The sequence below is a fragment of the Kitasatospora sp. NPDC001527 genome (assembly GCF_040298605.1).
Classification (GTDB): Bacteria; Actinomycetota; Actinomycetes; order Streptomycetales; family Streptomycetaceae; genus Kitasatospora.
This window is the reverse complement of the sequence record NZ_JBEPAM010000006.1, coordinates 165,472-223,142: the sequence shown is the minus strand read 5'-3', so window position 1 is coordinate 223,142 and position 57,671 is coordinate 165,472. Positions and strand designations below refer to the sequence as shown.

Annotated in this window: 47 protein-coding genes and 1 riboswitch (2 of these 48 only partly in view); of the genes, 21 read left to right on the top strand and 26 right to left on the bottom strand. The window is 74.6% G+C overall.

Annotated features, from left to right (window positions below; all coding sequences use genetic code 11):
• On the bottom strand, window positions 1-1,080 hold the 5' portion of the coding sequence (locus ABT238_RS09000; protein WP_350563937.1) for a catalase. 381 nt of this gene lie to the left of the window's left edge; only the first 1,080 of its 1,461 coding nucleotides appear in the window; its start codon is at window positions 1,078-1,080; the stop codon falls past the left edge of the window.
• A 159-nt stretch (window positions 1,081-1,239) separates the two neighbouring features.
• Between ABT238_RS09000 and cbiE the strand changes: the two genes are divergently transcribed.
• From cbiE to ABT238_RS08975, 5 genes are read left to right on the top strand one after another with little or no spacing between them, the layout of a single operon-like run.
• Window positions 1,240-2,511 (top strand): precorrin-6y C5,15-methyltransferase (decarboxylating) subunit CbiE, encoded by a 1,272-nt coding sequence (gene cbiE / locus ABT238_RS08995; RefSeq protein ID WP_350756272.1) that lies wholly within the window; start codon window positions 1,240-1,242, stop codon window positions 2,509-2,511.
• Entirely contained in the window at window positions 2,508-3,269 is a 762-nt protein-coding gene (gene cobM / locus ABT238_RS08990) for a precorrin-4 C(11)-methyltransferase (RefSeq protein ID WP_350563939.1), read from the top strand. Before cbiE ends, cobM begins: the two co-directional genes overlap by 4 nt.
• Complete coding sequence (locus tag ABT238_RS08985; protein ID WP_350756328.1) at window positions 3,269-4,009, top strand: cobalt-precorrin-6A reductase; 741 nt, start codon at window positions 3,269-3,271, stop codon at window positions 4,007-4,009. The genes cobM and ABT238_RS08985 overlap by 1 nt, the downstream gene beginning before the upstream one ends.
• A gap of 40 nt (window positions 4,010-4,049) precedes the next feature.
• Window positions 4,050-4,583, top strand: a complete 534-nt coding sequence (locus tag ABT238_RS08980; RefSeq protein WP_350756270.1) for a DinB family protein — start codon at window positions 4,050-4,052, stop codon at window positions 4,581-4,583.
• 31 nt (window positions 4,584-4,614) lie between these two features.
• A complete protein-coding gene (locus ABT238_RS08975) occupies window positions 4,615-5,133 on the top strand; it encodes a protein-tyrosine phosphatase family protein (protein WP_350756268.1) in 519 nt (172 codons plus the stop codon).
• Between the two features lie 68 nt (window positions 5,134-5,201).
• On the opposite strand, the gene ABT238_RS08970 is transcribed toward ABT238_RS08975, so the two are convergent.
• Together ABT238_RS08970 and ABT238_RS08965 are read right to left on the bottom strand one after the other, a co-directional pair.
• Window positions 5,202-6,731, bottom strand: coding sequence for a UDP-N-acetylglucosamine 1-carboxyvinyltransferase (locus ABT238_RS08970; RefSeq protein ID WP_350756266.1), 1,530 nt, complete (start codon window positions 6,729-6,731; stop codon window positions 5,202-5,204).
• Between the two features lie 149 nt (window positions 6,732-6,880).
• Window positions 6,881-8,011, bottom strand: a complete 1,131-nt coding sequence (locus ABT238_RS08965) for a cobalt-precorrin-5B (C(1))-methyltransferase (protein WP_350563945.1) — start codon at window positions 8,009-8,011, stop codon at window positions 6,881-6,883.
• Between the two features lie 262 nt (window positions 8,012-8,273).
• Here ABT238_RS08965 and ABT238_RS08960 point away from each other — a divergent pair, with 262 nt between their 5' ends.
• A complete protein-coding gene (locus tag ABT238_RS08960) occupies window positions 8,274-10,823 on the top strand; it encodes a GmrSD restriction endonuclease domain-containing protein (RefSeq protein ID WP_350563946.1) in 2,550 nt (849 codons plus the stop codon).
• Window positions 10,824-10,896: 73 nt separating this feature from the next.
• Here the strand turns inward: ABT238_RS08960 and ABT238_RS08955 are convergent, their stop codons facing one another.
• From ABT238_RS08955 to ABT238_RS08945, 3 genes are read right to left on the bottom strand one after another with little or no spacing between them, the layout of a single operon-like run.
• Complete coding sequence (locus tag ABT238_RS08955; protein ID WP_350563947.1) at window positions 10,897-12,411, bottom strand: precorrin-2 C(20)-methyltransferase; 1,515 nt, start codon at window positions 12,409-12,411, stop codon at window positions 10,897-10,899.
• Entirely contained in the window at window positions 12,408-13,034 is a 627-nt protein-coding gene (locus ABT238_RS08950) for a precorrin-8X methylmutase (RefSeq protein WP_350563949.1), read from the bottom strand. Before ABT238_RS08950 ends, ABT238_RS08955 begins: the two co-directional genes overlap by 4 nt.
• Complete coding sequence (locus ABT238_RS08945; RefSeq protein WP_350563950.1) at window positions 13,031-14,254, bottom strand: ferredoxin-like domain-containing protein; 1,224 nt, start codon at window positions 14,252-14,254, stop codon at window positions 13,031-13,033. The genes ABT238_RS08950 and ABT238_RS08945 overlap by 4 nt, the downstream gene beginning before the upstream one ends.
• A gap of 165 nt (window positions 14,255-14,419) precedes the next feature.
• Window positions 14,420-14,505: riboswitch (cobalamin riboswitch) on the top strand.
• A gap of 107 nt (window positions 14,506-14,612) precedes the next feature.
• On the opposite strand from ABT238_RS08945, the gene cobN reads away from it, so the two are divergent.
• Both cobN and lnt read left to right on the top strand, forming a co-directional pair.
• A complete protein-coding gene (gene cobN / locus ABT238_RS08940) occupies window positions 14,613-18,227 on the top strand; it encodes a cobaltochelatase subunit CobN (RefSeq protein WP_350563952.1) in 3,615 nt (1,204 codons plus the stop codon).
• Window positions 18,228-18,315: 88 nt separating this feature from the next.
• Window positions 18,316-19,914 carry an apolipoprotein N-acyltransferase gene (gene lnt / locus ABT238_RS08935; RefSeq protein ID WP_350756264.1) on the top strand — a complete coding sequence of 533 codons (1,599 nt, stop codon included), beginning with the start codon at window positions 18,316-18,318 and terminating at the stop codon, window positions 19,912-19,914.
• Here the strand turns inward: lnt and ABT238_RS08930 are convergent.
• The 5 genes from ABT238_RS08930 to gdhA all read right to left on the bottom strand — a co-directional run bounded on the left by ABT238_RS08930 (window position 19,890) and on the right by gdhA (window position 25,480).
• On the bottom strand, window positions 19,890-20,660 hold the full coding sequence (locus ABT238_RS08930; RefSeq protein WP_350563955.1) for a VOC family protein: 771 nt from the start codon (window positions 20,658-20,660) through the stop codon (window positions 19,890-19,892). The two genes, lnt and ABT238_RS08930, sit on opposite strands and share 25 nt — an antisense overlap.
• 15 nt (window positions 20,661-20,675) lie before the next feature.
• Window positions 20,676-21,584 carry an NADP-dependent oxidoreductase gene (locus ABT238_RS08925; RefSeq protein ID WP_350563956.1) on the bottom strand — a complete coding sequence of 303 codons (909 nt, stop codon included), beginning with the start codon at window positions 21,582-21,584 and terminating at the stop codon, window positions 20,676-20,678.
• 95 nt (window positions 21,585-21,679) lie between these two features.
• A complete protein-coding gene (locus tag ABT238_RS08920) occupies window positions 21,680-22,555 on the bottom strand; it encodes an AraC family transcriptional regulator (protein WP_350563958.1) in 876 nt (291 codons plus the stop codon).
• Between the two features lie 116 nt (window positions 22,556-22,671).
• Window positions 22,672-23,952, bottom strand: a complete 1,281-nt coding sequence (locus tag ABT238_RS08915; protein WP_350756262.1) for a hypothetical protein — start codon at window positions 23,950-23,952, stop codon at window positions 22,672-22,674.
• 148 nt (window positions 23,953-24,100) lie between these two features.
• Window positions 24,101-25,480: an NADP-specific glutamate dehydrogenase gene (gdhA, locus tag ABT238_RS08910; protein WP_350756260.1), complete on the bottom strand. Its 1,380-nt coding sequence runs from the start codon at window positions 25,478-25,480 to the stop codon at window positions 24,101-24,103.
• A gap of 328 nt (window positions 25,481-25,808) precedes the next feature.
• Here gdhA and ABT238_RS08905 point away from each other — a divergent pair, with 328 nt between their 5' ends.
• Complete coding sequence (locus ABT238_RS08905) at window positions 25,809-26,528, top strand: GTP cyclohydrolase II (protein ID WP_350756258.1); 720 nt, start codon at window positions 25,809-25,811, stop codon at window positions 26,526-26,528.
• A gap of 12 nt (window positions 26,529-26,540) precedes the next feature.
• Here ABT238_RS08905 and ABT238_RS08900 read toward each other — a convergent pair whose 3' ends face one another.
• Both ABT238_RS08900 and ABT238_RS08895 read right to left on the bottom strand, forming a co-directional pair.
• Complete coding sequence (locus ABT238_RS08900) at window positions 26,541-28,658, bottom strand: putative bifunctional diguanylate cyclase/phosphodiesterase (RefSeq protein WP_350756256.1); 2,118 nt, start codon at window positions 28,656-28,658, stop codon at window positions 26,541-26,543.
• Complete coding sequence (locus ABT238_RS08895; protein ID WP_350563966.1) at window positions 28,655-29,461, bottom strand: SAM-dependent methyltransferase; 807 nt, start codon at window positions 29,459-29,461, stop codon at window positions 28,655-28,657. The genes ABT238_RS08900 and ABT238_RS08895 overlap by 4 nt, the downstream gene beginning before the upstream one ends.
• Before the next feature lie 175 nt (window positions 29,462-29,636).
• Here ABT238_RS08895 and ABT238_RS08890 point away from each other — a divergent pair, with 175 nt between their 5' ends.
• From ABT238_RS08890 to ABT238_RS08860, 7 genes are all read left to right on the top strand, one after another.
• Entirely contained in the window at window positions 29,637-30,101 is a 465-nt protein-coding gene (locus tag ABT238_RS08890; protein ID WP_350756254.1) for an SRPBCC family protein, read from the top strand.
• 262 nt (window positions 30,102-30,363) lie between these two features.
• A complete protein-coding gene (gene egtA, locus ABT238_RS08885; RefSeq protein WP_502884223.1) occupies window positions 30,364-31,746 on the top strand; it encodes an ergothioneine biosynthesis glutamate--cysteine ligase EgtA in 1,383 nt (460 codons plus the stop codon).
• Window positions 31,743-33,161, top strand: a complete 1,419-nt coding sequence (egtB, locus tag ABT238_RS08880) for an ergothioneine biosynthesis protein EgtB (protein ID WP_350563969.1) — start codon at window positions 31,743-31,745, stop codon at window positions 33,159-33,161. The genes egtA and egtB overlap by 4 nt, the downstream gene beginning before the upstream one ends.
• On the top strand, window positions 33,161-33,898 hold the full coding sequence (gene egtC, locus ABT238_RS08875; RefSeq protein ID WP_350756252.1) for an ergothioneine biosynthesis protein EgtC: 738 nt from the start codon (window positions 33,161-33,163) through the stop codon (window positions 33,896-33,898). Before egtB ends, egtC begins: the two co-directional genes overlap by 1 nt.
• Before the next feature lie 129 nt (window positions 33,899-34,027).
• Window positions 34,028-35,023, top strand: a complete 996-nt coding sequence (egtD, locus tag ABT238_RS08870; RefSeq protein WP_350756250.1) for an L-histidine N(alpha)-methyltransferase — start codon at window positions 34,028-34,030, stop codon at window positions 35,021-35,023.
• Between the two features lie 118 nt (window positions 35,024-35,141).
• Window positions 35,142-36,578: a sugar porter family MFS transporter gene (locus tag ABT238_RS08865; RefSeq protein WP_350756248.1), complete on the top strand. Its 1,437-nt coding sequence runs from the start codon at window positions 35,142-35,144 to the stop codon at window positions 36,576-36,578.
• A 134-nt stretch (window positions 36,579-36,712) separates the two neighbouring features.
• Complete coding sequence (locus tag ABT238_RS08860; RefSeq protein ID WP_350756246.1) at window positions 36,713-37,957, top strand: nitric oxide synthase oxygenase; 1,245 nt, start codon at window positions 36,713-36,715, stop codon at window positions 37,955-37,957.
• On the opposite strand, the gene ABT238_RS08855 is transcribed toward ABT238_RS08860, so the two are convergent.
• Complete coding sequence (locus ABT238_RS08855) at window positions 37,900-38,595, bottom strand: TetR/AcrR family transcriptional regulator C-terminal domain-containing protein (RefSeq protein WP_350563978.1); 696 nt, start codon at window positions 38,593-38,595, stop codon at window positions 37,900-37,902. The genes ABT238_RS08860 and ABT238_RS08855 overlap by 58 nt on opposite strands.
• 139 nt (window positions 38,596-38,734) lie before the next feature.
• Here ABT238_RS08855 and ABT238_RS08850 point away from each other — a divergent pair, with 139 nt between their 5' ends.
• The 5 genes from ABT238_RS08850 to ABT238_RS08830 all read left to right on the top strand — a co-directional run bounded on the left by ABT238_RS08850 (window position 38,735) and on the right by ABT238_RS08830 (window position 44,374).
• A complete protein-coding gene (locus tag ABT238_RS08850; protein WP_350756244.1) occupies window positions 38,735-39,883 on the top strand; it encodes an acyl-CoA dehydrogenase family protein in 1,149 nt (382 codons plus the stop codon).
• Between the two features lie 69 nt (window positions 39,884-39,952).
• Entirely contained in the window at window positions 39,953-41,140 is a 1,188-nt protein-coding gene (locus tag ABT238_RS08845; protein ID WP_350756242.1) for a thiolase family protein, read from the top strand.
• 134 nt (window positions 41,141-41,274) lie between these two features.
• Window positions 41,275-42,033 carry a 3-oxoacyl-ACP reductase FabG gene (gene fabG, locus ABT238_RS08840; protein ID WP_350563982.1) on the top strand — a complete coding sequence of 253 codons (759 nt, stop codon included), beginning with the start codon at window positions 41,275-41,277 and terminating at the stop codon, window positions 42,031-42,033.
• Window positions 42,034-42,145: 112 nt separating this feature from the next.
• Window positions 42,146-43,528, top strand: coding sequence for a S53 family peptidase (locus tag ABT238_RS08835; protein WP_350756240.1), 1,383 nt, complete (start codon window positions 42,146-42,148; stop codon window positions 43,526-43,528).
• Between the two features lie 246 nt (window positions 43,529-43,774).
• A complete protein-coding gene (locus ABT238_RS08830; protein WP_350756238.1) occupies window positions 43,775-44,374 on the top strand; it encodes a hypothetical protein in 600 nt (199 codons plus the stop codon).
• Between the two features lie 74 nt (window positions 44,375-44,448).
• Here ABT238_RS08830 and ABT238_RS08825 read toward each other — a convergent pair whose 3' ends face one another.
• The 12 genes from ABT238_RS08825 to ABT238_RS08770 form a co-directional block, all read right to left on the bottom strand.
• Window positions 44,449-44,631 carry a DUF397 domain-containing protein gene (locus ABT238_RS08825; protein WP_350563988.1) on the bottom strand — a complete coding sequence of 61 codons (183 nt, stop codon included), beginning with the start codon at window positions 44,629-44,631 and terminating at the stop codon, window positions 44,449-44,451.
• Window positions 44,628-45,512 carry a helix-turn-helix domain-containing protein gene (locus tag ABT238_RS08820; protein ID WP_350756236.1) on the bottom strand — a complete coding sequence of 295 codons (885 nt, stop codon included), beginning with the start codon at window positions 45,510-45,512 and terminating at the stop codon, window positions 44,628-44,630. Before ABT238_RS08820 ends, ABT238_RS08825 begins: the two co-directional genes overlap by 4 nt.
• 409 nt (window positions 45,513-45,921) lie before the next feature.
• Window positions 45,922-47,079, bottom strand: a complete 1,158-nt coding sequence (locus ABT238_RS08815; protein ID WP_350756234.1) for a DUF6183 family protein — start codon at window positions 47,077-47,079, stop codon at window positions 45,922-45,924.
• A 53-nt stretch (window positions 47,080-47,132) separates the two neighbouring features.
• Window positions 47,133-47,627 carry a hypothetical protein gene (locus tag ABT238_RS08810; protein ID WP_350563992.1) on the bottom strand — a complete coding sequence of 165 codons (495 nt, stop codon included), beginning with the start codon at window positions 47,625-47,627 and terminating at the stop codon, window positions 47,133-47,135.
• Between the two features lie 6 nt (window positions 47,628-47,633).
• Entirely contained in the window at window positions 47,634-49,463 is a 1,830-nt protein-coding gene (locus ABT238_RS08805; RefSeq protein WP_350756232.1) for a hypothetical protein, read from the bottom strand.
• Window positions 49,464-50,057: 594 nt separating this feature from the next.
• On the bottom strand, window positions 50,058-54,029 hold the full coding sequence (locus ABT238_RS08800; RefSeq protein ID WP_350756230.1) for a BTAD domain-containing putative transcriptional regulator: 3,972 nt from the start codon (window positions 54,027-54,029) through the stop codon (window positions 50,058-50,060).
• A complete protein-coding gene (locus ABT238_RS08795) occupies window positions 54,029-54,505 on the bottom strand; it encodes a hypothetical protein (protein WP_350563997.1) in 477 nt (158 codons plus the stop codon). The genes ABT238_RS08800 and ABT238_RS08795 overlap by 1 nt, the downstream gene beginning before the upstream one ends.
• 158 nt (window positions 54,506-54,663) lie before the next feature.
• A complete protein-coding gene (locus tag ABT238_RS08790) occupies window positions 54,664-55,167 on the bottom strand; it encodes a TadE/TadG family type IV pilus assembly protein (RefSeq protein ID WP_350563998.1) in 504 nt (167 codons plus the stop codon).
• Window positions 55,164-55,541 carry a TadE/TadG family type IV pilus assembly protein gene (locus tag ABT238_RS08785; protein WP_350564000.1) on the bottom strand — a complete coding sequence of 126 codons (378 nt, stop codon included), beginning with the start codon at window positions 55,539-55,541 and terminating at the stop codon, window positions 55,164-55,166. The genes ABT238_RS08790 and ABT238_RS08785 overlap by 4 nt, the downstream gene beginning before the upstream one ends.
• Window positions 55,542-55,579: 38 nt before the next feature.
• A complete protein-coding gene (locus ABT238_RS08780) occupies window positions 55,580-55,858 on the bottom strand; it encodes a hypothetical protein (RefSeq protein WP_350564001.1) in 279 nt (92 codons plus the stop codon).
• Between the two features lie 60 nt (window positions 55,859-55,918).
• The gene (locus ABT238_RS08775) at window positions 55,919-56,797 is read right to left on the bottom strand and encodes a hypothetical protein (protein ID WP_350564003.1); all 879 of its coding nucleotides are present in this window, start codon (window positions 56,795-56,797) and stop codon (window positions 55,919-55,921) included.
• Window positions 56,794-57,671 carry the 3' portion of a type II secretion system F family protein gene (locus tag ABT238_RS08770; protein ID WP_350756228.1) on the bottom strand. It continues 151 nt past the right edge of the window, so only the last 878 of its 1,029 coding nucleotides appear in the window; the start codon falls outside the window, past its right edge; it ends in the stop codon at window positions 56,794-56,796. Before ABT238_RS08770 ends, ABT238_RS08775 begins: the two co-directional genes overlap by 4 nt.

Here is a 57,671-nt window from a genome sequence, read left to right as displayed (position 1 = left end):
GTGCGGCCGGTTCGGCGGCAGCTGGGCGTAGTTGGGCCCGATCCGGTACCGGTGGGTGTCCGGGTAGGAGAAGATCCGGCCGAGCAGCATCTTGTCCGGCGAGACGCTGATGCCCGGCACCAGGTTGGCCGGCTCGAAGGCCGCCTGCTCGATGTGGACGAAGTAGTCCTCCGGATTGCGGTTCAGCGTCATCGTCCCGACCCGGATCAGCGGGTAGTCGCCGTGCGGCCAGACCTTGGTCAGGTCGAAGGGGTTGAACCGGTAGCCGGGCGCGTCGTCGAACGGCATGACCTGCACGTGCAGCGTCCAGGACGGCGGGTTGCCGCCGTCGATGGCCTGCCAGAGGTCCTCGCGGTGCAGGTCCGGGTCCGAGCCGGCCAGCCGGTCGGCGTCCTCCTGGGTGAGGAAGTCGACGCCCTGGTCGGTCTTGAAGTGGTACTTCACCCAGAACCGCTCGCCGCTCGCGTTGATCCACAGATAGGTGTGCGAGCTGTACCCGTTCATGTGACGGTAGGACTTCGGGATGCCGCGGTCGCCCATCAGCCAGGTGACCTGGTGGGCGGACTCCGGGGAGAGCGTCCAGAAGTCCCACTGCATGTCGTGGTCGCGCAGACCGTTGTCGGGGCGGCGCTTCTGCGAGCGGATGAAGTCCTGGAACTTGATCGTGTCGCGGACGAAGAAGACCGGCGTGTTGTTGCCGACCAGGTCGTAGTTGCCGTCCTCGGTGTAGAACTTCAGCGCGAAGCCGCGCGGGTCGCGCCAGGTGTCCGGGCTGCCCTGCTCACCGGCCACGGTCGAGAAGCGGGCCAGCATCTCGGTGCGCTTGCCCGGCTGGAACAGGGTCGCCCTGGTATACCGGCTGACGTCCTCCGTCGTCTCGAAAACGCCGTACGCCCCGGCCCCCTTGGCGTGCACCACCCGCTCCGGCACCCGCTCCCGGTTGAACTGCGCCATCTTCTCGATCAGGTAGTGGTCGTGGAGCAGGATCGGGCCGTCCCTGCCCACCGTGAGCGAGTTGTCGTCGCTCGGCACCGGGATACCGGAGTTGTTGGTGGTGTACGGGACCGCTGACTCGGACATGCTGTCCTCCGTTGCGTGCTCAGGTCCCCCCGGAGGTGTCCCCCGCACGACGCTAACCCCGCGCGACCGGGCACGCACCCTGGCTGATCGCCGGGCGGATACCGCCAGGTAGGCTGCCCGGGCCCCCCGCGTCCACGACCTGCCCCGAGGAGCCCACCGGTGCCCCAGCAGCCACCGCCGATCACCGTCGTCGGGATCGGGGCCGACGGCTGGCCCGGCCTCGCGGGCACCGCCCGCGCCGCGCTGCGCGCCGCCGGAGCCGTCCTCGGCGGCCCCCGCCAGCTCGACCTGCTGCCCGCCGGCGAGGTCACCGCCGAACGGGTGCCCTGGCCCTCCCCGCTGCGCCCGGCCGTCGCCGGACTGCTCGACCGCTACGCCAGCCGCCCGCTCGCCGTGCTGGCCAGCGGCGACCCAATGTTCTACGGCATCGGCCGCACCCTCGCCGAGACCGCGGGCCCCGAACGGCTGCGCGTCCTGCCGCACCCCTCCTCCGTCGCGTACGCCTGCGCCCGGCTCGGCTGGCCGCTGGAGGCCACCGAGGTGGTCAGCCTGGTCGGCCGCCCGCTGGACACCCTGCGGCTCGCCCTCAACCCCGGGCGCCGGCTGCTCGTGCTCAGCGCCGGCGCCGCCACCCCCGCCACCGTCGCCGCGCTGCTCACCGCGGGCGGCCACGGCGCCGCCCGGCTGCGGGTCCTGGAGCAGCTCGGCGGCCCCGGCGAGCGGCAGCTGGACGGGCCCGCCGACGGCTGGCCGCACCCGCCCGGCGACCCGCTCAACGTCATCGCCGTCGAGCTGCCCGCCGACGGCCCGCGCACCCCGGTCGTCCCCGGCCTGCCCGACGGCGCCTACGAGAGCGACGGCCAGCTGACCAAGCGGCACGTGCGCGCCGCCACGCTGGCCACCCTGGCGCCGGTCCCCGGCGAACTGCTCTGGGACGTCGGCGGCGGCTCCGGCTCGATCGCGATCGAGTGGCTGCGCGCCCACCGCGACAACCGGGCCGTCACCGTCGAACGCGACCCGGTGCGCGCCGAACGGATCGCCCGCAACGCCGCCGCGCTCGGCGTGCCCCGGCTGCGGGTGGTCACCGGCGCCGCGCCGCAGTCCCTCGCCGGGCTGCCCGCGCCGGACGCGGTGTTCGTCGGCGGCGGGCTCACCGCGCCCGGCCTGCTGGACGCCTGCTGGGCCGCGCTGCCGGCCGGCGGCCGGCTGGTCGCCAACACGGTGACCCTGGAGTCGGAGGCGCTGCTCACCACGTGGTACCGGCGGCACGGCGGCGAGCTGCTGCGGCTCGCGGTGGCGCACGCCGTCCCGGTCGGCGGCTTCACCGGCTGGCGCCAGGCGATGCCGGTCACCCAGTGGTCCGCCGTCAAGCCCGCCGCCGGGCCCGCCGTCTCCCCCGCGCCCCTCACCCCTCAGGAGAACGCCTCGTGACCGTCCACTTCATCGGGGCCGGCCCCGGCGCCGCCGACCTCATCACCCTGCGCGGCCAGCGGATCCTCGCCCGCGCCGAGGTCTGCCTGTACGCCGGCAGCCTGGTGCCGCGCGAGCTGCTGGCCGAGTGCCCGCCCGGCGCCCGGCTGGTCGACACCGCCAACCTCACCCTCGACGAGATCACCGCCGAGCTGGTCCGCGCGCACGCCGCCGGGCAGGAGGTCGCCCGGCTGCACTCCGGAGACCCGTCCGTGTTCAGCGCCGTCGCCGAGCAGATGCGCCGGCTCGACGCGGCCGGGGTGCCGTACGAGGTGGTGCCCGGGGTGCCGGCCTTCGCCGCCGCGGCGGCCGCGCTCAAGCGCGAGCTGACCGTGCCGACCGTCGGCCAGACCGTCATCCTCACCCGGATCGCCAAGCGCGCCACCCCGATGCCGCCGGGCGAGGACCTCGCCACCCTCGGCCGCAGCGGCGCCCTGCTCGTCCTGCACCTGGCCGCCGGGTACGTGGACGACGTGGTCGAGCAGTTGCTGCCGCACTACGGGGCCGACTGCCCGGCGGCCGTGGTCGCGATGGCCAGCCGGCCGGACGAGCTGGTGCTGCGCGGCACCGTCGGGGACATCGCCGGTCAGCTGAAGGCGGCGGGCGTGGTCCGCACCGCGGTGATCATCGTCGGGCGGACGCTGGGCGCCGAGCAGTTCCGCGACAGCCACCTCTACTCCGCGGACCGCGAGCGCCCGCACGGGCCCTGCGGCGCGTGATGGCGCACGTCCTGCTGCTCGGCGGCACCACCGAGGCCCGCGCCCTCGCCGCAGCCCTGGCCGCCGACCGCCCCGCGCTGCGGGTCACCAGCTCGCTCGCCGGGCGGGTCGCCGAGCCCCGGCTGCCCGCCGGCGAGGTGCGGATCGGCGGCTTCGGCGGCCCCGGGGGCCTCGCCGCCTGGCTGCGCGCCGAACGGGTGGACGCGGTGGTGGACGCCACCCACCCGTTCGCCGCCGTGATGTCCCGCAACGCGGCCGAGGCCGCCGCGGCGACCGGCGTGCCGCTGCTCGCCCTGCGCCGCCCCGGCTGGGCGCCGGTGCCCGGCGACCGCTGGCACCGCGTGCCCTCCCTCGACTCGGCGGCGCGGCTGCTGCCGTCCCTCGGCCGGCGGGTGCTGCTCACCAGCGGCCGGCAGGGCATCGGCGCCTTCGCCCACCTGGACGGCCTGCACTTCGTCGCCCGCTCGGTCGACCCGCCGCAGCCGCCGCTGCCGGCCTCGCTCGACGTCCTGCTCGACCGCGGCCCGTTCACCCTGGACGGCGAGCGCGCGCTGCTGCGCGAGCACCGGATCGACGTCGTGGTCACCAAGGACAGCGGCGGCGCGGCCACCGCCCCCAAGCTCACCGCGGCGCGCGAACTCGGCCTGCCCGTGGTGGTCGTGGACCGCCCGCGGCCGTCGGCCGGAGTCCCCGTCGCGGAGAGCGTCGGGGCCGCCCTGGACTGGCTCGCCCCCTTCTAATTCCCGTGCCGGTGGGACCCGTTCCTGTCACCATGGCCGGATGACCGACGCCTACGACCTCGCCGATGCCGCCCGCACCGAGACCCCCCGCTTCGGCGACGAACGCGCCACCCTGACCGCCTTCCTGGACTTCCAGCGCGACACCTTCGCGATGAAGTGCGCCGGGCTGACCACCGACCAGCTCCGCGCCCGCCCCCTGCTCCCCTCCCCGCTCTCCCTGCTCGGCCTGACCCGGCACATCGCCGAGGTCGAGCGCGGCTGGTTCCGCAACGTCCTCAACAACGAGGCCCACCCCGGCTTCTGGAAGCACCCCGACGGCGGCTTCGCCGAGTTCGACGTCGACGACGCCGACCCGGACGAGGCCTTCACCGTCTGGCGCCGCGAGTGCGCCCACGCCCGGGAACTCGTCGCCGCCGCCCCGTCGTTGGACGTCCCCGGACACTACCGCGGCCCCGCCGGCGACCAGAGCTGGTCGCTGCGCTGGATCCTCACCCACATGATCGAGGAGTACGCCCGCCACAACGGCCACGCCGACCTCCTCCGCGAACACCTCGACGGCCGCACCGGCGAGTAGCCGCCGAGCCACGACGGAAGGCACCGAGACGATGAGAACCCGGCAGAAGGAACGCGGCACCCCCGGCCCGCAGGAGCCGTGGAACGAGATCGTGCCGGGCCTCTGGATGGGCGGGCACTACTTCACACCGCCCGGCGGCGACCTCGAACCCGCCGTCGTGGGAGGGGAGTTCGACCTGGTGGTGAGCCTGTTCACGCTGCCCGGCCACGGACCGGCGCCGGGTGTGGAGCACGTCGTCCGCGAGGTGCCCGACGACTACCTCGGCGCCGCCCAGCTGCGCGCCGTCCAGGAGGCGGCCACACTCACCGCGGCGGCCGTCCGGGGCGGCCGCCGCACGCTCGTCCGCTGCCACTCGGGATACAACCGCTCGGGCCTGGTGACCGCTCAGGCGCTCGTCGAGCTGGGCCACGGGGCCGACCGCGCCATCGAGCTGATCCGGGAGCGCCGCTCCCCCCGGGCGCTCAACAACCTGGCGTTCCTCGACTACCTGACCACCGGGCTGGAGACGGCGTACCTGCTGGCCGGGCTGGACGCCGGCACCGACGGCTGAGGCCGTGACCGCACGGGGGCGGCCACGGCCTCAGGCTCGGCTTCGGCCCCGGACGGCCGGATCCGGGCTCAGATGTCGCGGAAGGTCTCGATCTGGGCGCCGATGGAGTTGAGGCGCTCGGCGAGGTCCTCGTAGCCGCGGTTGATGACGTAGACGTTGCGCAGCACCGAGGTGCCCTTGGCGGCGAGCATCGCGAGGAGGATGACGACGGCGGGGCGCAGGGCGGGCGGGCAGACCATCTCGGCGGCGCGCCAGCGGGTGGGGCCCTGGACGAGGACGCGGTGCGGGTCGAGGAGCTTGATGTCCGCGCCGAGCCGGGTGAGTTCGGTGAGGTAGATGGCGCGGTTGTCGTAGACCCAGTCGTGGATCATCGTGGTGCCGTGGGCGGCCGCGGCGATGGCGGCGAAGAACGGCACGTTGTCGATGTTGATGCCGGGGAAGGGCATCGGGTGGATGGTGTCGATCGGCGCGCTGAGCTTGGAGGGGCGCACGGTGAGGTCGACCAGCCGGGTGCGGCCGTTGTGGGCGCGGTACTCGGGGGTGCGGTCGTAGTCGAGGCCCATGCCCTCCAGCACGGCGAGCTCGATCTCCAGGAACTCGATCGGCACCCGGCGCACGGTCAGCTCGGAGGAGGTGACGACGGCGGCGGCGAGCAGGCTCATCGCCTCGACCGGGTCCTCGGCCGGGGTGTAGTCGACGTCGCAGGTGATCTCGGGGACGCCGTGCACGGTGAGGGTGGTGGTGCCGATGCCCTCGATCCTGACGCCCAGCTTCTCCAGGAAGAAGCAGAGGTCCTGGACCATGTAGTTGGGCGAGGCGTTGCGGATGACGCTGACGCCGTCGTGGCGGGCGGCGGCGAGCAGGGCGTTCTCGGTGACGGTGTCCCCGCGCTCGGTCAGCACGATCGGGCGGTCCATCGGGACGCCGGGCTGGACGGAGGCGTGGTAGGCGCCGCCGGTGGTGGCGACCTCCAGGCCGAACCGGCGCAGCGCGGTGAGGTGCGGCTGGACGGTGCGGGTGCCGAGGTCGCAGCCGCCGGCGTAGGGGATGGCGAAGCTGTCGGCGCGGTGCATCAGCGGGCCGAGGAACATCAGGACGCTGCGGGTGCGGCGGGCGGCCTCGACGTCCATGCCGGCGAGGTCGAGCTCGGCGGGCGGGGTGAGTTCGAGGTCGCGGCCGTCGTTGGTCCAGCGGCTCTTGACGCCGATGCTGGTGAGCACTTCGAGGATGCGGTAGACCTCCTCGATGCGGGCGACGCTGCGCAGGGTGGTGCGGCCGGTGGTCAGCAGCGAGGCGCAGAGGATGGCGACGCACGCGTTCTTGCTGCTGCGGACGTCGATCGCGCCGGCGAGGGTGGTGCCACCGGCGACCCGAAGGTGCATCGGGCCGGCGTAGCCGAGGGAGACGATCTCGCTGTCGAGCGCTTCGCCGATGCGGGCGATCATCTCAAGGCTGACGTTCTGCTTGCCCTGTTCGATGCGGTTGACCGCGCTCTGGCTGGTGCCGAGGGCCTCGCCGAGCTGGGCCTGGGACCAGCCGCGGTGCTGACGCGCGGTACGGATGAGGGTGCCGATACGGGTGAGGTAGTCGCCTGTCACTCGCCAGACCATATCTCATGACTGAGATAGCGACAGAACCGACCCCCGGCGTGGCGTAACTTTTGTCCGTTTCTCACCCCGTATGAGCGTCAGATCTTCACATCATGGCGAAGGTCCTGGGACACGCCTGAGACGGAACGCGGCCCGTTTCAGGGCCCGAGCGGCTCCGCCCGGCCGACGATCGTCCCGGCCCGGTCGATGCAGATGACGTCCACCGCGACCGGCGAACCGACCAGCACCCCGAGCGCGGTGGCCCGCGCCGCCTCGGCCACCAGGTCGCCCAGCGGCACCCCGGCCGCCCGGCAGAGCTGGATCGCCTCCAGCGCGGTGTTGGCCGCCGCGACCGCCGCCGTCAGCTCCTCGTCCGCGCCGCCCTCGCGGGCGAGCCGGGCCAGGTAACCCTTGTCCACCTGGGAGCGCGCCGAGTGCAGGTCGAGGTGGCCGGCGGCGAGCTTGGAGAGCTTGGCGAAGCCGCCGGCGATGGTCAGACGCGGCACCGGGTGGCGCTTGAGGTACTTGAGCACCGCCCCCGCGAAGTCGCCCATGTCGAGCAGCGCGTCCTCGGGCAGGCCGTGCACGGCGACGGCCACCTTCTCCGAGGTCGAGCCGGTGCAGCCGGCCACATGGGTGCGGCCGGCGGCCCGCGCCACGTCCACCCCGCGCCGGATCGAGTCGATCCACGCGGAGCAGGAGTAGGGGACGACCACGCCGGTGGTGCCGAGGATGGAGAGCCCGCCGAGGATGCCGAGCCGGGGGTTCCAGGTCGAGCGGGCGATCTCCTCGCCGTGGTCGACGGAGATCTCCACCACCACGTCCCCGCTGCCGCCGCACTCGGCGGCCACCTCGGCGACCGCGTCCCGGATCAGCTGCCGGGGCACCGGGTTGACGGCCGGCTCGCCGACCGCCAGCGGCAGCCCGGCCTTGGTGACCGTGCCCACCCCGGGCCCGGCCCGGAACACCACGCCCGCGCCCGGCTCCCCCGCCCACACCGTGGAGCGCACCAGCGCGCCGTGCGTCACGTCGGGGTCGTCCCCGGCGTCCTTCACCACCCCGGCCATCGCCCGCGGCCCGCCGGGTCCCTCGCCGAACCCCTCCACCGCGAGCGCGAACGCCGGCCGCTGCCCCTTCGGCAGCACGATCTCCACCGGGTCCGGGAACTCCCCCGTCAGCAGCGCCCGGTACGCCGCCTTGGTCGCCGCCGTGGCGCACGCCCCGGTCGTCCAGCCGTGCCGCAGCCCACTGCTCCGCAGCTGCCCGGCCCGCCCACCGACCTCACCCATGCCGCACCATTCTCCCAGTCCCTACCACGTCGGATCTCTTCAGACCTCATGTTCGCCTGCGGGGCCGGGTCGCCACCACGCGGGTCGGCTCCAGAGCCCGGCGGCGCGCCCCGGCCGGTCCGGGGAGCGGCACGCCCCGGCAGCCCGCCGTCTCCCGCCGTCTCCCGCCGTCTGCTCGATTCACCCGTGTCGGGATGCGTCGATAACCTGTTGATCACCACAACGACACATCACGCGCCACCGCGACCGGGGAGAGACGCACGTGCACGCCCAGGAGATCACGTTCCTCAAGCTCGTCCAAGGGCAGATCCAGTTCCAGGTCCCGCTCTACCAGCGGACCTACAGCTGGACCCGCGCCGAGCTCCAACAGCTCTGGGACGACGTGGCGGATCTCGCGGAGCAGCAGCTCGCCGGTGTCACCCCGCCCTCCCACTTCCTCGGTTCGGTCGTTCTCGCGCCCAACGGCAACCAGGCCGGCGGACTCCAGCGGTGGCTGGTCGTCGACGGCCAGCAGCGGCTCACCACGATCATGCTGGCCCTGGCGGCGCTCCGTGACCACGTACGGCTGGAGGGCGGTGACGCGGCGGAGCGGACCGCCGACCGCATCCACCGGCAGTTCCTGGTGAACGAGTTCCACGACGGCGACGCCTACTACCGGCTCCTGCCCACGCAAGCCGACCGGGCGGCCTTCGTCGCCTGCCTGTCCGGAACCCCGCAGGCGGGCGGGGCCGACAACATCGGCTCCGCCTACCGCTTCTTCCTGGAGATGCTCGAAACCGGCCAGAAGCAGCACGGGGCGCCGTGGGCCGGGGTGGTGGAAACCGCGCTGCGCGATCTGCTGTCGATCGTCGAGATCGCCGCCGAACGGGGCGACAACGTCTACCGGATCTTCGAGTCCATCAACAACACCGGCGTCCGGCTCACCCAGAGCGACCTCCTGCGCAACTACGTGTTCATGCTGCTGCCGCACCGCGGGGAGCGCGTGTACGAGCAGCTCTGGCTGCCGATGCAACAGGCGCTCGGCCCGAAGAACCTCGAACTGCTCGTCTGGCTCGACCTCGTCCTGCGTGGCGACGACAAGGCCAAGCAGACCGAGATCTACCGCTCCCAGCAGCAGCGCCTGGACCTGCTCGCCGGCGACGAGGCGGCGGTCGAGGACGCCGTCGCCGAGCTGTCCCGCACGGCCGGACTGTTCGGCCGGATCCTCGACCCGGGGCTCGAACCCCATCCCGGTCTGCGGGAGCAGCTGCGCCGGCTCGGCAACTGGGGCGGACGCACCCACTATCCCGTGGCGCTGCACCTGTTGAAGCTGGTGAGCGCGGGCACCGCCACCGAGGACGAAGCGGCCGAGGCCTTGGGCTTCGTCGAGAGCTACATGGTGCGACGCCTGTTCTGCGAGTCCAGGAGCAACAACTACAACCGGGTCTTCAACTCGCTTCCTCGCGACATGGACCGGAGCCTCCCCGTCGCCCAGGCGGTGCGGTCCTACCTCTCCGGACGCCGCCGGGGCTGGCCCACGGATTCGGAGCTCACGGCCGCCATCCGCACCAAGCCGTTCTACTGGGCCGGCCAGTCCCACCAGCGCATGTTCGTCCTCAAGCGGCTGGAGGAGAGCTACCGGGCGGCCGAGCCGGTGGACTTCGACCGGTCCCGGCTGACCATCGAGCACATCCTCCCCCAGCGCCCGGCCGAATCCTGGTTCGACCTGTTGGCGGATGACGCCGAACACGACGAGACGCCCGAGGAACTCCACGAGATCCTGCTCCACACCCTCGGCAACCTCACGCTCTCGGCCGAGAACGGCCGGCTGTCGAACCACCCGTTCCAGCGCAAGCAGCAGATCCTGCAGGGCAGCGCCCTTCGCATGAACCAGGAGATCGCCGCGACCTCCCGCTGGGGGCGGCCCGAGATCCAGAACCGCGCCCATCGCCTGGCCGCCCGCGCGATCTCGCTGTGGCCGGGTCCGGAGAACTCCCGGTCCAGGGACGACGACGAGTGGCCGGGCTGGAGCGAACTGCGCTCCGCCCTGATCGCGATGCCGTCCGGCACCTGGACGACCTACGGGGATCTCGCCCAGCTGATCGGCGGCCACCCCAAGAACGTCGGGCAGTACCTGGGTGCCACCAGCGGCGTCAAGGGCGCCCACCGCGTGCTCACCGCCAACGGCCAGGTGTCACCGACGCTGCGCTGGCCGGCCGGCGGGCCCCGCGACAACCCGGTGGAGCTGCTGATGGCCGAGGGCGTCCCCTTCGACTCCGCCGGCCGCGCCAAGCGCTCGTTCCGGCTGACCGCCGAGGATCTCGCCACCCTGTTGAACAAGGCGCCCGAGACGGCCGACGCCGTCGCCCGGGACGCCGGCACGGACCGTTCCGCGCGCTTCGCCACCCAGCTCCGGACCAACCAGCCCGAGACGGCCGAGGAGGTCCTGAATCTGCTCCAGGCCTGGTCACAGCTGGGCCCGGACTGCCGCCTCGAATACGGGAAGGCCGTCGAGACCAGCTGCTTCCTGATGGTCGACAAGGGGGCGCAGAGCCGGCTCAACGGCATCTGGCCGTTCGCCCTCTACCCCGTCCTGGGCACGGTCGAGGTCGTCTTCCAGCATCTGCGACCGCGGCCTCCGTTCGACGACGTCGCACTGCGCCGGGAGTTCATGCTGCGGCTCAACAAGATCGACGGGATCGAACTGGCCGAGGCCAAGCTCGACCTCCGGCCGTCGTTCCCGCTGGAGGTCCTCGCCCTTCGCTCCGGCCCCGTCCTGGCCGCCCTGGAGTGGTTCGTCGACGTCGTGCGGCAGCATCTCGCCGAAGGATGACGGTCGCCGCGCGGGACCGCGCACCCGTGCCGCGGGCCCGGACTCCTGGGAGGCCGGGCCCGCGGCCCCGGCCTCAGGCCTCCGGGTAGCGGCGGGGGGTCCAGGTGACGTCCGGGTGCGGGGGGCGGGGGACGTGCCGGGTCTGGGAGGAGCCGATGAGGAGGATGGTGCGCATGTCGACCTCGGCCGGGTCGAGGTCGGCGAGGCGGACGGTGCGCACGCGCTCGGTGGGGCCGCCGACGTCGCGGGCCATCACCACCGGGGTCTCCGGGGCCCGGTACTCCAGGAGGAGGTCACGGGCGCGGCCGACCTGGGTGGTGCGGGACTGCGAGCCGGGGTTGTAGAGGGCGAGCACCAGGTCGGCCGCGGCCGCGGCGCGCAGCCGGGCGGCGACGACGTCCCAGGGCTTGAGGCGGTCGGAGAGCGAGACCACCGCGTAGTCGTGGCCGAGCGGGGCACCGGCCCGGGAGGCGGCCGCGTGGGCGGCGGTCATGCCGGGGACGATCCGCACCGGAACCTCCCGGTAGGCCTCCTCGCAGGCGACCTCCAGCACGGCGGTGGCCATCGCGAAGACGCCCGGATCGCCGGAGGAGACCACCACGACCCGGTGGCCGCGGCGGGCCAGGTCGAGGGCGAACTCGGCGCGCTCGGACTCCACCTTGTTGTCGGAGCCGTGCCGGGTCTGGCCGGGACGCACCGGCACCCGGTCCAGGTAGGTGGTGTAGCCGACCAGGTCGGTGGCGGCGGCCAGGGCGCCGCGCGCCTCCGGGGTCAGCCAGAGCGGGCCGGCCGGGCCGGTGCCGACGACGGTGACGCTGCCCGGGCCGCTCAGGTCGGGCGCCGGGGGCTCCAGCGGGGCGACCTTGCTGGGCAGCACGGCCACCGAGAAGTAGGGCACGTCCTCGGCGTCGACCGAGGCCAGCGGCGCCGTGCGCTCGCCCGCCATGAAGGCGCGCTCGACGTACTGGGCGTCGGCCAGCCGGCCGGCCCGCTCCAGGGCGCGGCGCACGGTCGGGAAGGTGCGGCCGAGCTTCATCACCACGGCGGAGTCGGCGGCGGCCAGCCGCGCGGTCAGCTCCTCCTCCGGCAGCGTGCCGGGGATGACGGTGAGCGTCTCCTCGGCCTCGGTGAGCGGCTGGCCGAGCCGGGCGGCGGCGGCGCTGACCGAGGTCACGCCGGGCACCACCTCGGTCGGGTAGCGGTGCGCCAGGCGCTTGTGCATGTGCTGGTAGGAGCCGTAGAAGAACGGGTCCCCCTCGGCGAGCACCACGACGTCGCGGCCGGCGTCCAGGTGGGCGGCCAGCCGGGCGGCGGCCTCCTCGTAGAAGTCGTCCAGCGCGCCCCGGTAGCCACCGGGGTGGTCGGTGGTCTCGACGGTGATCGGGTAGACGAGCTTCTCCTCGATCTGACCACCCGGCAGATAACGCTCGGCGATGGACCGCGCGATGGACCGGCCGTGCCGGGCGCTGTGGTACGCCACCACGTCGGCCTTGCCGATGAGTTCGGCGGCGCGTACGGTCACCAGCGAGGGGTCCCCGGGGCCGAGGCCGACCCCGTAGAGCCGGCCGGTCTTCTGCTGGTCCGTCACTCTTCCTCGCTCGCAATCGCGTTGATGGCCGCGGCGGCGATCGCGCTGCCGCCGCGCCGGCCCCGGACCACCAGGTGCTCCAGGCCGGCCGGGTGCGCGGCCAGCGCCTCCTTGGACTCGGCCGCGCCGATGAAGCCGACCGGCACGCCGATCACCGCGGCCGGGCGCGGGGCGCCGGCCTCGATCAGCTCCAGCAGCCGGAACAGCGAGGTCGGCGCGTTGCCGACGGCGACCACGGCGCCCTCCAGGCGGGGCAGCCACAGCTCCATCGCGGCGGCGCTGCGGGTGTTGCCCATCGCCCGGGCCAGCCCGGGCACGGCCGGGTCGGTGAGGGTGCAGATCACCTCGTTGTCGGCGGGCAGCCGCTTGCGGGTGACGCCGCTGGCGACCATGTTGACGTCGCACAGGATCGGCGCACCGGCGCGCAGGGCGGCGCGCGCCGAGGCGACCACGCCGGGCGAGTACACCAGGTCCTCGACCAGGTCGACCATGCCGCAGGCGTGGATCATCCGCACCGCGACCTGGGAGACGTCCGCGGGCAGCGCGGCGAGGTCGGCCTCGGCCCGGATGGTGGCAAAGGACTGGCGGTAGATGGACGCGCCGTCCTTCTCGTACTCGATCACGTGGTGGTCCTCCGGGCCGCGGCGACCGCCGCGGCCATCTCCTCGTTCGTCACTTCCACGGCGGTCTCCCGCCCCTGCGGCGCGCCTTCCACCGCCACCCGGTACCCCTGTCCGGTCGCCAGCACGTCCACCCGGCGTCCGGCGGGGTGGCCGCAGCGGCGCTCGCAGCCCGACCAGTGCACCGGGAGTCCGCCGGCGCCCTGCGGCGCGCCGTCCAGCGCCCGGGCGGCGTCGGCCCGGACGTCGGCCAGCGACTTCGCGCAGGCCGGCAGCCCGGTGCAGGCGCTCGCGCCGTCCCAGGCCGTCCCGGCCGCGGTCCGCAGCCCGGCCGCCGCGAGCGCGGCGAGCCGTTCGGCGGGCGCGCCGGGCAGCACCGCGCCGCGCCACGGGGTGAGCCGCAGCTCGCCCTCGGCGGCGTCCACCAGGGCCCGCCACTGCCCGGCGGTGGCCAGGCCGAACCGCAGGCCGACGTGCAGCCCGCCCCCGGGCAGGGCGCCCAGCGGCGGGCGGGTGCCGGGCAGTACGGGCATCGGCAGCGGACCGGGGTCCAGCAGGCCGGGCACCTCGCGCAGGTGCCAGGCCTTCACCCCGGCGGCGCGCTGGGCGTCCAGGAACTCGCGGGCGGCCTCCAGGGCCGCGCAGACGGCCCGGTCGGCGCGGACCGGGCGCACGGTGGCGGCCCGGCCCAGGCGCAGCAGGGCGGTGCCGTCCGGGCCTGCGATCAATGTCACATCGGCGTCCAGCGCGGCGACGTCGCCGCTGCCGTCGTCCAGGGCGAACAGGAACTTGCCGGACAGGCCGGTCGCCCAGGGGGCGGCGCACAGCGCGAGGTCGAGTCCGCGCGCCCAGGCGCGCACGTCGGCGAGGCCGCCGGCGGGGCCGGGCGAGGCGACGATGTTGCGCACCCGCTCATGGGTGTCGGAGGGCAGCAGGCCGGCGGCGCGCAGCCGCCCGCCGAGCTCGCCGCCGCAGTCCGAAGCGAGGCCCCGCAGCTGGACGTTGCCGCGCGAGGTGATCTCCAGCCGGCCGTCGCCGAGTTCCCGCGCCGCGTCGGCCAGCGCCAGCGCCTGACGAACCGTCAGGACTCCGCCGGGCAGCCGCACCCGGGCCAGGGCGCCGTCGTCGGCGGTGTGCAGACGAAGGGCCCCTGGGCAGGCGTCCGGACGCGCCCGGTCGGGTACGGCGGCGCCCGGCGCGGCGGCGTCGGGTTCGGGAGGCATGGCGGCGAGCATACAGATGATCCGATGGGTTGCCGCCGTACCGTCGCTCACACCCCCGGCCCGGCCCGGCGCCCCCGAACCTGCACTCCCCCGGGTCGGCCGTACCCCGTACGATGCTCGCGGACGGTCCCCGCGGACCGTCCGCACGCCAGCGACGGCGCAGGGGAGGAAACCGGTGCGAACCCGGTGCGGTCCCGCCACTGTGACCGCGGTTCACCGGACCTCCGGAGGACCGCGGGAGCCAGGAACTCCTGCCGTCCTCCACCGGCCCGGGGCGCGGACCCCGAGGAAGGCTTGAAGCCATGCGCCGCCGCATGCCTGTGCCCGCACCCGCCGACGAGGCCGGGAGGGCCTTCGCATGATCCTGCTGCTGTCGACGTCCGACACCGACCTGCTGAGCGCCCGTGCCTCCGAGGGGCCGGTCCGCTACCGGCTCGGCAACCCGGCCCGGCTGACGCCCGAGGACCTGCCCGCCCTGCTGGAGGGCACCGACCTGGTCGTGGTCCGCCTGCTCGGCGGTCGCCGCGCCTGGCAGGAGGGCCTGGACGCACTGCTCGCCGGCCCCCGCCCGGTGGTCGTGCTGACCGGCGAACAGGCCCCCGACGCCCAGCTGATGGAGCTGTCCACCGTCCCGGCCGGCATCGCCGCCGAGGCGCACGCCTACCTGGCCCACGGCGGCGCCGCCAACCTCGCCGAGCTCGGCTCGTTCCTCTCCGACACCGTGCTGCTCACCGGCCACGGCTTCGCCCCGCCCGCCTCCGCCCCGGCCTGGGGCCCGCTGGAGCGCGAGGCCCGGACGACCGGGGGCCCGACCGTCGCGGTGCTCTACTACCGCGCCCACCACATGAGCGGCAACACCGCCTTCGTGGAGACCCTCTGCCGGGCGATCGAGGACCAGGGCGCCCGGGCCCGCGCGTACTACTGCGCCTCGCTGCGCGGCGCCGAGGCGGAGCTGCTGGCCGCGCTCGGCGAGGCCGACGCCATCGTCACCACCGTGCTCGCCGCGGGCGGCACCCGCCCGGCCGACGCGCAGGCCGGCGGCGACGAGGAGGCCTGGGACGCGGGCGCGCTGGCCGCGCTGGACCGCCCGATCCTCCAGGCGCTCTGCCTGACCTGGTCGCGCGCCCAGTGGGAGGCCAGCGACGACGGCCTGTCCCCGCTGGACACCGCCACCCAGATCGCGGTGCCCGAGTTCGACGGCCGGCTGATCACCGTCCCGTTCTCCTTCAAGGAGCTGGACGAGGACGGCCTGACCGTCTACGCCGCCGACGAGGAGCGCGCCGCCCGGGTCGCCGGCGTGGCCGTCGCGCACGCCCGGCTGCGGCACGTCCCGGCCGCCGAGCGCCGGCTCGCGCTGGTGCTCTCCGCGTACCCGACCAAGCACGCCCGGGTCGGCAACGCCGTCGGCCTGGACACCCCCGCGAGCGCGGTGCGGCTGCTGACCGCGTTGCGCGAGGAGGGCATGGACCTCGGGCAGGACCTGCCGGGTCTGGACGGCGACGGCGGGCAGGAGCACGAGGGCGACGCGCTGATCCACGCGCTGATCGCCGCCGGCGGCTACGACCAGGACTGGCTCACCGAGGACCAGCTGGCCCGCAACCCCGTGCGCATCCCGGCCGCCGACTACCGCCGCTGGTACGCCACCCTCCCCGAGGGCCTGCGCGCCCGGGTCGAGGAGCACTGGGGCCCGGCCCCCGGCGAGCTGTACGTCGACCGCTCGCAGAACCCGGACGGCGACATCGTGCTCGCCGCGATCCGCTCCGGGAACCTCCTGGTGCTCATCCAGCCGCCGCGCGGCTTCGGCGAGAACCCGGTCGCGATCTACCACGACCCGGACCTCCCGCCGTCCCACCACTACCTGGCCGCCTACCGCTGGATCGCCGCCCCGCAGTCCGACGGCGGCTTCGGCGCGCACGCCGTGGTCCACCTCGGCAAGCACGGCAACCTGGAGTGGCTGCCCGGCAAGACCGCCGCGCTGTCCGCCGAGTGCGGCCCGGACGCCGTGCTCGGCGACCTGCCGCTGGTCTACCCCTTCCTGGTCAACGACCCGGGCGAGGGCACCCAGGCCAAGCGCCGCGCCCACGCCACCCTGGTCGACCACCTGGTGCCGCCGATGGCCCGCGCCGACTCCTACGGCGACATCGCCCGCCTGGAGCAGCTGCTCGACGAGCACTCCAACATCGCCGCGATGGACCCGGCCAAGCTGCCCGCGATCCGCGCCCAGATCTGGACGCTGATCCAGGCCGCCAGGCTCGACCACGACCTCGGCCTGGAGGAGCGCCCCGAGGACGACGGCTTCGACGACTTCCTGCTGCACGTCGACGGCTGGCTCTGCGAGGTCAAGGACGCCCAGATCCGCGACGGCCTGCACGTCCTGGGCCAGGCCCCGGCCGGCACCGACCGGGTCAACATCGTGCTCGCCATCCTGCGCGCCCGGCAGATCTGGGGCGGCGTCAGCGCGCTGCCCGGTCTGCGCGAGGCGCTCGGCCTGGACGAGGCCGCGCTCACCCTCGGCGCCACCGACGCGGCCGAGGCGAAGGCCCGCGAGCTGGTCGAGGCGATGGAGGCGGCCGACTGGGCGCCGGAGGCGGTCGAGAAGGTCGCCGCCGGGCTGCCGGAGGCGGTGCGCGAGGTGCTGGACTTCGCCGCCGTCCAGGTCGTGCCCCGGCTGGCCGCGACCACCGGCGAGCTGGACGCCGTGCTGCACGCGCTGCGCGGCGGCTTCGTCCCGGCCGGCCCGTCCGGCTCGCCGCTGCGCGGGCTGGTCAACGTGCTGCCGACCGGCCGCAACTTCTACTCCGTCGACCCCAAGGCGGTGCCCAGCAAGCTCGCCTGGGAGACCGGGCAGGCGCTCGCCGCCTCGCTGGTCGAGCGCTACCGGGCCGACAACGACGGCGCCTACCCGCCGTCGGTGGGCCTGTCGCTGTGGGGCACCAGCGCGATGCGCACCGCCGGCGACGACATCGCCGAGGCCTTCGCCCTGCTCGGCGTGCGCCCGGTGTGGGACGACGCCTCGCGCCGGGTCACCGGCCTGGAGGCCGTCCCCCTGGAGGAGCTGGGCCGCCCGCGCATCGACGTCACGCTGCGCATCTCCGGCTTCTTCCGGGACGCCTTCCCGCACGTGGTCGCCCTGCTGGACGACGCGGTGCGCCTGGCCGCCGCCCAGGAGGAGCCCGCGGCGGACAACCACGTGCGCGCCCACGTCCAGGCCGACCTCGCCGTGCACGGCGACGAGCGCAAGGCCACCGTGCGCGTCTTCGGCTCCCGCCCCGGCACCTACGGCGCCGGCCTGCTCCAGCTGATCGACAGCCGCGACTGGCGCACCGACGCCGACCTCGCCGAGGTGTACACGGTCTGGGGCGGCTACGCCTACGGACGCGGGCTGGACGGGCGCCCGGCCCGCGAGGAGATGGAGACCGCCTACAAGCGGATCACCGTCGCCGCGAAGAACACCGACACCCGCGAGCACGACATCGCCGACTCGGACGACTACTTCCAGTACCACGGCGGCATGGTGGCCACCGTACGGGCGCTCACCGGCAAGGCGCCGACCGCGTACATCGGCGACTCGACCCGCCCGGAGACGGTCCGCACCCGCACCCTGACCGAGGAGGCGGCCCGGGTCTTCCGCGCCCGGGTGGTCAACCCGCGCTGGATCGAGGCGATGCGCCGGCACGGCTACAAGGGCGCGTTCGAGATGGCCGCGACCGTCGACTACCTCTTCGGGTACGACGCCACCACCGGCGTGGTCGCCGACTGGATGTACGAGAAGCTCACCCAGGAGTACGTGCTGGACCCGGTCAACCGGGAGTTCCTGGCCGGCGCCAACCCGTGGGCGCTGCACGGGATCAGCGAGCGGCTGCTGGAGGCGGCGAGCCGGGGGCTGTGGGAGCAGCCGGACCCGGAGCTGATCGAGCAGCTGCGGGCGGCGTTCCTGGAGACCGAGGGCGACCTGGAGGGCGGCGAGGGCTGACCGGCCCTCCGCCCCGCGGTCGACCCGTACTCCATTCAGGTGATCAAGGGGCTGGTGACGGGGCGGCGCCGAGCGGACAATACGGGTCATGCCGCGCCCTTCCCTGCTCACCGGCCCCGCCGGCCCCGTCCCGTCGACGGACGCCGCCGCCCGCCCCGGCCGGGCCCTCGCCCGGTACCGGCCCCGGCTGGCGGCGCTCGCCGCCGGGGCCCTGCCGGTGCTCGCCTTCCCCGCCCCCGGGGTGGCGGCGCTCGCCTGGGTCGCGCTCGTCCCCGGCCTGCTGCTGATGCAGCGGGCCCCGGGGGCGCGCGAGGCCGCGGTGCGCGGCTGGTGGTTCGGCGCCGGGTTCATCCTGACCGGGATGTCCTGGCTGCTGTCCTCGGTCGGGCCGGCCCTGCCGCTGATCGCCGTGGTGTTCGGGTCGCTGCAGGCCGGGGTGGGCCTCGCGGTGTGGCGGCTGCTGCACCCGCCGCTGACCGTCCGCCGGGCGCTGCTGGCGCCGCCGGTGGTCGCGGCGGTCTGGCTGACCACCGAGTACGCGCGCTCCTGGCCCGCGCTGGGTGGGCCGTGGGCGCTGCTCGGCGCCACCCAGTGGCAGCACCCGGCCGTCCTGGCGCTGGCCTCGGCCGGCGGGATCTGGCTGGTCAGCGCCGCCGTGGTGGCGGTCAACACCGCCGTGCTGGTGGTGCTCACCGCCGTCGACCCGCGCCCGCGGGCGGCGGCGGCGCTGCTCGCGGCGGCGGCGCTGGCGGCCGGGCCGCTGCTGTTCGCGCTGCGGCCGGCGCCCCAGGCCGCCGCCGAGGGACCGGCCGGGCCCGCGGAACTGCGGCTCGCGCTGGTCCAGCCCGGGATCGTCGACGAGCCGCAGGCCCGGTTCGAGGCCAGTGCCCGCGCCACCGCCGCGCTGGTCGGGCAGCCCCCGGTGGACCTGGTGGTCTGGGGCGAGTCCAGCACCACGGCCGACCTCGACCGCGATCCGGCGGCGCTCGACCGGCTGCGCGCGCTGTCCGCCGCGACCGGGGCCGGCCTGCTGGCGGGCGAGGACGCGCGCAAGGCGGACGGGCGGATCTCCAAGGACGCGGTGCTGGTCTCCCCGGACGGCGTGGTCGACCGCTACCGGAAGATCCGCCTGGTGCCGTTCGGCGAGTACATCCCGCTGCGGCCGGTGCTCGGCTGGGTCGCCGGGGTCAGCCGGGCGGCGGGCGAGAACCGGGCACCCGGCAGCGGCCAGGAGCCGCTGCCGGTGGTGGACCGCTCGGGGCGGGCGCTGCCGGTCGGGGCGCTGATCTGCTTCGAGTCGGCCTTCCCGGACATGGCCCGCACGGCCGCCCGGGACGGCGCCCGGGTGCTGGTCTACCAGGCCTCGACCTCGACCTTCCAGCGCAGCTGGGCACCCGAGCAGCACGTCTCGCTGGCCGCGATCCGGGCCGCCGAGACCGGCCGGCCGGCCGTGCAGGCCTCGCTCACCGGGGTGTCGGCCGCCTTCGACGCCCAGGGGCGCGAGCTGGCCCGGCTGGGCACGGAGGACACCGGCGCGCTGGTGGTCCGGCTGCCGCTGACCGCGCCGGGCACCGCCACCTGGTACACCCGGGTGGGTGACGTGGTGCCGATGACGGCCGTGCTGGTGACGGCGGCCGCGGCGGCGCTCGCCGTCCGCCGGCGTCAGCCCCTGGTCTCCGAGCGGTAGTAGAGGCCGAACGCCGCGCCCACCGGATCGCGCAGCACCGCGATCCGCAGGCCGCCGCCCGGCAGGTCGACGGGTGCCATCAGCACGGTCGCGCCGAGGTTGCCCGCGCGGAACGCCGAGACGTCCACGTCGGCGACCGAGAAGTACGGCAGCCAGTGCGGCGGCACCTGCGGCGGGAAGTCCTCGCCCATGGTCAGCATGCCGCCGAAGTCCCCGTCGGCCAGGCCCCACTGGGTGTACCGCGGAGACGGGGAGACCTTCCAGCCGAACACCGCCGGGTAGAAGGCGCGGGCGCCGTCCGGGTCCCGGGTGAGCAGCTCCACCCAGCCGAGCGCGCCGGGCACGCCCCGCACCTCGGCGCCGCGCAGCCGGCCCGCCTGCCAGAGCCCGAACACCGCGCCGTCCGGGTCGGCCGCGATGGCGAACCGGCCGTAGTCCAGCGCGTCCGTCGGCTCCACGACCAGGCTCCCGCCCGCGGCGGCGACCGCGCGGGCGGCGGCGTCGGCCTCCTCGACCAGGAAGGAGACGCTCCAGGCGGTCGGCTGGCCCTCGCCGTAGAGCGGGGTCACCGACGCGGCCACCGCGCCGTCCAGCCGCATGAACGTGTAGCCGCCCGCCTCCGGGCGCTCGTCGGGCTCGGCCTGCCAGCCGAACAGCTCGCCGTAGAACCGCTGCGCGGCCGCCGGGTCGGCGCTGCCGTGCTCGACCCAGCACGGGCCGCCGGTGGTGACCGTCTGCTGCTTCATCGCGGGCCTCCTCCCTCAGCCGATGTCCAGGACGACCTTGCCGCGCGCGTGCCCCGACTCGACGAGGGCGATCGCCTCGGCGGCGCGGGACAGCGGGTAGCGGGCGGCGATGTGCGGGTCCAGCTCGCCGGAGGCGACCAGGTCGGCCAGCGCGGCGAGCGTCCCGGGGCTGGTGGAGCGGGTGATGTAGCGGCCGCCGAGTTCCTCGGCGGTGCCCGGGTCGGAGGTGGACACCAGCCGGGTGCGGTCGTCCAGGGTCACCGCGGCCGCCCGGGCGTCGTCCCCGCCGACCAGGTCGAGGATGCCGTCCACGCCGTCCGGCGCGGCCGCCCGGATCCGGTCGGCGACGCCGTCGCCGTAGCGGACCTGCACCGCGCCCAGGGACTCGACGTACCCGCGGTTGGCGTCGCCCGCCGTGCCGATGACGCGGATGCCGCGGCTGCGGGCGATCTGGGCGGCCGCGCTGCCGACGCCGCCGGCGACGCCGAGGATCAGCAGGGTCTGCCCGGCGCCCACGCCGACGTCGCGGACCGCGTCGTCGGCGGTCGCGGCCGCCACCGGCAGGGTGGCGGCCTGGTCGAAGCCGACCTTGGCCGGCTTCAGCGCGCTCGACGCGGCGGCCAGCAGCGTCTGCTCGGCGAACGCGCCGGCCGCCGCGATCCCGAACACCTCGTCGCCCGGGGTGAACCCGGTTACGCCGGGCCCGACCCGCTCGACCACGCCGGCCGCCTCGGAGCCCATCACGGCGGGCAGTTCGCGCACCTGGCCGATCCAGCCCCGGCGGACCTTCCAGTCGACCGGGTTCACCCCGGCCGCCCGGACGGTGACCGCGATCTGCCCCAGCCCCGGCTCCAGCACCGGCCGGTCCAGGAACTCCTGCTTCTCCGGTCCGCCGTAGTCGACGAACCCGAACGCCTTGGCCATCCCCGCTCCACTCTCCGCTCGACGGCCCCCGCCCCAGCATGCGGGCGGGGGCACGGGGCGGCGCGGTCGTGCTGGGCCGAACGGGCGGAGAGCGTTCAGCGCGTGGTGGCGCGACCGACCGGTATCCAGAGTTGCGCCTCGGCCTCCTCGCCGCCCGGCAGGACCTCGACCCGCAGGATCTCCGGGCCGGGCCGGAACTCGTACGGGTTGGACGGGAACCACTGGGTGAAGACGTCCCGCCACATCTCCTGCAGCGCCCGCGGGTACGCCCCGCGGTTGGCGAACACCGCCCAGGTCCCGGCCGGGACCTCGCGCACGTCCAGGTCCTCCGGCACCTCGGCGCCCGCCCCCATGACCACCGCGTGGTAGTAGTCCAGCGGGACGCCCTCCTCCCGGCTGTCCGAGAAGAACTCGGTGACGGCGACGATCCCGGCCGGCTCCTGCTCCGAGAGGGCCGCGATCCGGTCGATCGTCTCCCGGCCGAGGCCCCTGATGAACTCGGCCATCGCCGGGTTGACCCCCTCGTGGACCAGGGGGACCCGCGCCCGCCGGCCCACGACCCGGAACGCCTGCCTCTCGACGATGCGGTACTCCATGCTGCTGCTCCCTTCGACGACGAGCCGGAAGGACATCCGGGGCTGGGAGACCAGCACCGCGCCCGAGCGCCGGGCCTCGCCGGGGCCGACCCCGTGCATCGCCCGGAACGCCCGGGCGAAGGCCTCGCCCGAGCCGTAGCCGTGGCGGACCGCGACGTCGAGCAGCGTCCGCTCCCCGGCCAGCACCTCCGCCCCGGCGAGGGTGAGCCGGCGCCGGCGCAGGTACTCCGACAGCGGCATCCCGGCGAGCGCCGAGAACAGCCGCCGGAAGTGGTACTCCGAGGTGGTCGCGATCCGCGCCAGTTCGGCCGGGTCGACCGCTCCGTCGAGGTGCTCCTCGATGTACTCCATGGCCTGGTTCAGCCGGTCCAGCATCGCTTCCCGCCCCCGTCCTTCCTTCTGACGCTCCTCACCGTAGGCGGCGGCCACCCGCCCGGACCCGACATCCCGTGCCCGCTCCGGTCGGGTGGCCCGCGCGGCGTCCCCGCGGCTCAGGAGCCGTCGGCGCGCACCGCGTAGACGTACCGGCGGCCGGCGTACTCGCTGAGGTTCCAGATCACCGACTCGGTGAACCTCCAGTCGGTGGTCGCCGAGCCGTGGAAGCTGAGGTCCTCGCAGCCGACCGCCAGCCGGGCCACCGTGGACGGGGTGTCGGCGCCCGAGGCCACCGCGCGCAGCGAGCCGTTGCCGGAGCCGTTGCTGGTGGACAGGTAGTGCCGGGACTGCTGGGAGACCACGCCCTGGATCTTGCCCTGCTTGACGGTGACCGCCTCGGAGGCGGTGGCCGAGGCGAGCCTGCGGTCGGTGTAGTCGAGGTTCCAGCGGACCACCTTGGGCGTGGTGATCTTCGTGCCGTTGCCGTTCCAGCCGGTGCCGGAGTAGTCGACCACCGGGGCGGCGAGGTCCTCGGCGTACTCGCCGACGGTGAGGCTGTCGGGGGTGCTGGCGCGGTCCAGGGCGAGGCAGGAGTAGCGCAGCAGCGTCCCGGTGTTGTCGTACGCGGCGCTCTGCGGCAGCACGTAGCGGTAGTCGTAGGCGTAGTACCTGCCGTCGGAGGCGTCCAGCCCGCAGACGTCGGACTTGCCGGTGGCCACCTCGAAGACCGTGTTCAGGTCGAACACCCGCAGGCCCTTGGTGGTGTCCACCATGTAGAGCAGGTTGCCGTACCAGAGGATGCCGCCCGCGTGCCGCTGCACCGGGGCGTAGGAGGGCGCGCCGGTCGCCGCCTTCACCGGCTCGACGAGCAGCACGTGGCGGTACCTGGGCGCGAGGCGGTCGGTGTAGTCGACGAAGGAGACCCGCACGCCCTTGTTGACCTCGGCGTTCGGCGTGCCGGGGTCGTTGTCCGGGTCGGTGTCGAAGTACCACGAGACCAGCACCACCCGCTTGCCGCCCCAGACGCCCGAGCCGAGCGCGTCGGCGCTGGTGGTGACGCCCTGCGGGACCCATTCGGCGACCCCCTGGTCACCGGGGTTCCAGCCGAAGCCCTCCTGGAAGGCGCCGACCCCGCTCGGGGCCGCGGCCAGGTGCACGGCGTCCCGGTTGGCGCTGGCGAGCACGTCGGCGACGGTGGCCTTCGGCAGCAGGCCCGCCAGTCCGGCGGCCAGCGCCGCGTACGTGCCGTGGCTGTTGCCGAGGCGTTCGGCGAGGGTGAACTGGCCGGGCGACAGGGTCGCGGCCTCGGCCGCCGCCGGGGCGAGGGCGGCGCCGCCGAAGGCCACGAGCGGGCCGGCCGCCATTCCCTTGATGATCGTCCTGCGTGACATGGTCATGGCGTCAGAACGTAGGGCGATCACCGGGCCCCTGACAAGCTGCCACCTCCCCGACCGGCCCAAACGGCGCCGGCCGGGGAGATGTCGTGACGGCCCGGTGTCGGTTCAGACCCGGATCGATTCACACCCGGATCGGGTCAGGCCCGGATCAGATCAGGCCCTGCGCCAGCATCGCGTCCGCCACCAGCTCGAAGCCGGCGATGTTGGCGCCCAGCACGTAGTCCCCGGGGCGGCCGTACTTCTCCGCCGTGGTGTGGCAGGCGGTGTGGATGTTCCGCATGATCTCCGCCAGCCGCTCCTCGGTCCGCTCGAAGGACCAGGCGTCGCGCGAGGCGTTCTGCTGCATCTCCAGCGCGCTGGTGGCGACGCCGCCCGCGTTGGCCGCCTTGCCCGGGCCGAAGGCCACCCCGGCCTCCAGGAAGACCCGGACCGCCTCCGGCGTGGTCGGCATGTTGGCGCCCTCGGCGACGGCGCGCACGCCGCCGCGGACCAGCGTCAGCGCGTCCGCCTCGTCCAGCTCGTTCTGGGTGGCGCAGGGCAGCGCCACGTCGACCGGCACGCTCCAGACGCCGGTGCCCTCCTGGTAGCGGACGTGGGCGCCGCGCAGCTCGGCGTACTCGGAGAGCCGGCCGCGCCGGACCTCCTTGACCTCCTTCAGCAGGTCGAGGTCGATGCCCTTCTCGTCCACCACGAAGCCGGTGGAGTCGGAGGCCGTCACCACGGTCGCGCCGAGCTGCTGGGCCTTCTCGATCGCGTACACCGCGACGTTGCCGGAGCCGGAGACGGAGACCCGCAGGCCGTCCAGCTCCTCGCCGCGGGCGCGCAGCATCTCCTGGGTGAACAGCACACAGCCGTAGCCGGTGGCCTCGGTGCGGGCCTGCGAGCCGCCCCAGCCGATGCCCTTGCCGGTCAGTACGCCGGACTCGTAGCGGTTGGTGATCCGCTTGTACTGGCCGAACAGGTAGCCGATCTCCCGGCCGCCGACGCCGATGTCACCGGCGGGGACGTCGGTGTGCTCGCCGAGGTGGCGGTGCAGCTCGGTCATGAAGGACTGGCAGAAGCGCATGATCTCGGCGTCCGAGCGGCCCTTGGGGTCGAAGTCGGAGCCGCCCTTGCCGCCGCCGATGGCGAGGCCGGTCAGCGCGTTCTTGAAGATCTGCTCGAAGCCCAGGAACTTCACGATCCCGAGGTTCACCGAGGGGTGGAAGCGCAGGCCGCCCTTGTAGGGGCCGAGCGCGCTGTTGAACTCCACCCGGAAGCCGCGGTTGACGTGGATCCGGCCCCGGTCGTCGGTCCACGGCACCCGGAAGATCACCTGCCGCTCGGGCTCCACGACGCGCTCGACGATCCGCGCGTCGATCAGCTCGGGGCGCCGCTCCAGCACCGGGCCGAGGGTCTCCACGACCTCGTGCACGGCCTGGTGGAACTCGGGCTCGCCGGGGTTGCGGCGCAGCACCTCGGCATACAGCGACTCAATGGCGGGGTTTCCGGCGTCGTGGGACGCAGCGGACACGGGGGTAGCCGACATCTTCTGAGGACCTTCCATGGTCTGAAGCGACAGACAGGGCGCCTCCCCCGTCGTCCTGGGGGGAGAACACCGGCGGTCCCCTCGCCATTGAGGGCGTCACGGCGCAATGAACACCAGCGCGGCAACTCCTGGACCGCTCGCGCGGGCACAGTCTCTCACTGCCACCCCCCGTTTGTCCGCCCCTGGTCCACCGGCCTCCGTCCGGCAACCCGTTCGTGAGCTGCACCGACCCTTCGTCCGCCCCCCGCCCGATGTTGTTCAAATTGGAACTACCTAGTACCGTCGACAGCCGAGTACCACCCGAACCGCCCGTCACGAAAGGCCCGCCATGCCCCAGGTGCAGCCGCCGCAGCAGCAGAACCACTCCCCGCAGGCCGGGGCCGCCCGGGTGCGGGCGCGGGTGCGGATTCCGCTGGTGTTCCCGGACGGCTACCGGGCGGAGGCGGAGGTGTTCACCTTCCACGGGCTGGCCGACGGGGCGGAGCACCTGGCGCTGGCGCTCGGCACGGTGCCCGAGAACGCGACGCCGCTGGTGCGGCTGCACTCGGAGTGCCTGACCGGGGACGTCTTCGGCTCCGCCCGGTGCGACTGCGGGCCGCAGCTGCGCGAGGCCGTCGAGCGGATCGCGACCTCCGGCGGCTACCTGCTCTACCTGCGCCAGGAGGGCCGCGGCATCGGCCTGTACAACAAGCTGGACGCCTACGCCCTGCAGGACTCCGGGCTCGACACCTACGACGCCAACACCGCGCTCGGGCTGCCCGAGGACGGGCGCGACTACACCGCCGCCGCGCAGATGCTCGGCGCGCTCGGTGTGCTCGACGCGCTCGGCACCGAGGGGACCGAGGGGGTCGAGGGGACCGAGGGGATCAGGGGGATCGACCTGCTGAGCAACAACCCCGACAAGGCCGCCCAGCTGGCCGCCCTCGGCGTCCCGGTGCGCCGGCGGGTGCCCACCGGCGTGCACGTGTCGGAGAGCAACGTCCACTACCTGCGGGCCAAGGCGGAGCGCACCGGGCACTCGATCGAGCTGTCCCGGCTGGTGGGCTGAGCGGACGGGCGCTCAGTCGGCGACCGGGCGGCCGCGCGGCTCCTCGGCGATCCGGCGGGCGATCTCGGACGGGCGAACCGGGCGGCCGAAGTGCCAGCCCTGCGCCCAGTCGCAGCCGATGACGCGCAGCCGCTCGGCGTCCCGGCCGGTCTCCACGCCCTCGGCGGTGACGGTCAGCCCGAGGGCGTGCGCCATCGAGACCAGTCCGCTGACGATCCGCCAGCCGGTCTCCTCGTCCTTGGCCGGGTCGTGCAGGTCGCCGACGAAGGAGCCGGCGATCTTCAGACCGGAGACCGGCAGGTCGCGCAGGTAGGCGAGGTTGGACCAGCCGGTGCCGAAGTCGTCCACGGCGAGCGAGACACCGAGGCCGACCAGGCCGTGCAGGGTGCGCAGCGCCTCGTCCTCCGGACCGACCACGGTCGACTCGGTGATCTCCAGCTGGAGCCGGGCCGGGTCGAGGCCGGTGGTGTCGAGGATCCGGCCGAGGTCGCCGACCAGGGCGGCGCTGCGGGCCTGGCGCACCGCCAGGTTGACGTTGAGCTGGGGCGCGGCGTCGCCGAAGCGCTTGATCCAGTCGGCGGCCTGGCCGCAGGCCTGCTCCAGCACCCAGCGGCCGAGCGGCATGATCAGCCCGGTCTCCTCGGCGGTGGTGACGAACTCGTCCGGGCCGAGCACGCCCATCTGCGGGTGGCGCCAGCGCACCAGCGCCTCGACGGCGGCCAGCCGGCCGTCGGCGAGCGCGTAGAGCGGCTGGTAGTCGATGAAGAACTCGCCCCGGTCGAGGGCGGCGGGCATCCGCACCGAGACGGCGTAGCGGGAGACGGCGCGGGCGTTCTCCTTGGGGTCGAAGAGAATCCAGCGGCCCCGGCCGGCCTCCTTGGCGCGGTAGAGCGTGAGGTCGGCGGCGCGCACGGCGGCGCCGGGGGTGGTGGTGGAGACCCGGCGCTCCAGGACGCCGACGCTGGCTCCGACGGCCAGCTTGTGGTCGCCGATCAGCACCGGCCCGGCGAGTGCCTTGAGCACGGTCTTGGCGGCGGCGACCGCCTCCTGCTCACCGCGGCTCTTCTCCAGCAGGACGACGAACTCGTCCCCGCCGAGCCGGGCCACCAGGTGCCCGAGCGGGGTGAGCGCGGCCTTCAGCCGGGCGGCGACGGCGCACAGCAGCTCGTCGCCGGTGTCGTGGCCGAGGCTGTCGTTGACCACCTTGAAGCCGTCGAGGTCGACGTAGCACAGACCGAACCGGGCGCCCGGGTCCGGGTCCTCGAAGAGCTTCTCCAGCCGTTCGAAGAACGCGGCCCGGTTGGGCAGCCCGGTCAGCGGGTCGTGGGTGGCCTGGTGGCGCAGCCGCTCCTGGAGCCGGTAGCGGTCGGTGACGTCCTCCAGCATGGCGACCTGGTACTGCGGGAGGCCGTCGTCGTCGCGGATCAGCGAGACCGTCAGGTGGGTCCAGACGATCTCGCCGTCCTGGCGGTAGTAGGGCTTGTCGAACTGGAAGTAGTCGCGCTTGCCGCTGATCAGGTCCTCGTAGGCCTCCCAGACGCCGTCGGCGTCCTCGGGGTGGACGAGGTCGCCGACCCGGCGGCCGATCATGTCGTCGGGGCCGGCGCCGAAGAGTTCCTGGAGGGCCTTGTTGACGGCCAGGATGTTGCCGTTGGTGTCGCCGATGCCGATGCCGATCGCGGCGCTCTCGAACAGGGCGCGGAACCGGGCCTCGGAGGCGCGCAGCGCCCGCTCGGCCTCCTTGCGGGCGACGTCGGCGGCGGTGCGGATGGCCTCCTGCTCGCGCAGGGTGCGCTCGCGCAGCGCGGCCGCCCAGCCGGCCGCGAAGGCGCCGCTCACGGCGGGGCCGCGGCCGTCGGCGGCGCGCTGGCGCTGGAGGAGTTCGACGGCCCGGGCCAGCACCACCGGGTCGGTGAAGTGGGCGTCGACCAGCTCGGCCCCGGCCTCGGCCGCCAGCTGCGGTTCGAACGGGTGGTCCAGCTGGGCGCGGTGGAGCAGCCCGGCGGTCCGGGAGACCAGCCGGCCGAGCAGGCCGGGGTGGACGGCCGTGCCGTGGTCACCGGAGAGCAGCCGCGCCCAGTCCTCGTGGAACCGCTCGGCGCCGCTGCTCGGTTCCGGTGCCTCCGTCACGGACGGAGCCCCACGCCCGCCACCCCGGTCATCCGCTCGGGGTGCTCGCCGACCGTCTCCGGCTGGTCCGGGCGCCACTGCGGCAGGTAGACGACGCCGGGCTCGACCAGCTCGAAGCCCTCGAACATCGCGGTGATCTGCTCGTGGGTGCGCATGGTCAGCGGGGTGGGCGTCATCCGGTACAGCCGCTGGTGGTCCTCGGCCTGGTCGGGGCGGCCCTCCAGGGAGGCGTGCGAGAGGACGAGGGCGCTGCCCGGCGGGAGGGCGTCGCGGATCACCGCGATCAGCTTCCACGGGTCCTCGGCGTCCTGGACGAAGTGCATGACGGCGACCAGCAGGACGGCCACCGGCTCGCCGGCGGCGAGCAGCTCGGTCACCTCGGGGCGGGACATGAGGTCCTCGACGTCCCGCACGTCGGCCTGGACGACGGAGCTGCCCGGGTCCTCCTCCAGCAGCAGGCGGCTGTGCGCGACGGCGACCGGGTCGCGGTCCACGTAGACGACCCGCGCCTCGGGGCGGATGGCGCGGGCGATCTCGTGGACGGCGCCGAAGGTGGGGATGCCGGAGCCGATGTCGAGGAAGCGGCCGATGCCGCGCTCGGCGGCGAACTGGACGGCGCGGCGCAGGAAGGCCCGGTTGGAGCGCATGATCTGGGGCAGCTCCGGCCACAGGGCGATGGCCTTGCGGGCCATCTCCCGGTCGACCTCGAAGTTGTGCGAGCCCCCGAGGTAATAGTCGTAGACCCGCGCGGCGTTCGGTTTGTCCAGGTCCGTGCCCTCCGGTACCCAGTTCGGTCGCCGCATCCTCGGGACTCCTTCGTTCCGGTTCCGGTGTACCAGCCGCCGAATGTGGCTGCTGTGACTGATGAGACTACAAGCACAAAAGATCCTCCTCTGCACGTCGGACGGGTGCAAGCGGAGTCCGGGCCTCCTTCCGGCGCCGCCCCGGCCGCCCGCACCCGGCCGCTACAGTGCCCCCGTGGATCCCAACCACTACCGGTTCCACGGGGTGTGGCGGCTGCCCGCCCCGCCTGCGGCCGTGTACCGGGCGCTCGCCGACGTCGCCGGGTACCCGCGCTGGTGGCCGGAGATCCGCGACGTCCGGAAGACCGGGCCGGACCGCGGCGAGGTGCTGGTCCGCGCGCTGCTCCCCTACCGGCTGGTCATCGGGCTCACCGCCGTCCGGCAGGACCCGGCCGCCGGAGTGCTGGAGGCGGCGATGCACGGGGACCTCACCGGCTGGTCGCGCTGGACGGTCACCGGGGACGGCGCGGGCGGCGCCCTGGCCCTGTTCGAGGAGGACACCCGCCCGGCCAAGCCACTGCTGCGCCGCCTCGCGCTGCCCGCCCGGCCGCTGTTCCGGGCCAACCACGCGGTGATGATGCGGCGCGGCCGGCGCGGCCTCGCGGCGCACCTGTCCGGGCGCCCGGACGGGGGCGCCTGACCCCACCGGACTCCCGGCCGGCCCCGAACGGCACACCCCGTCCACCCGGACGGGTACGCAAGGTCCGCCCCGTCGCGGCGGCCGGATCCATGCGCCCGGCGGCCGGATCCATGCGCCCCGGAGCCCGCTTCACCCGTCCGCACCGCCGCCGGCCTGCGGCGACCGGCCTTGACCCGATGTTTGCGCGGCGCCTTCGCATGGTCCGGGGCAGACTGGGCAGGGTAGTCCGGGCCGCACCCGTGTCCCGAGGATGGTGAGTCCGGTGATACCCCTTCGACCGCCCAACCAGACCGACCGGCGGAGCACCGCGCCGCGCACCGACGCCGCGACCCCGCGCACCGACGCGGTGACCCCGCTCACCGAGTCGGCCGCCCGCAGCCACGTGGCGGGCGTCTGCTTCAAGATCGGGCCGCCCCGGCTGGTGGGCGTCGAGGTCGAGTGGTTCGTCCACGACGACCGATGTCCCGACCGGCCGGTCCCCCCTGAACGGCTGCACGCCGCACTGGACGCACTGCCACTCGGCGGACCCGACGGGACCTCGCTCCCGTCCGGCTCCCGCCTCACTCTCGAACCCGGCGGTCAGGTCGAGCTCAGCTCCCCGCCCGCCGACAGCCTCACCGGATGCGTCGCCGACACCAGGCGCGACCTCGGAGCCCTGCGGGCCGCCTTCGCCGCCCAGGGCCTGCGGCTCACCGGCACCGGCACCGACCCGCTGGGCCGCCCCCGCACGATGGTGCTGGACCATCCGCGCTACCTCGCGATGCAGCGCCACTTCGACGCCGCGGGCCCCTGGGGCCGGATCATGATGACCGGCACCGCCTCGCTCCAGGTCTGCCTGGACGCCGGGGCGGAGGACGGCCCGCACGCCCTGGAGCGCCGCTGGCTGCTCGCCCACCGGCTCGGCCCGGTGCTGGTCGCCGCCTTCGCCAACTCCCCGCTGCTGGACGGCCGCCCCACCGGGCACCGCTCCACCCGGCAGACCGTCTGGTCCCGGATGGACCCCACCCGCACCCTCGCCCCCGCGCCCGGGGACGGCGACCCGCGCGAGTCCTGGGCCGGGTACGTCCTGGACGCCGAGGTGCTCTGCGTGCGCCGCCACGACGGCCTGCCGTGGACCGCCCCGGCCGGGCTGACCTTCCGCGACTGGCTGCGCGGCGCCGGCGAGCGCCCGCCCACCCTGGCCGACCTCGACTACCACCGCACCACGCTCTTCCCGCCGGTGCGCCCGCGCGGCCACCTGGAACTGCGGATGATCGACGCCCAGCCGGGCGACGGCTGGATCGTGCCGACAGCCCTGGTCACCGCGCTGCTGGACGACCCCCTCGCCGCGGACGCCGCGCTCGCCGCCCTGGAACCGCTGCAGCCGCCCCCGGGCGAGGACGGCCCGCCCGCGCCGCGCAGCGACGTCTGGCGCCGGGCCGCCGCCCTGGCCACCGCCGACCCCGAGCTGCGCCACGCCTCGCTCGCCTGCTTCGCCGCCGCGGACGCCGCGCTGGGCCGGATGCCCGGCGCCGAGCGGCTGCGCGCCACCCTCGCCGCCTACGCCGAGCGCTACCCCGCGCGCGGCCGCTGCCCGGCCGACGACCAGCTGGACGCCCTGCGCACCGGCACCCGACGCACTCCCCCGGAGGAGGCCGCACCATGATCGACGACGCCCGCGAGGCCGGGACCACTCCCCCGTCGGAGACCCTGGCGCCGGAGGCTCCCGCCCCGGACGCGATCGCCCCGGAGGCGCTGCGCGAGACGATCGCCGCCGAGCTGCTGGCCGCCCGCGCCCGCACCGCCGCGCTCACCGACTGCGTCGAGGACCACGACCTCACCGCCCAGCACTCCCCGCTGATGTCCCCGCTGGTCTGGGACCTCGCGCACATCGGCAACCAGGAGGAGCTCTGGCTGCTGCGCAACGTCGGCGGCCGGGACCCGATGCACCCCGAGATCGACCCGCTCTACGACGCCTTCGAGCACCCGCGCGCCGAGCGCCCGAGCCTGCCGCTGCTGCCGCCCGCCGAGGCCCGGGCGTACGCGGGCGAGGTCCGCGGCCGGGTGCTCGACCTGCTCGCCGCCAGCCCCCTGGAGGGCGCGCCGCTGCTGGCCGCCGGGTTCGCCTTCGGCATGATCGCCCAGCACGAGCAGCAGCACGACGAGACCATGCTGATCACCCACCAGCTCCGCACGGGCGAGCCCGCGCTGGCCGCTCCCCCGCCGCCGCCCGCCCCGGCGGACGCCGCCGCGCTGCCCGCCGAGGTGCTGATCCCGGCCGGCCCGTTCACCATGGGCACCGACACCGAGCCGTGGGCGCTGGACAACGAGCGCCCCGCCCACCGCGTCGACCTGCCCGCCTACCGGCTGGACACCACACCGGTCACCAACGCCGCCTACCTGCGCTTCATCGAGGACGGCGGCTACGACGAGCCGCACTGGTGGACGCCCGAGGGCTGGGCGCACCGGCGCAGCGCCGGCCTGAGCGCACCGCTGTTCTGGCGCCGCGAGGACGGCCAGTGGCTGCGCCGCCGGTTCGGCGTGCTGGAGCCGGTGCCGCTCGACGAGCCGGTGCTGCACGTCAGCTGGTACGAGGCGGACGCCTACGCCCGCTGGGCCGGGCGCCGGCTGCCGACCGAGGCCGAGTGGGAGAAGGCCGCCCGGCACGACCCGGCCACCGGCCGCTCCCGGCGCTACCCGTGGGGCGACGGCGCGCCCGGCCCCGAGCACGCCAACCTCGGCCAGCGCCACCTGCGCCCGGCCCCGGCCGGCAGCTACCCGGACGGCCGCTCCCCCTACGGGGTGCGGCAGCTGATGGGCGACGTGTGGGAGTGGACGGCCAGCGACTTCCACCCCTACCCGGGCTTCCGGGCCTGGCCCTACCGGGAGTACTCGGAGGTGTTCTTCGGGCCGGAGTACAAGGTGCTGCGCGGCGGCTGCTTCGCGGTGGCGCCGGTCGCCTGCCGGGGCACCTTCCGCAACTGGGACTACCCGGTCCGCCGGCAGATCTTCGCCGGGTTCCGCACCGCCGCCGACGTCGACGACGGCTCCGGCCCCGGGGTCGTCGCGGAGGCCGGCTGATGTGCCGCCACCTCGCCTACCTGGGCGAGCCGGTGGCACCCGGGACGCTGCTGGTGGAGCCGCCCTTCGGGCTCTACCGGCAGTCCTGGGCGCCGCGCCTGCAGCAGTACGGCACGGTCAACGCGGACGGCTTCGGCCTCGGCTGGTACGCGGACGGCGACGAGGTGCCGGCCCGCTACCGCCGGGCCGGGCCGGTCTGGGCGGACGCCTCGTTCGCCGACCTCGCCCGCGTCCTGCGCACCCGGGCGCTGCTGGCGGCGGTCCGCTCGGCCACCGAGGGCTGCGCGGCGGGCGAGGAGGCGGCCGCGCCGTTCGCCGCCGGGCGCTGGCTGTTCAGCCACAACGGGGCGCTGGCCGGCTGGCCGGAGCGGACCGGCGCGCTCGCCGCGCTGCTGCCCCCGCAGGAGTTGCTCGGCCTGGTGGCGCGCACCGACTCGGCGCTGCTCTGGGCGCTCACGCTGCACCGGCTGCGGGCGGGCGCCGGGCTCGGCGAGGCGCTGGCCGGCACCGTCGCCGAGACGGCCGCGCACACCACCGGGCGGATCAATCTGCTGCTCACCGACGGCCGGGAGATCGCCGCCACCGCCTGGGGCGACACCCTGCACCACCGCACGGTGCCCGGGCTCGGCGTGCTGGTCGCCTCCGAGCCCTCCGACGACCTTCCCGGCTGGACGGTCGTGCCGGACCGCTCGCTGCTGCTGGCCGGTCCGGACGGGGTGACCGTCAAGCCGCTCTGAACGCGGCTGCCCCGGTCCGGCCGGCCGCCTGGCCGCGACTGGCCGGTCGACCGGCGGACCGGCCGACCGGCCGACCGGCCGACTCAAGGTCCACATCTCTTCACTTCCTGAACAGAGGATCCACCTGTCATGAGCACCTTTGATCTCACCCGGCTGCTGCCCTCCGACCACTTCAGCACCGCGCTGCGGCACGACGTGCGGACCGGCCTGACCGCCGAACCCAAGTGGCTGCCGCCCAAGTGGTTCTACGACGCGCGGGGCAGCGAGCTGTTCGAGGAGATCACCCGACTGCCGGAGTACTACCCGACCCGGGCCGAGCGGGCGATCCTCACCGCCCGGGCCGGCGAGATCGCCGCCGCCACCCGGGCCCGCACCCTGGTGGAGCTGGGCTCCGGCTCCTCCGAGAAGACCCGGCTGCTGCTGGACGCGCTGCGCGACCTCGGCACGCTGGAGACGTACGTACCGGTGGACGTCAGCGAGAGCGCGCTGACCTCGGCCGGCGAGACGCTCGCCGCCGACTACCCGGGCCTCGCGGTGCACGGCGTGCTGGCCGACTTCACCGCCCGCCTCGACCTGCCGCCGGCCGGCGGCCCGCGGCTGGTCGCCTTCCTCGGCGGCACCCTCGGCAACCTGCTGCCGTCCGAGCGGGCCGCCTTCCTGCGCGGGCTGGGCTCCGCGCTCGGCCCGGACGACTCGCTGCTGCTCGGCACCGACCTGGTCAAGGACCCGGCGGTGCTGGTCGCCGCCTACGACGACGCGGCCGGGGTGACCGCGGAGTTCAACCGCAACGTGCTCAACGTGCTGAACCGCGAGCTGTCCGCCGACTTCGAGCCGGAGGCGTTCGCCCACGTGGCGCGCTGGGACGCGGAGCAGGAGTGGATCGAGATGCGGCTGCGCTCGCTGGTCACGCAGACCGTGAAGATCCCGGCGCTGGACCTGCCGGTGCACTTCACCGAGGGCGAGGAGCTGCGCACCGAGGTCTCGGCGAAGTTCCGCCGCGAGCGGGTCGCCGAGGAGCTGGCGGCGGCCGGCCTGCGACTGGCGGCCTGGTGGACGGACGAGGAGGGGCGATTCGGGCTCTCGCTGGCCCAGCCGGCCGGGGAGGGCGGCCTGATCGGTATTTGATCGTTCACCTTACTAATGGCTCAAGGGATTTGGGCAGGATCCCACGTACAACACTTGAACATTGAGGGGTTACGATCTCGGCTACCGAACTCAGCGTGGAGTACCAGGAGTCAAGATCGTGAGCGTCACCCAGCAGTCCGCGGGCCCCTCGGGGGCGACGACCGGGCCGGCACCGTCCGGCCGGCTCGGCTTCGTCGTCTTCATCACCGCCGCCGCAGCCCTCGGCGGGTTCCTGTTCGGCTACGACAGCTCCGTGATCAACGGCGCGGTCTCCGGCATCCAGGAGAAGTTCGGTGTCGGCGACGGTGTGACCGGTCTGATCGTCTCCTCCGCGCTGCTGGGCTCGGCGGTCGGCGCCGCGCTGGCCGGCCGGTTCGCCGACCGCTACGGCCGGACCACCGTGATGAAGGCCGGGGCGCTGCTCTTCGCGGTCAGTGCGATCGGCTCGATGCTGCCGTTCTCCGCCTGGGACCTCGCCCTGTGGCGCGTCCTCGGCGGAGCCGCCATCGGCATCGCCTCGGTGATCGCCCCGACCTACATCGCCGAGGTGGCGCCGGCGAAGTACCGCGGCCGGCTGGCCTCCTTCCAGCAGGCCGCCATCGTGCTCGGCATCGCGATCTCGCAGCTGGTCAACTGGCTGCTGGCGAACGCCGCCGGCGGCGACACCCGAGGCCACCTGCTCGGCCTGGAGGCCTGGCAGTGGATGCTCGGCATCTGCGTGGTGCCGGCCGCCGTCTACTTCGTGCTCGCCTCGACCATCCCCGAGTCCCCGCGCTTCCTCATCTCGGCCGGCCGGCTGGACGAGGCCCGCACCGTCCTGATCGGGATCGAGGGCGAGGGCCGCGACACCGACGCCCGGATCGCCGAGATCCGGGGCCTGATCGCCTCCGACCACCGCCCGCGCTTCCGCGACCTGCTCGGCGGGCGCTTCGGCCTGCTGCCGATCGTCTGGGCGGGCATCGGGCTGTCCGTGTTCCAGCAGCTGGTCGGCATCAACGTGATCTTCTACTACTCGTCGATCCTCTGGCAGTCGGTGGGAATCGACCAGTCCAACTCGCTGCTGATCAGCTTCATCGGCTCGGTCATCAACATCCTCGGCACCGTGATCGCGATCCTGCTGGTCGACCGGATCGGCCGCAAGCCGCTCGCGCTGATCGGCTCGGCCGGCATGGCCGTCGCGCTGGGCGCCTGCGCCTGGGCGTTCTCCTCCGCCACCGGCAGCGGCGAGGACGTCGCCCTGCCCGACCTGCAGGGCACCGTGGCGCTCATCGCCGCCAACGCCTTCGTGCTGTTCTTCGCGCTCTCCTGGGGCGTGGTGGTCTGGGTGATGCTCGGCGAGATGTTCCCCAACCGGATCCGCGCCGCCGCGCTCTCGCTGGCCGCCTCCGCGCAGTGGATCGCCAACTGGGCGATCACCGTCTCGTTCCCGGCCCTCTCGCGCTGGAACCTCTCGGCCACCTACCTCGCGTACGCGGTGTTCGCGGCGCTGTCGCTGGTGTTCGTGGCGCGCTTCCTCAAGGAGACCAAGGGCGTGCGCCTGGAGGACATGGGGTAGCCCCCGCGTGGGACAAGCCTCCCGCGCGGCCTCCGGCCCCCGCACCCTAGCGTGAAGACGCCGGGGGCGGGGGCCGAATCGTTCACTCGCTGCGGCGGCGCGGACACCTCCGGTATCCCTGTGCGGCAGGAGGGATGTCCTTGATCTTCGACCGGCTTCGCACCCGCAGCACGCGCCGATCCGCCGCCACCGCCCGCGCCTGCCCCTACTCACACGCCCACGTCCACGGCCACCTGGTGCCGGAGGAGTCCGCCGGAGCGTCCGCGCCTTCGCCTTCGCAGGCACCCGACCGACCCTTCACCGACCCCCGGCAGGCCGCCGAGTTCATCCGGCGGTTCCACGCCGAGCAGCCCGCCGCCGGCGACCCGGACGCGCGGATACGCGCCGTCCTCGACGAGATCGACCGCACCGGCAGCTACCAGCACACCCCCGCCGAACTCGCCCACGGCGCCAGGCTCGCCTGGCGCAACGCCGCCCGCTGCATCGGCCGGCTCTACTGGCGCAGCCTGGTGGTGCGCGACCTGCGCCACCTCTCCTCCGCAGACGACATCGCCACCGAGTGCTTCGAGCACCTGCGCACCGCCACCAACGGCGGGCGGATCCGCCCGGTGATCTCCGTGTTCGCCCCCGACCGGCCCGGCCGCCCCGCCGCCCGGATCCTCAACCAGCAGCTGGTCCGCTACGCCGGCCACCCCGGCCCGGACGGCCGGTGGATCGGCGACCCGGCCGGCGCGCAGCTGGCCGCCCGGGCCCGCGACCTCGGCTGGAAGGGTGGCGAGGAGCGGTTCGAGGTGCTGCCGCTGCTCGTCCAGGAACGGGCCGGCGAGCGGCCCAGCTGGTACGAGCTGCCCGAGGACACCACCCTGGAGGTCCGGCTCTCGCACCCCGGGCACCAGTGGTTCGCCGATCTCGGCCTGCGCTGGTACGCGGTGCCGGCGATCAGCGACCTCACGCTGGAGATCGGCGGCGTGCGCTACCCCACCGCGCCGTTCAACGGCTGGTACATGGGCACCGAGATCGGCGCCCGCAACCTCGCCGACGCCGACCGCTACGACATGCTGGCGACCGTCGCCGACCGGCTCGGCCTGGACACCTCCAGCGACCGCACGCTCTGGCGGGACCGCGCCCTGGTGGAGCTGAACATCGCGGTGCTGCACTCCTTCGAGGAGGCCGGGGTGACCATGGCCGACCACCACACCGAGTCCGAGCGGTTCCTGCGGCACGTGGCGCGGGAGAAGCGCGCCGGCCAGCCGACACCCGCCGACTGGAGCTGGATCGTGCCGCCGGTCTCCGGCGGGCTGACCCCCGTCTACCACCGGTACTACGACCCGGTGGACCCCGCGCTGCGCCCGGCGTTCGTGGCCCGCGAGCCCTGGTGACCCGGCCGCTCCAGCCGTTCGAAGCGCAGCTCCAGGCCGTCGAGGAGCGCCTCCAGGCCCGTCTCGAAGGCGCCCTCGTCCACCGCCGCCCGGTGCTCGGCCAGCCGGTGCGCCTCGCCGAGGTGCGGGTAGTCGGCCGCGTCGTACACCCCGGCGTCCTCCGGGAAGCCGGCCGCGAAGGAGGCCAGCGCCGAGCCGGTGACGAAGTACCGCATCAGCGCGCCGACCCTGGTCGCCTGCCCGCGCGGCCAGCCGGCCTCGACCAGGTGGCCGAAGACGGCGTCGGCCAGCCGCAGCGCGTTCGGCCGCCGCCCCGGCCCCTGGGCGAGCACCGGGACGATGTTGGGGTGGGCGGCGAGCGCGGCGCGGTAGGAGCGGGCCCAGTCGCGCAGCGCCCGCGGCCAGGGCGTGCCGGGCGCGAACATCGACAGGTCGACCTCGCCCATCACCCCGTCCACCACCGCGTCCAGCAGCTCGTCCTTGGTGGCGAAGTGGTTGTAGAGGGAGGGCCCGCTCACCGAGAGCTCGCCGGCCAGCCGGCGGGTGGAGAGCGCGGCCAGCCCCTCCTCGTCGACCAGGCGCAGCGCGGCGGCGACGATGCGTTCGCGGTTGAGCAGGGGGGTGCGCGGGCGGGGCATCGGCGCGGTTCCTCCGGTGGGTGCGTCCGGTCGGGTGGGGGGTGGACCGATTCTGGCAGGTGCCCCTTCCCAGCGCGGCCGGTCGGGGCTACAGTCCCCTCGTAAAACTTGCAGCGCTAGTTTAACCGGGAGCGCCCCGATGGACCTCGAACTCTCCGGGGAACAGGCCGCCGTCCGCGCACTCGCGGCCTCCTTCACCGACCGCGAGATCGTGCCGCACGCCGCCGCCTGGGACCGCGCCGAGTCGGTCGACCGCGCGATCGTCGGCAAGCTGGGCGGCCTCGGCTTCCTCGGCCTGACCATCCCCGAGGAGTACGGCGGCAGCGGCGGCGACCACCTCGCCTACTGCCTGGTCCTGGAGGAGCTGGGCCGGGGCGACTCCGCCGTGCGCGGCATCGTCTCGGTCTCGCTCGGCCTGGTCGCGAAGTCGGTCAACGCCTTCGGCAGCGAGGAGCAGAAACGGCACTGGCTGCCCCGGCTCACCTCCGGCGCGGCGCTCGGCTGCTTCGCCCTCACCGAACCCGGCACCGGCTCCGACGCCGCCAACCTCACCACCCGGGCCGTGCGCGAGGGCGAGCACTGGCTGCTCAGCGGCACCAAGACCTTCATCACCAACGGCACCTGGGCCGACGTCGCGCTCGTCTTCGCCCGCACCGGCGAGAGCGGCCACCGGGGCATCACCGCCTTCCTGGTCCCCACCGAGTTGCCCGGCTTCACCCGCACCGAGATCCACGGCAAGCTCGGCCTGCGCGGCCAGGCCACCGCCGAACTCTCCTTCGACCGCGTCCGGGTGCCCGACAGCGCCCGGCTCGGCGAGATCGGCAAGGGCTTCACCGTCGCCATGGCGGCGCTCGCCAAGGGCCGGATGTCGGTGGCCGCCGGCTGCGTGGGCATCGCCCGGGCCTGCCTGGACGCCGCCGTACGCTACGCCGGCGAGCGCGAGCAGTTCGGCGCGCCGATCGCCTCGCACCAGCTGGTGCAGCAGTTGCTCGCCGGGATCGCCGTGGACGTCGAGGCCGCCCGGCTGCTCACCTGGAAGGTCGCCGACCACATCGAGCGCGGCCTGCCGTTCGCCACCGAGTCCTCCGTCGCCAAGCTGTTCGCCGGCGAGGCGGCGGTGCGGGCCGCCAACAACGCCCTCCAGGTGTTCGGCGGCTACGGCTTCATCGACGAGTACCCCGTCGGCAAGTACCTGCGCGACGCGCGGGTGATGACTCTCTACGAGGGCACCAGCCAGATCCACCAGTTGCTCATCGGGCGCGCGCTCACCGGCGTCAGCGCCTTCTGACCCACGTTTCCTCGTTCCCGAAAACTCGACACCTCGACACCTCGACACCTCGACAAGGAGCCCGACGTCGTGCGTCCTGTCTACTTCGCCGCAGCCCGCCGCACACCCATCGGCCGGCTGCGCGGAGCGCTCGCCACGGTCCGCCCGGACGACCTCTCGGCCACCGTGCTGCGCGCCCTGCTCGCCGGCCTGCCCTCCCTCGACCCGGCCCGGATCGACGACGTCTACTGGGGCGCCGCCAACCAGGCCGGCGAGGACAACCGCAACGCCGCCCGGATGGCCGTGCTGCTCGCCGGGCTGCCCGACAGCGTCCCCGGCGCCACCGTCAACCGCCTCTGCGCCTCCGGCCTGGAGGCAGTCACCATGGCCGCCCGGGCCATCGGATCCGGCGAGGCGGACGTCGTGCTCGCCGGCGGCTGCGAGTCGATGACCCGCGCCCCCTTCGTCCTCCCCCGCCCCGACGAAGCGCTGCCGCACCGGATCGAGACCTTCGACACCCGGCTCGGCTGGCGGCTCACCCACCCCCGGATGGCCGAGCTGCACGGCGTGCTCTCCATGGGAGAGACCGCCGAGGAGGTGGCCGCCCGGTTCGGCATCACCCGGGAGCGGCAGGACGCCTTCGCGCTGCGCAGCCACCAGCGGGCCGCCGCCGCCCGCGAGGACGGCCACTTCGACGCCGAGTTGGTCCCGGTCGAGCGGCCCGACGGGGTGAGTGTCGAGGCGGACGAGTCGATCCGCGAGGACACCAGCCTGGAGAAGCTGGCCCGGCTCAAGCCCGCCTTCCGCCCCGGCGGCACGGTGACGGCGGGCAACGCCTCGCCGATGAACGACGGCGCGGCCGGGCTCGTCCTGGTCAGCGAGGAGGCGCTGCGCGAGTTCGGCCTGGAGCCGCTCGGCCGGTACGTGGCCGGCGCCTCGGCGGGCGTGCACCCGGACGTGATGGGCATCGGGCCGGTGCCGGCCACCCGCAAGGCGATCGCCCGGGCCGGCTGGACGCTGGACGCGGTCGAGGAGGCCGAGCTGAACGAGGCCTTCGCCGCCCAGGTGCTGGCCTCCGTCGACCAGTTGGGGATCGACCCGGAGCTGGTCAACCCGACCGGCGGCGCGATCGCGCTGGGCCACCCGCTCGGCGGTTCCGGCGCCCGGATCCTCACCACCCTGCTGCACCGGATGCGCCGCACCGGCGGGCGCCGGGGCCTGGCCACCATGTGCGTGGGGGTCGGCCAGGGCACGGCGGTGCTGGTGGAGTCCGCCTGAGGGCCGGGGGCCGAGGGCTCACGACTGACAACTGACAAATAACAGATGACAGCTGACAGATTTCAGATAACAGATTTCAGATAACAGATTCTGTCAGCTGTCAGCCGGACCTCCACCTCCCGAGGAGCAGCACCATGACGCGTTTCGCAGGCAGGGTCGCCGTCGTCACCGGCGGCGCGCAGGGCATCGGCGCGGCGACCGCGCGCCGGCTGGCCGAGGAGGGCGCGGCGGTGGCCGTGGTCGACCTCTCGGCCGAACGGGCCGCCGGAACGGCCGGGGAGATCACCGCCAAGGGCGGCACGGCCCGGGCGTACGGCTGCGACGTGGCCGACTACGACGCCGTCGAGGAGGTCTTCGCCCGGATCGCCGAGGACCTCGGCGGCCTGCACATCCTGATCAACAACGCCGGGATCACCCGGGACAACCTGTTCTTCAAGATGCCCAAGGCCGACTGGGACGCGGTGCTGACGGTCAACCTGACCAGCGCCTACAACTGCAGCCACGTGGCGCAGAAGTACATGGTGGCGCAGAAGTGGGGCAAGATCGTCTCGCTCAGCTCGCGCTCGGCGCTCGGCAACCGCGGCCAGGCGAACTACGCCGCCGCCAAGGCCGGGATCCAGGGCCTGACGGCGACCCTCGCCATCGAGCTGGGCCCGTTCAACATCAACGTCAACGCGGTGGCCCCCGGCTACATCGCCACCGCGATGACCGCCGCGACGGCCGCCCGGGTCGGCGCCACGGCCGAGGAGCACCAGTCCGAGGTGTCCGCCCGCACCCCGCTGCGGCGGGTCGGGCAGCCGGAGGAGATCGCCTCGGTGGTCGCCTTCCTCGCGAGCGAGGACGCCTCGTACGTCAGCGGCCAGACGCTGTACGTCAACGGCGGGGCGCGCTGACACGGGCTGACACGGGCAATTCTTCTGACGCCGGGTCAGCAGACCGTCCCTGGTGGTGGGTTACCTTCGCCGGGGACGGTCCCGACCTCTTCCCAGCGCCCCGAGGAGCCCGATGGCAAGCCCGCACCCCGTTCGCCGTGCCCTGGCCCTGCTCGCCGTCGGGGCCACCGCCCTCGCGGCCGGCGCCGTCTCCACCGGCACCGACACCCGCGCCTCCGCTTCCGCCGCCGCCCCGGCCGCCCACCGCGCCGCCGGCGTCCACGTCCGCCCCGCCTCGGCCGGCCGGGTGAGCGCCGTCGGCCGCACGGCGCCGCTGAGCACCTCGCAGTGCCTCGGCGAACTCGGTATCCACTGCTACTCCCCGCTCCAGTACCGCGAGGCCTACAACCTCGGCCCCCTCTACCGGGAGGGCGTCACCGGCAAGGGCCGCACCATCGTCATCGTCGACTCCTTCGGCTCGCCCACCATCCAGCACGACCTGGAGGTCTTCGACCGGCAGTGGGGCCTGCCCGACACCCAGGTCGAGGTGATCAAGTGGGGCGACGTCCCACCGTTCGACCCCACCAACCCCGACCACACCGCCTGGGCGGGCGAGGCCACCCTCGACGTCGAGTACGCGCACGCCATCGCGCCGGACGCCCACATCATCCTGGTCGAGACCGGCATCGCCGAGACGGAGGGCACCACCGGCCTGCCCGAGATGATGGACGCCGAGCGGGCCCTCATCCGCGCCGGCCGGGCCGACGTCGTCTCGCAGAGCTTCGGCGCCACCGAGAACACCTTCCCCGGCTTCGACGAGGGCGACTTCCGCTCGCTGACCGACCTGCGCTACGCCTTCGAGGAGGCCGCCGCGCACGACGTCACCGTGCTCGCCTCCTCCGGCGACGCCGGCGCCACCGACTACCAGCAGAACGGCACCGACCTCTACCCCTACCGGGTCAACTCCTGGCCCTCCTCCGACCCGCTGGTCACCTCCGTCGGCGGCACCCAGCTCACCCTCGACGACGCCGGCCGGCGCACCGCGCCCGACAAGGTCTGGCACGACGCCTACGGCGCGGGCGGCGGCGGGGTCTCCGGCGTCTTCGAGCGGCCGCTCTACCAGGCGGGCGTCGCCGCCGTCACCGGCAACCACCGCGGTACCCCCGACATCAGCATGAGCGCGGCCGTCGACGGCGGCGCGTGGACGTACGAGTCCTACGACCCCGCCCGGGCCGGCTGGCACCTCACCGGCGGCACCAGCGAGGCCGCGCCGGTCTTCGCCGGCGTGGTCGCCCTCGCCGACCAGCTCGCCGGCCACCGCCTCGGCCGGCTCAACTGGCGCCTCTACGCCCTCGATCTGCTCCCGGCGCAGCGGAGCGGCCTGGTCGACGTGACCACCGGGGACAACTCCTGGGACGGCGTCACCGGCTACCGGGCCACGAGGGGCTACGACCTCGCCAGCGGCCTCGGCACCATCGACGCCCACCGCTTCGTCCACGCCCTCGCGGGCCGCTGAAGCCGGTTGTGGAAGGCCGGCCCCGGGCAGGTCGGAGTTCGGTGGTGCCCTGCGGGTTCCCATGGTCCGGGCGAGGCTGCGCATGGGGGCGACGGCTTGCACCGCGTGGTGCAGGCCGTCGCCTTCCTGTCGGCGATCCCGGGCGCCGGGCGCAGGAGACACTCTGGTCGCGCAGAAACAGATCTGACACGATCTCACCCGAATCAGCGCAAGCTGTGGAGCTTTCGAGAAGATCCGAGGCCGACTTTGAAGACCTTACGCAACCGCGTACCGCATCTGGTGGCGTTCGCGCTGCTGCTCCTGGGAATGATGACCGGCGCAACGGCGCAGGCGCAGGCGGCTCCTCAGCAGGTCACCGCCAGCAGGACCATCTGCTCCAACGAGCCCGTCCCGACCGGGTGGGTCATCACGCACTCGTCCGGCAGCCGCAACTGTCCCAGCACCCGCGTCGAGTACTCCATCAGCGATTCGAGCGGGCAGACGTACTTCGACGTGTGCTCCTTCTCGCCCATCCCGGCGGGGTGGGCCGTCACGGGCTCGTACAGCGGCAGCCGAACCTGCGCCGGAAGCGGCGTCGACTACACCATCAGGAACACCGCCGGCCTGACCACCGCCTGGCCGTGCTCCTTCTCCCCGATCCCCACCGGATGGGTCGTCACGAGCGCGCGCAGCAGCACGACCTGCGCCGGAAGCGGTGTCGAGTACACCATCGAGAACATCACCAACAAGACGTCCGCCGTGGTGTGCTCCTACTCCCCCCGTCCGGCGGGGTGGGTCGTCACCGGCTCGTCCAACAGCAACGTCTGCGTCGGCACCAGCTACGTCCTCTCCATCAGCAGGACCTGACCAGCGGGTCGGCTTCGACCAGACCCGAGCCGCAGAGCGGCCGTCCGCCGACCGGCGGACGGCCGCACGCACCGTCAGACCGACTGCGCGAACTCGACGAAGGACTCCCAAGCAGCCGACGAAAAGGTAAGCCGAGGACCGGACTTGTCCTTGGAATCACGCACCAGGACGGATTCGGTGGTCTCGGCGACCTCGACGCAAGCGCCGCCCTCGCCGCCGCTGTAGCTGCTCTTGAACCACACCAGATCGCCGCTCATCGCTCTCCCAGCATCTTCTCGATCAACGACAGGGAATCCTGCGGAGAGTGCGCCTGCGCCCTGAGGGTGCCGTACCGCACGTTCAGGAGACGGACCTCCTCCGCATCCGTGATGAGCCTACCGTTCATCTGGACTTCCATATAGCCGGTCTGCGGGCGTCCCTTTGGCGTGATCAAGATGAACGAACCGTCCATGCCGGCGTTCTCGGCGCGGCCCATCGGCATGATCTGAAGCGTCATACCACGGGTGTCCCCGATCTCCAGGAACCGTTCGAGCTGCCTCCGGTGCACCTGCGGACCACCGAGCCTCCGGTGCAAAACACCCTCGTCGATCACCCAGCTGAAGACCGCATGGGGCCACCGGGCAAGGATCTCCTGTCGCGCCATCCGGGCCGCCACCCGAATCTCGACCATCTCCTCCGCCAGCAGCGGCTGCCGCATCCGGAACACCGCCCGGGCGTAGTCCTCCGTCTGGAGCAGTCCCGGCGCCAGGTAGGCACTCCAGTCATGGTGTTCGAGGGCCGACGCCTCCAGGGTGGCGTAGTTCCGGAACCACTCGGGGTGCCGCACGCGCACCCTGGCCTTCGCCCGCTCGATGTCCTCCGCGATGACGAGCAGCAGCCCTCTCGCGTCCAGGACCCTCTCCGCCGCCACCAGCAACTCCCGCTGCGGCGTCCGCTTGCCCTGCTCCACCGCGCCGATCAGGCTCTCGGTGTAGCCGACCTCCTTGGCGAACTCCTTCTGCGTCAGCCCCGCCAGCTCACGCAGGACCTTGATCTGCCGACCGATCGCCCGCAGGAAGTCCGACAACCCCGACAGGTCCTCGTCCAACAGCGGACGCGTCACGTCGCTGCTCTCGCCGCCGCCCTGAACCTCATCCATTTCGGCCTCCCCTGCTCTCCGCCACGCCGCACTGTCCGCACACGCGCAGGCACGCACCGTGCCCGCCGAATGCATCGTCAGCGTAGTCCGGGAGAAAGCCTGTTCCCCCACGGTCCTGCAGCTCCCCTCGACGCACCCGAGTCACCTTCCACCTCCGAGGGCCGCCACCGGGCCGCCGTCCCGCCGGACCACAGGCGACCACCCCGATGCTCAACTCCCTTGGGCTGACGGCTCTTCCACTCACATCACCCGCAGTCGAGGAGCCAACTGGCATGCCGGGGCGCGGGTTCGCTTCGCACCTCGCGCTCACCCCCGCGCGCCGGGCGTGCACCACCGTGCTCCGCACCTGCCGGTGGTCGTGGGCGGGCATGACGGAGTGGGAAGTCGGACCGGCCGACTTCCCACTCCGTCAGTCAGTGGTCGTCGCGGCCAGGACGGCCAGCCGGCGGCGGTCCGGGGCAACGGCCAGCACGCCCAGGTCCCACACCACCCGGTGGAACCACGGAGTGGCGGCACCGAACCGGTACCAGGCACAGCCCCGGACGTACTCCTCGACCTCGCCCGCCGAGGCGTCCGCCGGCGCCCCGGCGAGCGCGGCGAGCGAGCGCCACGCGCGGAGCCGACCGTACGCACCGTAGCGGCCGGGCGCGTACGCGCCGCCGGTGGAGGCCGCGGCGAACAGCACCTGCCAGACCTCGGCCGGCTCCACCGCGACCACCCCGAAGGCGGTCTCCTCGCCCGGCCCCGGCAGGTCGCCCAGGTCCACCAGGCAGTCCAGGCCCAGCGCGACGAGGGCGCCGGGCACCGCGTCCGGTTCCAGGGGGTCCGCGAAGGCGAAGGTCCGCGCCTCGACACGGCCCTCCGGCTCCTCCGGGTCGTCGGCCCAGTCCGCCACCGCCGTGGCCATGGCCGCGGCGGTGGCGGCGGTCGTCGTCTCCACCGCCGTCGGCACCCGGGTGTCCAGCCGGGGTGCCGGGTGGCGCTCCTCCGGATCCCAGTACGGCAGCCCGTGGCTGCTGCCGTCGACCGAGTAGTGCGGCAGATCCGGCTCCCGTTCCGCCGCCATCGGCGCCAACGGGAGGCCGGCCAAGGGGTGGTCGCGCCAGTGCGACGAGGTCGCCCACCCGGCGATGCCCGGCATCTCCGCCACCGGGATACCCCTGATCACCAGCTCGTGGACCAGACAGGCCCGCAACTCATCCGAGACGGCCACACCCCCAGAGCCTCCGTCGAACACCACGGTCAGGTCCTCGGGTCGCCGGCAGGCCGCCAGCATCGAGGCGACGTAGCGGTCGAACGCCGGATCGTCCGGCCTCCCCGCGGCGAGCATCCGTACCAGCTGCGCGACGGGCTCGGCCCCCGGCGTCACCGCGAGCAGCCGCACCAGCCGGTCGAAGAGGCTGTCGAACTCCGTCGCCGAGCGGTGGTGTCTCGCCAGCCCGATGCCGAGGTCCGCCACGAAGGCCACCTCGCCGTGCTTGAGCCGACGGCGCGCCAGCCTCTCCAGCTTCAGAGCGTTCCGGCTGGTCAGCGGCTTCGCCAGGATCTTCGACAGCGCATCGTCCACGGCGGTGAGCATAGGTGGCCGCCGGTCCGTGGTCGCCCGGTTTTCCCGGTCCGTCAGTGCTCCGGCGCCCGGTCCCGGGCCATCGCCCGGGCCTCCCACGGCTCGAACCCGCCCCCGAAGACCCGTGAGTCCCGCCACGTCCCCTCCCCAGCCAGCGGGACGCCCAGCAGCACATGCCCGCCCGACGGCGACAGGGTCACCTCGACCTCACTGGCAATGACGGCCTGGAGGAACTCGAGCACGAGGCACGTCGGCACCCAGTCGAAGACGTAGTCGTCGAACACGATCCGGCAGGCGTTGTGGCCGTCCACCACCATGACGATGAAGAAGTGCTCCTCCGAAGCCTCCAAGCGGAGGTCGACGAGTCGTGGCGGCTCGACCGGCACCACCTCCACCGACTCGAAGAGGCCCGACGCCTCGACCTCCGCGACGAACGCGGCCACGTCCGTCGGCGGCCAGGGCTCACCGGTCCGCCGGGAGCGCTCGGCGTGGCGGCGGTTCGCCTGCCACCGGGCGAAGGCGTTCGCGACCGCCGCCAGAACGCCCAACCCGGATCAGGCGGAGTCGGATCGAGGGCCGGCGAGTGTCGCGAGGTGGCGTTCGGCGGCGCGGAGCTTGCGGCCGTCGGGGCCCGGGAGGTGGGCGCGCAACTCGATGATCTCCGGGGCGATCCGGAGGGCCTCGGCGCGGTCCCGGATCGCCCGCCAGCAGGCCTCGGCGTTGGTCGCCGCGTGCTGGGTCTCCGGGTGCTCGGCGCCCTGGGTGCGGAGCAGGGAGAGGGCGACTTCGCGATAGAGGTCGGCCGCCTCGGCCGGCCGCCCCGCGAGGCGGGAGACGTGGGCACGGACCTGACGGACCTGCAGCACCGGAGCAGAGACCGGGCCGTGCTCGGCGATCGCCTCCAGTTCGAGGGCGAAGGCCAGGTCGGTGGCGGCCGCGTGGTCGCCGGCATCGGCGCTGCGGACGATCCGGCCGATCACCTCGCGGTAGTCGGCGCGGGGCTCGGTGAGGTCCGGGGCCGGGGCGGGCTCGGCGGGGGCGGCGGGCTCGGCGGGGGCGGCGGGCGCCTTCTCGTCCGTCGGGAACGGCTCGGGCTCGGGCTCGGGGACCGACTCACGGGCCGGCTCCGGCTCGGGGGTCGGCGGCTGCCAGGCGCCGGCCTTCACCAGGTCGACGGGGTGCGGCGGGAGCGGCGGCGTAGGCGGCACGCCGGGCTTGACCAGGCTGACCGGCCCCTCGACCACCGGCGCGGCGGCAACAGCAGCCGCAGCAGCAGTGGCTTCGGCGGCGGCCGGCTTGTCCAGGACCACGGCCGGCCGGGGCGCCGCGTCACGCGGCGGCTCGCCCCACGACCGGTCGTCCGGCCAGGCGGCCTCCTCCTCGGCGGAGGCCGCGGCCGGGCGGGGCAGCATGGCCGCCGGGCTCGGCCCCTCGTACGGAACGGCGTCGACGAGCGGGCCGTCGCCGCGCCGGGCGGTGTTGCGGAACACCGGGCGGTCCGGCGCGTGAGTACTGAGCACGATCACGTCGGGGCGGAGCACCGAGTACACCTGCTGGCGCAGCTGCTCCGGAGCCAGGACCGCCTCGGCGCCCGGGCGTCCACCGTGCAGGGCCTCGATCAGCGCGCGGGTGAAGGTGCCGATCTGCTCCGGATCGGGGCTGATCACCGCCCACAGCGGCAGGCCCTCGCCGAGCGGCGAGACGGTGCCCTGGAGCAGCGGCCAGGCGTTCTGATCGGCACTCAGGTCGGCGATGACCAGGGTCTGCCAGTCCGCCGGGCGGTGCCGCAGTTCGCCCGCGATCGCCTGCCAGGCGAGGCCGTCCTGGCGGATGCTGCCGGGCTTGGAGTCCCGCAGGGTGAGGTGGAGCTGGCCGCCGCGCTTGTCGGCGAGCAGGTGGCCGCCGAGGTGGACCAGCAGCGGCCCGGGGTGACGGGCGGCGGCGCGCAGGTGGGCGAGGACGGTGTGCGGGTCGCTGGCGCCGGGCAGGTGGACGGCGTCCACCGCGTCGGCGGCGAGCAGCACCTGCGGCGAGACGGCGGCGAGCATCGCGGACAGCACCGGTGCCTGCGCCGCTCCGCCACGACCCCAGGTGCGGCGGCCGGACGTGCCGTAGCCGCCCTCGACGACCAGGATCCGGCCGCGCGGCCCGCCGGCCAGCCCGCCGATGCCGGGCAGGCCGTGCGCGGGGGTGGCGCCGGGCGGGGTTCCGAGGGCGGCGCCCATGGCCGGCATGCCGGTGACGGTCCATCCGGTGGGCGCCGCGGGCGGTCCGGGTACCGGGCCGGGGGGCTCGTACAGGGCAGCCGGGCCGGGCGGGTGCTCCTCGTAGGCGTTGCGCGCGGACGGCGGCGGCACGGCGTCCCGGGGACCCGCGTCCGGCACGGGCTCGGGACCTCCGGGGACCGCCCTCGTCTCCGCCATCTCCAGGTCACCGCCCCGCCCCGCCGCCCAGCGGCGTTCTGCTGCCTCGTACCCCGCGTGGTGCCTGTCACCACACCGGTGTGCGCCACCCTACGAGATCCCGCCACACCCGATCCAGGCCGGGTCGACCTTGCGCGCCCCCCGCCGCCCCGCCCCTCCGAGTGACCACCACGCAACAGCCCCGAAGCCAGGCTCCGAGCTTCTCCCCAACAGGCAATCACCCACCGCACCGCGCCCACCGAAGTGCCCGGAGGGGCACAGCGACACCGGACCCCACATGCCCCGGGTACCCCACCGAGCGAGCAGAGGCCGCCCCGCCTGTCGGAGCGGGAATTCGGCCAAGCCGACCTCCAACAGGCAGGGCTGCCGCGCGGGATGGAGGTGGACCAGAAGCCGGGAGATCGGCCGAGCCGACAACCCACTCCAACAGGCCGGACAAAGCGGTGGCGAGCCAGGACGCCCTGGAAGTCGACCAGGCCGACTTTCCGCTCCAGCAGGCGGGGTGGTGGTGGAGTAGGAAGTCGGCTGGGCCGACTTCCTACTCCGGGGGCGGGGTCAGGAGCCGGCGAGGAGGTCGCGGAGGAGGGCGACGGTGTCGGCGTCCAGGTCGCGGCCGGTGCGGCGGCTGAGGGCGTCGAGGCGGTTGACGGCGCGCAGGAGCTGGTCGCGGGCGCCGGCGGAGGCGTAGGCGTAGAAGAGGTCGCGGTGGAGGAGTTCGACGTCCGGGGCGACGGCGAGGCCGCGGAAGACGGCGGCCTCGGCGCTGCGGTGGTCGCCGTACTGGAGGCGGCGGGCGGCGAGTTCGTGGGCGGTGTCGACGATCGCGGCGATCATGTCCTGCCGCTCGCTCTCGGCCCAGCCGAAGGCGGCGGGCGGGGCCTCGGCGAACGGGGCGCCGCGGACCAGGGCGAGGGCGTGGGCGAGGGCCGCGTCGGCGGTGGCGCTGGTGCTGCGCATGCCGCGCCGGTAGAGGCTGCGGAACTCGTCCCAGTCGCAGGTGACGGCGGGCGCGAAGGTGTAGCCCTCGGTCGAGTCGGTGGCCAGGAACGGCCGGCCGTCCGGGGCGTTGCCCAGCCAGGCGGCCAGGTCGGCGAGCTTGTCGGGCAGCGGACCGCGGGCGTCCGGGGTGGTGGGGTGCGGGTCCAGGTGGGCCGCGCCGGGGTGGAGGTCGTGGTCGAGGGCGAGGTGGTCGGCGCCGGGGCGCAGCACCAGGTAGGCGGCGAGCTCGGTGAGCCGGAGGACCGCACCGGGTTCGGCGCTGCCGCCGGTGCCGGCGACGTCGACCGGGCCGAGCAGGCGGATCCGGGGGGTGCTGCGGGTGGCGTGCGCCTCCGGGGAGCGGAGGATGGCGAGCAGGTCGTCGCTGTCGCTGCGGCCGGGGGTGGTGCGGGCGACCGGGGCGGACGCGGCCGGGCCGGGCTCGGGGCGGGCGGGGACGCGCGGGTCGGCGGCCGCGGGCGGCGCCGGGGCCGGGTCGTGCGTCGGCACCGGCTCGGGCACCGGAGCGGGGGCCGGGGCAGGAGCGGTCTCGGGAACGGGGGCCGGCTCGGGGACGGCGGTCGGGACGGGCGCGGCGCCGAGCGCGGGCACCGCGGCCACCGGTTGGACGGGCGCGACGGGCGCGACGGCGCCCGGCAGGCCGAGGTTCTGCGTCGTCTCGTCCCCATCACCGGAGTCGGAGCCGGAACCGGAACCGGTGTCGGTGCCGGAGCCCTCCACCGCCGGCTCCCCGGTCGCCGGGGCGACCGGGAACGCGGCGGCCGGGCCGGTCGGCACGGCGGAGGCGCCGACCTGACGCCCGAGGCCGTTGATGAGGTGCCGCGGAGCCGGCAGCGCGGCCGGTCCGGCGGCGGCCGGGATCGGCGCCACCGGGTCGGTGCCGGCGAACGGGCTGACGCCCGTGCCGATCACCCGGGCCAGCAGGCGCGGCCCGGCCGCCCCCGGGCCGCTGTCGGTGTCCTCGTCCGGATCGTCCGCGGCGTCCAGCGCCTCCAGCGCGGCGAGCGAGAAGGCCGCCGGGCCGTCCGCGCCCGGGCCGCCGGCGGCGCCGACGCCCGCGAGCACCGGCACCGGCAGGTCGGCCGGCTCCAGTTCCTCGCCGTCCAGGGTCCAGGCGGGGGCGGGGTGCTGGGTGATGTCGTCGGCGGTCCGCAGCAGCTCGGTGACCTGCTCGTACTGGCCGGTGGTCAGCCGCTGGAGCTCCAGGGTGAGGTGCAGGCCGGGGATGACGGCCTGGCCGGTGGCCGGGAGGGTCCAGCGGGCGACCGGGCCGGTGCCGCGCTCGGGCGCCCGGGTGATCACGGCGACGCAGGTGCGCGGGCGGGCGTCGAGCAGTCGGCCGAGCTCGGCCGGCACCTCCCCGCCGGGCTGGTGGGCGCAGAGCACGATCTCGGGGACCCAGGACTCGTCGGCCAGGCCGCGGCTGCGGGCCTCGCGGGGGCTGGCGGCCTCGGCGGCCACCAGCGTCGCGCGGGCCTTGGCGGTGCGCGGTCCGAGGGCGGCGAGCGCGGCCTCCAGGGTGGTGTGGCGGTGGATCCGCTCGGCGGCGGGGCCGCTGATCGGCACCTCCTCGGCGAGGTCGACCAGGTGCAGGTGGAGGCGGTCGGCGAGCGGGCTGTGGGCGAGTTCGAGGGCGAGGGTGCGCAGCACGTCGCGGGCGTCGTCCGGGTGGCCGGACAGGTGCAGCAGCCGGACGGTCTCCAGGTCGGCGAGGACCACGGAGCCGTCGGCGGCGGAGCCGAGGGTGACCAGCGCCGGGTAGGGGGCGGCGGTCTTGCGGGCCTGGGACGGGGAGAGCAGGCCGTCGGAGTCGGCGGCGCACCACCAGATGTTGGGCGCGTGGGCGGCGCGGAACGGCGCGATGGGGGCGGCGGCCCCGGAGAGGTGGAGTTCGATCGTGCGGCCGGGGGTGATCCGGGCGGCGACGATCGCGGGCAGCCGCTTGCCGCCGCGCACGGTGTTGCGGGCCATGCTGCGCAGGGCGCGGTCGAGCAGGTCGAGGCCGGCGTCGTCCTGGCGGGCCTTCAGCTCGGCCTCGAAGGCGGCGGCGGGGGCGGCGGGCAGGGCGATGCGCTGCAGCGGGCGGCGCAGGCGCAGCTGGCCGCCGCGCTTACGGGCGACGGCGCCGACCATGATCGCGGCGAGCAGCACGCCGACGGTGGAGGCGGCGAGGGCCACCGTGTAGTCGTCGTCCGGGGCCTGCTCGGCGTGGGCGGCGGGCGCCTGCGCGTCGGCCTGCGGCGCGGGCGGCTGGGCCTGGGCGGGCGCGGACGCCGGGGCCTCGGCCGGGGCCGGCGCCTCGGCGGCGGGCGGCTGCGCGGCGGGCGTCTTGGCGGCCGGCGCGGAGGGCGCCTGGGTGCCCGGTGCGGGCGGCGGCGGGGTCGGAGCCGGGGCGGGCTCGGCGGCCGGCGCGGGCGCCTGGTCGGGGGCGGGCGCCGGCGCCTGCGCGGCCGCGCCGGGAACGGTGAGGACCATGCCCGGCACCACGACGTTCGGGTCGGTGAGCCGCTCCCCGTCCGGTGCCTGTGCGCCCTTGTTGGCCTCGAACAGCCGGGGCCACGCCTCGGCGTCCCCCAGCGCCCGCTCGGCGATGGCGGACAGGCTGTCGCCGTCCTGGACCGTGACGGTGCCGCCGGCCTGGGCGCTCTGCGGTGTCCCGGCCTGCGCGGGAGCCGGCGCGGGCGCGGGGGTGGCGGCCTTGGCCTCGTCGGGCTTGGCGTCGGCCGGCATCAGCAGGGTCCACCCGGGCTGGATCGGCCGGTCCGCGTCGAAGCGGGTGCCCGAATCGTCCATCGCCCGGCCGTCGTTGAGCTTGGCGATCTCCACCCACCGCTCCCCCGAGCCCAGTTGGCGCTCGGCGATGGTCCAGAGACTGTCGGCGGGACGGCTGTCCCGCACGGTGTAGGAGGCCTGCTGCTCGGCGCCGGGCGCCGCCGACGGCGCCGCCTGCGCGGCGGGCAGGGCGGCGCGCTGCGGGCCGGCCGTCACCGAGGCCGCCGCGGCGGCGGGCGCCGGGGCGTGCTCGGCCGTGGCGGCGAAGGCCCCGCCGGCCACCGGCAGCAGCGCGATCACCGCGCCGACCAGGCCGGCCGCGGCCCGCTGGCTCCAGCCGAAGGCCGGGATCCGCCGGGCCACCCGGCCGCGCAGCTGCGCCGGGATCTCCAGCAGCACGGAGAACGCGAAGCAGGCCCAGCCGACCCAGCCGACCACCACCAGCAGCCACAGGAACAGCCGCCCGTCGTCGGGGCTGGTCAGCAGCGCGCCGAGGCCGTCGGGGGCGAGCTCGCCCATGTCGGCCACCGCGCGGGTGCCGTAGAGCAGCAGCGCGGGGACGCCGACGAGCAGTCCGAGCAGGGTGATCAGCGCCGCGAGCGCGGCGAGCACGGCGCCACCCCGGCCGCGCCCGCCGCCGCCCGCCCGGTGGGACGGCTGCGGCGCCGGCCGACGGCCGGACGCGGGGGTGGTGGTGGGCACACCCCGGGCCGGACGCCCGGCACGGGTCTGGTCCTTGACGCGTGGCGCGGCCATCAGTCGGTCTCCGCTTCCTTGACTCCGTGGACGAGGGTGGCGCTCCCCTTGCCCGTGACCTTCACCAACCCGAGGTCGCCCAGCATGATGGGGCGGAACTCGGCCCGCACCGTGATCACGACGGTGGCGCCGTCGTCCAAGAACTCCACCTTGTAGGCGTTCAGGCCGAACAGCTTGAGGTAGCTGTTGGCCGCCTCCTCGACGTACGCCCGCTTCACCTTGTAACCCTCGCCCTGCAACAGGGCCGCCTCGTCGAGCTGCTGACCGCCCACCCGGGCGGCCTCCTGGGCGTAGCCGTCCACCCGCTCCGCCAGCCGCAGCTTGCCGCCGGCGTCGATGACCAGGGCGATGACCAGCACCACGTAGCCCGCGCACATGGCGACGAAGATCGACAGCGCGCCCCGGTCGGTGCGTGCGCCGAACGGCCCGCCGAGCCGGGCGCGGCGCAGTTGCCGCACCGCGCGTCCGCGTGCCATGGCCTTCCCTCCCCACCGGTCCGTCCGCCCTCCCCAGGGCGCCCTCCGCATGCGTCTCCCCCGCCCGACGGCTCCCCAATCCCCGTCCGGCCCGCTCGTCCTCACAACCCCGTCACCACCCGACCCACGACCTGACACATCATCACCCACCGGCCGGCTCACCGCCCGCGGTACCGGTCGACCACCGAGACGAACCGGCCGGTGAGGGTCTTCGACAGCGGCACGCTCGGCCCGCCGACCAGGTCGCCGAGACCCACCTCGCACCGCACCGTCACCTCGACCGTCGCCAGCGTCGTCCCGTGGCTGACCAGTTCGCCGTGCCGGACCTCCACCTCGCTGCTCCGGCAGTGCACACCCTGCTGCTGCATGGCGTCCTCGGCGGCCTTCTTCGCCACGCCGTCCATCCCGTCGGCGCTGCGCGCCAGCGAGGCCGTCCGGGCGGCGGAGCGGGCCGCCGCCTCCACCGTGCCGGCGGCGGTCTGCACCCGGCCCGCCGCGACCGCGACCAGGATCAGCGCGACCACGGCGGGCGCGACGATCGCCGCCTCGATCGCGGCGCTGCCGCCGTCGCGCCCGCGCGCCGACCGGCCGGGCAGGCGCGCGGCGAACCGCCGCACCCACCCGGCCGGCCGCGCGGACCGGCACCGCACCCGAGCGCTCACGGCCCCACCACCTCCGGCGGGACGAAGCGCTCGCGCGGTGCCTCGGCGAACTGGGTGACGGTCGGCGACGTGATGAACGGCACGATCACCGGCGCCTTCACCTCGACGGTCACCCGGATCAGCTCCGGCGAACTGCCGTCCGTGACGACCCGGTGCTCCCGGCTGCCCTGCCGGTTGAGGAAGTCGTCCGCCTGCCGGCGCGCCGCCTCGTTCTTCTGCTCGTCGCTCCGGTTCCCCTGGATCCGCCCCGCGTCGACGCCCTCGCGGGCAGCGCTGAGCGCGAGTTGGCGCTGGTACCACCACAGCCCGGTCTGGGCGACGGCCAGGACCAGGAGCAGGACGACCGGGAAGACGATGGCCAGGCTCAGGCTCATCGACCCCCGGTCGGAACGGCGGAGGCGACGACGGCGGGTCACTTGGGGCCGTTCTCCCCGTGGTAGTCCGGGTCCTCGTTGACCTTGCCGACGACCCTGTCCTTGAGGCCCACCAGCGCGAACGTCACCAGACCCGCGATGAACACCAGCGCGATGACGGCGAGCGCCAGTTCGATGCTGATGGCGCCCTTGTCGCCGCGGGCCCGGGCGGCCCTGGCCCGGCCCATCCGGATGTGGAACAGCAGCAGGGCGAGCTGAATGGGCAGCAGGGTCGCGCCGGCCAATCGTCCGATCAGTGCTTTGAGATGAGCGTTCATCAGAGTGCTCCCAGGGATGTGGTGTGGTGACGGAGGTTTCGGCCTCCGCGGTGGTGCTGATCAGTTGAGCATCTTGTAGAGCGCGGGAAAGATGATCAGAACGGTCATCAGCATCGTCAGGGCGGAGCCCGGCGCGACCATCCGCTCGCTGTCGGCGTTGGCCCGGGCCAGGTCCTCGGCCATCAGCTCGCCGCGGAGGCCCTTGGCCCGGGCCCGCAGCGTGTCGTAGACGGCGGCCCCGTCGGTGCCGGAGATCCGCATGATGTCGGCGAGGTCCTGGAGCGGGGTCAGACCCAGCTCCACGGCCAGCGCGTCCAGTCCGGCCCACGGCGGCAGCCGGTCGGTGGCCGCCCGGTCCAGCGCGTCGCGGATCCGGAGGAACACCGCACCCCGCCCGACCGCGGCGGCGCGGCGCAGCGCCTCGGCCGGGCCGAGGTCGGCGGCCCGCTCCATCGCGACCAGCTCCAGGTAGGCGGCGATGCCGTGCAGGTACTCGACCCGCGCCTCCTTGGCCTCGCCGCGCACGATCGCGTCCGGGACGAACCAGAGCATCGCGGCCAGCAGCGGCCCGACCACCAGCGGGAGCGCGAACGGCAGGTTGACGTCCATCAGCAGCGCCGCCACCACCAGGTAGGGCGGCAGCACCAGGCCGAGCAGGGCGAACAGCAGCTTGTGCGCCATGAACCGGGCCGGGGTGCGGCCGATCAGGGCGAGTTCCCGCTCGGGAACTCGCACCCCGCGCAGGCGGACGGAGCGCTCGCCGATCCGGTCGAACCAGCGCGGCCGCTCGTCCGGGTCGGGGGTGCGGTCGGCCGGGGAGCGGTGCAGCCGGTCCAGGGCCTGGCCCAGGTCGGGCGGCGCGGGCCGGAGTTCGGCGATCAGCATGGCGACGCCGCCGGCCGCCACGGCACCGGCCAGTACGGACCACGGGGAGATCATCGCGCCTCCCCGAGCAGCCGCGCGCCGCTGTCGGCCCCGGCCGCGGCGCCGGGATCGGGCGCGTCGCCCGCATCGTCCGTGCCCTGCGCGCCGCCCGCGCCGCGCCGACGCCGCAGCGACCGGCCGGGACGGCTGCGCCGGTCCGGCTCCAGCAGCCGCGGCACCGGCGGGTACGAGGCCAGCGCCCGCATCCAGGCGATCACCGCGACGAACAGCGCACAGACCATGCCGAGCACGATCTGCCCGAGCGCGGTGCTGTACGGGCGGGTGTACTCGGTGTTGAACGAGCCCACCACCACGACGAACAGGATGATGCCGACCAGCCAGCGGATGGTGGTGCGGTGCTTGGCCCGGTCGGCCTCGATGGTGCGCCGCTGGCGGACCTCCTCGCGCACCGAGTCGGCCATGTCGGCCAGCGCCCTGGCCAGGCCCGGCCCGCTGTCCCCGGCCCGCAGCAGCAGCGCGGCCAGCACCTTGTCCGCGGTGGCGTCGGCCATACTGTCGGCGAACAGGCGCAGGGCCTCCTCCGGCCGCCAGCGGGCCTGCAGCCGGGCGGCCAGCTCGCCGACCTCGGCCTCGATCGCGGCGGGCGCGGTGCGCCGGCTGGTCACGATGGCCTGGTTGAGGCCGACGCCGAGCAGCAGCACGTCGGCGATCCGCTGGGTCCACTCGGACAGCGCCTCCAGGCGCTCGATCCGGTCGGTGTCCGAGCGGGTGGCGTCGAACAGCCAGGGCAGGCCGAACACCCCCAGCGGCACCAGCAGCACGGTCAGCGGGATGCTGGTGAACAGCCAGGCGAGCGGCGCCCCGATCAGCGCGAGCGGCACCTGGACGCGGCGCAGCCGGGCGACCCGGTGCGAGGCGGTGCCGGGCG

Bases quoted from the DNA above. Each gene is read 5' to 3' on its own strand.
- ABT238_RS08800 (WP_350756230.1), bottom strand. From the start codon at position 54,029: ATGGCCGCGCCACGCGTCAAGGACCAGACCCGTGCCGGGCGTCCGGCC.
- gdhA (WP_350756260.1), bottom strand. From the start codon at position 25,480: ATGTCGGCTACCCCCGTGTCCGCTGCGTCCCACGACGCCGGAAACCCC.
- ABT238_RS08785 (WP_350564000.1), bottom strand. From the start codon at position 55,541: ATGAGCCTGAGCCTGGCCATCGTCTTCCCGGTCGTCCTGCTCCTGGTC.
- ABT238_RS08835 (WP_350756240.1), top strand. From the start codon at position 42,146: ATGGCAAGCCCGCACCCCGTTCGCCGTGCCCTGGCCCTGCTCGCCGTC.
- fabG (WP_350563982.1), top strand. From the start codon at position 41,275: ATGACGCGTTTCGCAGGCAGGGTCGCCGTCGTCACCGGCGGCGCGCAG.
- ABT238_RS08985 (WP_350756328.1), top strand. From the start codon at position 3,269: ATGGCGCACGTCCTGCTGCTCGGCGGCACCACCGAGGCCCGCGCCCTC.
- ABT238_RS08925 (WP_350563956.1), bottom strand. From the start codon at position 21,584: ATGGCCAAGGCGTTCGGGTTCGTCGACTACGGCGGACCGGAGAAGCAG.
- ABT238_RS08775 (WP_350564003.1), bottom strand. From the start codon at position 56,797: ATGATCTCCCCGTGGTCCGTACTGGCCGGTGCCGTGGCGGCCGGCGGC.
- egtB (WP_350563969.1), top strand. From the start codon at position 31,743: ATGATCGACGACGCCCGCGAGGCCGGGACCACTCCCCCGTCGGAGACC.
- ABT238_RS08975 (WP_350756268.1), top strand. From the start codon at position 4,615: ATGAGAACCCGGCAGAAGGAACGCGGCACCCCCGGCCCGCAGGAGCCG.
- ABT238_RS08920 (WP_350563958.1), bottom strand. From the start codon at position 22,555: ATGCTGGACCGGCTGAACCAGGCCATGGAGTACATCGAGGAGCACCTC.
- egtD (WP_350756250.1), top strand. From the start codon at position 34,028: ATGAGCACCTTTGATCTCACCCGGCTGCTGCCCTCCGACCACTTCAGC.
- ABT238_RS08825 (WP_350563988.1), bottom strand. From the start codon at position 44,631: ATGAGCGGCGATCTGGTGTGGTTCAAGAGCAGCTACAGCGGCGGCGAG.
- ABT238_RS08980 (WP_350756270.1), top strand. From the start codon at position 4,050: ATGACCGACGCCTACGACCTCGCCGATGCCGCCCGCACCGAGACCCCC.
- ABT238_RS08850 (WP_350756244.1), top strand. From the start codon at position 38,735: ATGGACCTCGAACTCTCCGGGGAACAGGCCGCCGTCCGCGCACTCGCG.
- cobN (WP_350563952.1), top strand. From the start codon at position 14,613: ATGATCCTGCTGCTGTCGACGTCCGACACCGACCTGCTGAGCGCCCGT.
- ABT238_RS08945 (WP_350563950.1), bottom strand. From the start codon at position 14,254: ATGCCTCCCGAACCCGACGCCGCCGCGCCGGGCGCCGCCGTACCCGAC.
- ABT238_RS08795 (WP_350563997.1), bottom strand. From the start codon at position 54,505: ATGGCACGCGGACGCGCGGTGCGGCAACTGCGCCGCGCCCGGCTCGGC.
- ABT238_RS08820 (WP_350756236.1), bottom strand. From the start codon at position 45,512: ATGGATGAGGTTCAGGGCGGCGGCGAGAGCAGCGACGTGACGCGTCCG.
- ABT238_RS08930 (WP_350563955.1), bottom strand. From the start codon at position 20,660: ATGAAGCAGCAGACGGTCACCACCGGCGGCCCGTGCTGGGTCGAGCAC.
- ABT238_RS08915 (WP_350756262.1), bottom strand. From the start codon at position 23,952: ATGACCATGTCACGCAGGACGATCATCAAGGGAATGGCGGCCGGCCCG.
- ABT238_RS08855 (WP_350563978.1), bottom strand. From the start codon at position 38,595: ATGCCCCGCCCGCGCACCCCCCTGCTCAACCGCGAACGCATCGTCGCC.
- ABT238_RS08965 (WP_350563945.1), bottom strand. From the start codon at position 8,011: ATGGGTGAGGTCGGTGGGCGGGCCGGGCAGCTGCGGAGCAGTGGGCTG.
- lnt (WP_350756264.1), top strand. From the start codon at position 18,316: ATGCCGCGCCCTTCCCTGCTCACCGGCCCCGCCGGCCCCGTCCCGTCG.
- egtC (WP_350756252.1), top strand. From the start codon at position 33,161: ATGTGCCGCCACCTCGCCTACCTGGGCGAGCCGGTGGCACCCGGGACG.
- ABT238_RS08895 (WP_350563966.1), bottom strand. From the start codon at position 29,461: ATGCGGCGACCGAACTGGGTACCGGAGGGCACGGACCTGGACAAACCG.
- ABT238_RS08860 (WP_350756246.1), top strand. From the start codon at position 36,713: ATGTCCTTGATCTTCGACCGGCTTCGCACCCGCAGCACGCGCCGATCC.
- ABT238_RS08780 (WP_350564001.1), bottom strand. From the start codon at position 55,858: ATGAACGCTCATCTCAAAGCACTGATCGGACGATTGGCCGGCGCGACC.
- ABT238_RS08905 (WP_350756258.1), top strand. From the start codon at position 25,809: ATGCCCCAGGTGCAGCCGCCGCAGCAGCAGAACCACTCCCCGCAGGCC.